The 57,671-nt window shown below is 33.3% G+C and carries 50 protein-coding genes (1 of these 50 running past the window's edge); 8 read left to right on the forward strand and 42 right to left on the reverse strand.

Annotated features, from left to right (window positions below; all coding sequences use genetic code 11):
- Positions 1 to 229: transposase (locus BM183_RS11145; RefSeq protein WP_139221517.1), on the forward strand; the 229-nt coding region annotated here is incomplete at its 5' end.
- 180 nt (positions 230 to 409) lie between these two features.
- Here the strand turns inward: BM183_RS11145 and BM183_RS11150 are convergent.
- The 3 genes from BM183_RS11150 to BM183_RS11160 form a co-directional block, all read right to left on the reverse strand.
- Positions 410 to 1,426, reverse strand: a complete 1,017-nt coding sequence (locus BM183_RS11150; protein ID WP_091686967.1) for an ABC transporter permease — start codon at positions 1,424 to 1,426, stop codon at positions 410 to 412.
- Between the two features lies 1 nt (position 1,427).
- The gene (locus tag BM183_RS11155; RefSeq protein WP_091686968.1) at positions 1,428 to 2,939 is read right to left on the reverse strand and encodes a sugar ABC transporter ATP-binding protein; all 1,512 of its coding nucleotides are present in this window, start codon (positions 2,937 to 2,939) and stop codon (positions 1,428 to 1,430) included.
- 302 nt (positions 2,940 to 3,241) lie between these two features.
- A complete protein-coding gene (locus BM183_RS11160; RefSeq protein WP_091686969.1) occupies positions 3,242 to 4,435 on the reverse strand; it encodes a substrate-binding domain-containing protein in 1,194 nt (397 codons plus the stop codon).
- Positions 4,436 to 4,955: 520 nt separating this feature from the next.
- On the opposite strand from BM183_RS11160, the gene BM183_RS11165 reads away from it, so the two are divergent.
- Both BM183_RS11165 and BM183_RS11170 read left to right on the forward strand, forming a co-directional pair.
- Entirely contained in the window at positions 4,956 to 5,195 is a 240-nt protein-coding gene (locus BM183_RS11165; RefSeq protein WP_091686970.1) for a TIGR03905 family TSCPD domain-containing protein, read from the forward strand.
- Positions 5,196 to 5,198: 3 nt separating this feature from the next.
- Entirely contained in the window at positions 5,199 to 6,263 is a 1,065-nt protein-coding gene (locus tag BM183_RS11170) for an undecaprenyldiphospho-muramoylpentapeptide beta-N-acetylglucosaminyltransferase (RefSeq protein ID WP_091686971.1), read from the forward strand.
- Positions 6,264 to 6,380: 117 nt separating this feature from the next.
- Here BM183_RS11170 and BM183_RS11175 read toward each other — a convergent pair whose 3' ends face one another.
- Positions 6,381 to 6,794 carry an HIT family protein gene (locus BM183_RS11175; RefSeq protein ID WP_091686972.1) on the reverse strand — a complete coding sequence of 138 codons (414 nt, stop codon included), beginning with the start codon at positions 6,792 to 6,794 and terminating at the stop codon, positions 6,381 to 6,383.
- Between the two features lie 164 nt (positions 6,795 to 6,958).
- On the opposite strand from BM183_RS11175, the gene BM183_RS11180 reads away from it, so the two are divergent.
- Positions 6,959 to 7,696 (forward strand): sensor histidine kinase, encoded by a 738-nt coding sequence (locus BM183_RS11180; protein ID WP_170847970.1) that lies wholly within the window; start codon positions 6,959 to 6,961, stop codon positions 7,694 to 7,696.
- A 222-nt stretch (positions 7,697 to 7,918) separates the two neighbouring features.
- On the opposite strand, the gene BM183_RS11185 is transcribed toward BM183_RS11180, so the two are convergent.
- From BM183_RS11185 to BM183_RS11280, 20 genes are all read right to left on the reverse strand, one after another.
- Complete coding sequence (locus tag BM183_RS11185; protein ID WP_091686974.1) at positions 7,919 to 8,917, reverse strand: SCP2 sterol-binding domain-containing protein; 999 nt, start codon at positions 8,915 to 8,917, stop codon at positions 7,919 to 7,921.
- 4 nt (positions 8,918 to 8,921) lie between these two features.
- Positions 8,922 to 10,046: a rhomboid family intramembrane serine protease gene (locus BM183_RS21045; protein WP_242960973.1), complete on the reverse strand. Its 1,125-nt coding sequence runs from the start codon at positions 10,044 to 10,046 to the stop codon at positions 8,922 to 8,924.
- A 69-nt stretch (positions 10,047 to 10,115) separates the two neighbouring features.
- Entirely contained in the window at positions 10,116 to 11,615 is a 1,500-nt protein-coding gene (gene glpK, locus BM183_RS11195; protein WP_091686975.1) for a glycerol kinase GlpK, read from the reverse strand.
- A gap of 577 nt (positions 11,616 to 12,192) precedes the next feature.
- The gene (locus tag BM183_RS11200; protein ID WP_091686976.1) at positions 12,193 to 12,759 is read right to left on the reverse strand and encodes an accessory gene regulator ArgB-like protein; all 567 of its coding nucleotides are present in this window, start codon (positions 12,757 to 12,759) and stop codon (positions 12,193 to 12,195) included.
- A 2-nt stretch (positions 12,760 to 12,761) separates the two neighbouring features.
- Complete coding sequence (locus tag BM183_RS11205) at positions 12,762 to 12,905, reverse strand: cyclic lactone autoinducer peptide (protein ID WP_091686977.1); 144 nt, start codon at positions 12,903 to 12,905, stop codon at positions 12,762 to 12,764.
- A 178-nt stretch (positions 12,906 to 13,083) separates the two neighbouring features.
- Positions 13,084 to 14,361, reverse strand: a complete 1,278-nt coding sequence (locus BM183_RS11210; RefSeq protein WP_091686978.1) for a sensor histidine kinase — start codon at positions 14,359 to 14,361, stop codon at positions 13,084 to 13,086.
- On the reverse strand, positions 14,354 to 15,076 hold the full coding sequence (locus BM183_RS11215) for a LytR/AlgR family response regulator transcription factor (RefSeq protein WP_170847971.1): 723 nt from the start codon (positions 15,074 to 15,076) through the stop codon (positions 14,354 to 14,356). The genes BM183_RS11210 and BM183_RS11215 overlap by 8 nt, the downstream gene beginning before the upstream one ends.
- A gap of 303 nt (positions 15,077 to 15,379) precedes the next feature.
- Complete coding sequence (locus tag BM183_RS11220) at positions 15,380 to 15,826, reverse strand: hypothetical protein (protein WP_091686980.1); 447 nt, start codon at positions 15,824 to 15,826, stop codon at positions 15,380 to 15,382.
- Positions 15,827 to 15,884: 58 nt separating this feature from the next.
- The gene (locus BM183_RS11225; protein WP_091686981.1) at positions 15,885 to 17,039 is read right to left on the reverse strand and encodes a C39 family peptidase; all 1,155 of its coding nucleotides are present in this window, start codon (positions 17,037 to 17,039) and stop codon (positions 15,885 to 15,887) included.
- Positions 17,040 to 17,368: 329 nt separating this feature from the next.
- Positions 17,369 to 19,345: a DUF6382 domain-containing protein gene (locus BM183_RS21050; protein ID WP_242960974.1), complete on the reverse strand. Its 1,977-nt coding sequence runs from the start codon at positions 19,343 to 19,345 to the stop codon at positions 17,369 to 17,371.
- A gap of 25 nt (positions 19,346 to 19,370) precedes the next feature.
- A complete protein-coding gene (locus tag BM183_RS11235; RefSeq protein WP_170847972.1) occupies positions 19,371 to 19,952 on the reverse strand; it encodes a TadE/TadG family type IV pilus assembly protein in 582 nt (193 codons plus the stop codon).
- Complete coding sequence (locus tag BM183_RS11240) at positions 19,945 to 20,385, reverse strand: prepilin peptidase (protein WP_091686983.1); 441 nt, start codon at positions 20,383 to 20,385, stop codon at positions 19,945 to 19,947. Before BM183_RS11240 ends, BM183_RS11235 begins: the two co-directional genes overlap by 8 nt.
- A gap of 118 nt (positions 20,386 to 20,503) precedes the next feature.
- On the reverse strand, positions 20,504 to 21,472 hold the full coding sequence (locus tag BM183_RS11245; RefSeq protein WP_139221518.1) for a TadE family protein: 969 nt from the start codon (positions 21,470 to 21,472) through the stop codon (positions 20,504 to 20,506).
- Between the two features lie 260 nt (positions 21,473 to 21,732).
- Entirely contained in the window at positions 21,733 to 24,177 is a 2,445-nt protein-coding gene (locus BM183_RS11250; protein WP_091686985.1) for a DUF5702 domain-containing protein, read from the reverse strand.
- A gap of 78 nt (positions 24,178 to 24,255) precedes the next feature.
- Positions 24,256 to 24,453, reverse strand: a complete 198-nt coding sequence (locus tag BM183_RS11255) for a Flp1 family type IVb pilin (protein ID WP_170847973.1) — start codon at positions 24,451 to 24,453, stop codon at positions 24,256 to 24,258.
- Between the two features lie 190 nt (positions 24,454 to 24,643).
- Positions 24,644 to 26,107, reverse strand: a complete 1,464-nt coding sequence (locus BM183_RS11260; protein ID WP_091686986.1) for a hypothetical protein — start codon at positions 26,105 to 26,107, stop codon at positions 24,644 to 24,646.
- 115 nt (positions 26,108 to 26,222) lie between these two features.
- Entirely contained in the window at positions 26,223 to 26,966 is a 744-nt protein-coding gene (locus BM183_RS11265) for a type II secretion system F family protein (protein WP_170847974.1), read from the reverse strand.
- Positions 26,963 to 28,177 carry a TadA family conjugal transfer-associated ATPase gene (locus BM183_RS11270; RefSeq protein WP_091686988.1) on the reverse strand — a complete coding sequence of 405 codons (1,215 nt, stop codon included), beginning with the start codon at positions 28,175 to 28,177 and terminating at the stop codon, positions 26,963 to 26,965. Before BM183_RS11270 ends, BM183_RS11265 begins: the two co-directional genes overlap by 4 nt.
- A complete protein-coding gene (locus BM183_RS11275; RefSeq protein ID WP_091686989.1) occupies positions 28,178 to 29,188 on the reverse strand; it encodes a P-loop NTPase family protein in 1,011 nt (336 codons plus the stop codon).
- A gap of 118 nt (positions 29,189 to 29,306) precedes the next feature.
- On the reverse strand, positions 29,307 to 29,861 hold the full coding sequence (locus BM183_RS11280; RefSeq protein ID WP_091686990.1) for an A24 family peptidase: 555 nt from the start codon (positions 29,859 to 29,861) through the stop codon (positions 29,307 to 29,309).
- A gap of 721 nt (positions 29,862 to 30,582) precedes the next feature.
- Between BM183_RS11280 and BM183_RS11285 the strand changes: the two genes are divergently transcribed.
- The gene (locus BM183_RS11285) at positions 30,583 to 31,920 is read left to right on the forward strand and encodes a uracil-xanthine permease family protein (protein WP_091686991.1); all 1,338 of its coding nucleotides are present in this window, start codon (positions 30,583 to 30,585) and stop codon (positions 31,918 to 31,920) included.
- Between the two features lie 112 nt (positions 31,921 to 32,032).
- Here the strand turns inward: BM183_RS11285 and BM183_RS11290 are convergent, their stop codons facing one another.
- From BM183_RS11290 to BM183_RS11310, 5 genes are all read right to left on the reverse strand, one after another.
- Positions 32,033 to 32,602, reverse strand: coding sequence for a hypothetical protein (locus tag BM183_RS11290; protein ID WP_091686992.1), 570 nt, complete (start codon positions 32,600 to 32,602; stop codon positions 32,033 to 32,035).
- A gap of 30 nt (positions 32,603 to 32,632) precedes the next feature.
- Positions 32,633 to 33,361: an ABC transporter permease gene (locus BM183_RS11295; protein ID WP_091686993.1), complete on the reverse strand. Its 729-nt coding sequence runs from the start codon at positions 33,359 to 33,361 to the stop codon at positions 32,633 to 32,635.
- A gap of 10 nt (positions 33,362 to 33,371) precedes the next feature.
- A complete protein-coding gene (locus BM183_RS11300; protein ID WP_091686994.1) occupies positions 33,372 to 34,127 on the reverse strand; it encodes an ABC transporter permease in 756 nt (251 codons plus the stop codon).
- Positions 34,120 to 35,043, reverse strand: a complete 924-nt coding sequence (locus tag BM183_RS11305; RefSeq protein WP_091686995.1) for an ABC transporter ATP-binding protein — start codon at positions 35,041 to 35,043, stop codon at positions 34,120 to 34,122. Before BM183_RS11305 ends, BM183_RS11300 begins: the two co-directional genes overlap by 8 nt.
- An 824-nt stretch (positions 35,044 to 35,867) precedes the next feature.
- Positions 35,868 to 36,140, reverse strand: coding sequence for a pro-sigmaK processing inhibitor BofA family protein (locus BM183_RS11310; protein ID WP_091686996.1), 273 nt, complete (start codon positions 36,138 to 36,140; stop codon positions 35,868 to 35,870).
- Positions 36,141 to 36,272: 132 nt separating this feature from the next.
- Here BM183_RS11310 and BM183_RS11315 point away from each other — a divergent pair, with 132 nt between their 5' ends.
- Positions 36,273 to 36,488 (forward strand): YaaL family protein, encoded by a 216-nt coding sequence (locus tag BM183_RS11315; protein WP_091686997.1) that lies wholly within the window; start codon positions 36,273 to 36,275, stop codon positions 36,486 to 36,488.
- Positions 36,489 to 36,654: 166 nt separating this feature from the next.
- On the opposite strand, the gene BM183_RS11320 is transcribed toward BM183_RS11315, so the two are convergent.
- The 12 genes from BM183_RS11320 to BM183_RS11375 form a co-directional block, all read right to left on the reverse strand.
- The gene (locus BM183_RS11320; protein ID WP_091686998.1) at positions 36,655 to 36,843 is read right to left on the reverse strand and encodes an alpha-amylase family glycosyl hydrolase; all 189 of its coding nucleotides are present in this window, start codon (positions 36,841 to 36,843) and stop codon (positions 36,655 to 36,657) included.
- Positions 36,844 to 36,902: 59 nt separating this feature from the next.
- Entirely contained in the window at positions 36,903 to 38,519 is a 1,617-nt protein-coding gene (locus BM183_RS11325; RefSeq protein WP_091686999.1) for a glycoside hydrolase family 13 protein, read from the reverse strand.
- Positions 38,520 to 38,709: 190 nt separating this feature from the next.
- Positions 38,710 to 40,659: an amylo-alpha-1,6-glucosidase gene (locus BM183_RS11330; protein WP_091687000.1), complete on the reverse strand. Its 1,950-nt coding sequence runs from the start codon at positions 40,657 to 40,659 to the stop codon at positions 38,710 to 38,712.
- A 188-nt stretch (positions 40,660 to 40,847) separates the two neighbouring features.
- Positions 40,848 to 42,572, reverse strand: a complete 1,725-nt coding sequence (locus tag BM183_RS11335) for an alpha-amylase family glycosyl hydrolase (protein ID WP_091687001.1) — start codon at positions 42,570 to 42,572, stop codon at positions 40,848 to 40,850.
- Between the two features lie 77 nt (positions 42,573 to 42,649).
- Positions 42,650 to 45,481 (reverse strand): type I pullulanase, encoded by a 2,832-nt coding sequence (pulA, locus tag BM183_RS11340; protein WP_091687002.1) that lies wholly within the window; start codon positions 45,479 to 45,481, stop codon positions 42,650 to 42,652.
- Positions 45,482 to 45,521: 40 nt separating this feature from the next.
- Positions 45,522 to 46,394, reverse strand: a complete 873-nt coding sequence (locus tag BM183_RS11345) for a sugar ABC transporter permease (protein ID WP_091687003.1) — start codon at positions 46,392 to 46,394, stop codon at positions 45,522 to 45,524.
- Entirely contained in the window at positions 46,394 to 47,788 is a 1,395-nt protein-coding gene (locus tag BM183_RS11350) for a carbohydrate ABC transporter permease (RefSeq protein ID WP_091687004.1), read from the reverse strand. The genes BM183_RS11345 and BM183_RS11350 overlap by 1 nt, the downstream gene beginning before the upstream one ends.
- A gap of 195 nt (positions 47,789 to 47,983) precedes the next feature.
- Positions 47,984 to 49,279, reverse strand: a complete 1,296-nt coding sequence (locus BM183_RS11355; protein WP_091687005.1) for an extracellular solute-binding protein — start codon at positions 49,277 to 49,279, stop codon at positions 47,984 to 47,986.
- A gap of 181 nt (positions 49,280 to 49,460) precedes the next feature.
- Positions 49,461 to 51,710, reverse strand: coding sequence for a glycogen/starch/alpha-glucan phosphorylase (locus tag BM183_RS11360; RefSeq protein WP_091687006.1), 2,250 nt, complete (start codon positions 51,708 to 51,710; stop codon positions 49,461 to 49,463).
- A gap of 21 nt (positions 51,711 to 51,731) precedes the next feature.
- Positions 51,732 to 53,183, reverse strand: coding sequence for a 4-alpha-glucanotransferase (gene malQ, locus BM183_RS11365; RefSeq protein ID WP_091687007.1), 1,452 nt, complete (start codon positions 53,181 to 53,183; stop codon positions 51,732 to 51,734).
- A gap of 168 nt (positions 53,184 to 53,351) precedes the next feature.
- Positions 53,352 to 55,103, reverse strand: coding sequence for a glycoside hydrolase family 13 protein (locus tag BM183_RS11370; protein ID WP_091687008.1), 1,752 nt, complete (start codon positions 55,101 to 55,103; stop codon positions 53,352 to 53,354).
- Between the two features lie 138 nt (positions 55,104 to 55,241).
- Complete coding sequence (locus tag BM183_RS11375) at positions 55,242 to 56,237, reverse strand: LacI family DNA-binding transcriptional regulator (protein WP_091687009.1); 996 nt, start codon at positions 56,235 to 56,237, stop codon at positions 55,242 to 55,244.
- A gap of 356 nt (positions 56,238 to 56,593) precedes the next feature.
- On the opposite strand from BM183_RS11375, the gene BM183_RS21055 reads away from it, so the two are divergent.
- Both BM183_RS21055 and BM183_RS21060 read left to right on the forward strand, forming a co-directional pair.
- Positions 56,594 to 56,800 (forward strand): hypothetical protein, encoded by a 207-nt coding sequence (locus tag BM183_RS21055; protein WP_242960975.1) that lies wholly within the window; start codon positions 56,594 to 56,596, stop codon positions 56,798 to 56,800.
- A 14-nt stretch (positions 56,801 to 56,814) separates the two neighbouring features.
- Complete coding sequence (locus BM183_RS21060; protein WP_242960976.1) at positions 56,815 to 57,066, forward strand: cupin domain-containing protein; 252 nt, start codon at positions 56,815 to 56,817, stop codon at positions 57,064 to 57,066.
- Between the two features lie 403 nt (positions 57,067 to 57,469).
- Here the strand turns inward: BM183_RS21060 and BM183_RS11385 are convergent, their stop codons facing one another.
- On the reverse strand, positions 57,470 to 57,671 hold the final stretch of the coding sequence (locus BM183_RS11385) for a flagellar export chaperone FliS (RefSeq protein WP_091687010.1). Its footprint extends 278 nt past the window's final position; the window shows 202 of its 480 coding nt (coding positions 279-480); its start codon lies off the right edge, out of view; the stop codon is at positions 57,470 to 57,472.

Genomic DNA, 57,671 nt, shown 5'->3' on the forward strand with positions numbered 1-57,671 from the left:
ATCCACAAGTAACAAAATGAGCAAACGAGGTTCACCGTATCTTAGAAAAGCTCTTTTTCAAGCTGCCTTTATTGCTTCCTACTATGACCCTGTATTTTCTACCTACTATCAACAAAAACGAGCAGAGGGTAAGCATCACAAAGTAGCTGTCGGAGCAGTTGCCAGAAAACTATGCCATACCATTCATGCAGTCTTAAAAAACAATACACCATATGAAATCAGACAATAAAAACTAATCTCATATGATTTTAGGCTTGTGAAAACAGGTCTTTTTGTTATGCATAAATTTACATCTGATATTCAAAAACTTTTTCACTTACCTATTGACTTTTAATAGTTGGTCTTTCTAATCACAAAAGTATAATATATTTTTTCGTCTGTATAGGATTTTATAAATTCCTTGAATTGATTAGTATTTCTTCGAATTAGAATAAGTAAGTGCTAAAGCTATAGCTAAGACACCGCCTTTTACAATATCCATTGCGTAATATGGAACAGACATCATAATAAGTCCGTTTTCCAACATACCGATTAAAGCCGCTCCCACCAGCGTTCCTATTGCATTTGCTTTTCCTGCACCGGCTACGGAGAAGCCGATATAAGCAGCCGCTACAGAAGGCATCAGGTAAGCCGCACCGGCATTTACTTGTGCAGTTCCTACACGTGCCGCTATAAATATACCACCTAAAGCAGCAAAAGCTGAAGATAAGAAATAAGCAAGTATTCGGTATTTATTTACCGGTATACCGGAAAGTCTGGCTGCTTCCGGATTACCCCCTACTGCATACATAAATCTTCCGTGTTTTGTGTACTTTAAGAAGAAATGTGCAAAGGCTACTACCAATAACATAATTATAATAAGCCATGGTTCTTTTCCCAATGCTCTAAAAGCCTCCGGAACCAATCCTGTTGCAACCTCACCATTTGGTCTTGTCATACGCTGGGTAATTGCGCCACCGTTAGAATATGTCATTGCTACACCCTGGAACATAAACATAACCGATAAAGCGGCAACCATATCAGGTATCTTTAATTTTACAATTAATATACAGTTAATAACCGCAGCAGCTAAACCAATGATTAAAGTAAGTATAATAGAGGTTCCTATGCTCATGTTGTACCAAACAAACATAGTCATAACCACAAAGTCTGCTAAGTTTGCATTAGCACCGATAGATAAGTCCATACCATTTACAGCCAGTGAAAAAGTAAGACCAATTGCTATAATAGCTGTAATGGATATACTTCTTAAAATCGTTATCATATTATTACTTGTAAGGAATATACTTGAATTGGTTTCTTTGCTCCAGTTAGCAAAAGTAAATATAACAAATACAATTAATACTGTGCATAAAGTTCCCCATTTTGTAATAAAGTTCTTTAATTTATCTGGATTTTTTTTCTTTAATCCGCTTTTATCTGCCATCTTAATTTCCTCCTGTCGAAAAATAAAGCAATTCTTTTTCGTCAGTGTCTGCAACGTTTAATTCTTTTACAATCTCTCCATCATACATTACATACACTCTATCAGCTAATGTTAATATCTCCTGAAACTCACAAGATGCGTAAATAACACCTTTTCCCTGAGCAACCAGCCTTTCAATTAACTCGTACATATCACGTTTTGCACCAACGTCAATACCTTTGGTTGGTTCATCAAAAATATAGATTTCTGATTCAGAATTAAGCCATTTTCCTAAAACGACTTTTTGCTGATTTCCTCCTGAAAGCAAAGCAACTTCTTGATTTTCCGAAGGAGTCTTAATACCCAAATCTTTTATCATTTGACAGGCGTCTTTTCTTTCTTTTAAACTATTTACCACTGAAAATAATCCTGTATATTTCTTCATTGATGCTATACTAATATTGGAATAAACCGGATCTGTAATTAATACGCCTTCTCTACGTCTTTCTTCCGGTACCAGAGCAAACCCATGCTTTACTGCCGCATTAGGACTCTTATATTTAATTGCTTTTCCATTCAATTTAACGGTACCACTACTTTGTTTTAATGCTGAAAATAAAGTTTTGCATAACTCTGTTTTTCCCGCTCCCACAAGGCCTGCTATACCGATAATTTCACCTCTTTTTACATTAAGGGAAATATTCTTAACTCTTCCCTCTTCTTCTGTAAGTCCCTCTACTTCAAGAAGGACATCCCCAATATTGACATTTTTCTTTTTGTAGTTTTCTTCCATCTTACGGCCCAGCATTAATTCAACAATATCTTTTGTTTGCAGCTGTGGGGTAATGGGCATATTTTCAACTACTTTTCCATTTCTCATAACGGTAATGGTTTCACATATTTCAAAAAGTTCATTTAATCTGTGAGAAATAAAAATAATACCTACGCCGTCTTTTTTAAGTTCACGAACAATTCGGAATAATTCTTCTGTTTCTGAGTTAGATAAAGGCGCAGTAGGTTCATCCAAAATCAATAAACGACACTTTCCTACAACGCATCTTGCAATAAGTACCATTTGTTTCTGTGCCAGAGTCAAATCTGATACAATGGTATTGACATCCAAGTCAACATTGAGCCTTTCCAATGTTTCTTTTGCGGTTTTTCGAATGTCTTTCCAATTAACTACCTGCTTTCTTTTCATGTTATTTACCATTTCATTAAACATAACATTCTCTGCAACTGATAAATATGGAATCAAAGCAGTGTCAACCTCCTGGAATACAATTTCAATTCCAAGATCTTTCGCACTCTTAGGGGAACGAATTTCTACCGGTTCACCGTCCACATATATTTCACCGGTATAAGTGGTGTTGGCACCAGCAATTACTTTCATCAAAGTAGATTTTCCGGCACCATTTGCGCCAATAAGAGCATGTATGGTTCCGCCTGTCATTTTAAAATCTACATCGCTAAGGGCCTTAACACCAGGAAATTCGATAGATATATTTTTCATTTCAAGTTTAATTTCATTCATTCTGCTTCATCCTATTCCTATCATCATAACTACTATAAGGTAATCTACTTGATGAACGTAGCCGTTAATCAAAGAGTGAAATATCTTTTATTTATATGGGACTGCCTGAAACTGTCATTCTTCATATAGAATCCAGCACAATTGAAGTTTTATATAAGAATCTCTTTATGAAACGGTTTTCTTTCAGCTTAAACACTATTTCTAAATTACATTCTCAAAATGACAGTTCCGGCAGCTTTAAGGTTTAAAATTAAGGTTTAAATTTAGGGTTTAAAAGTATAATAGGTTTAAATATTGGAAGTTTATTTATTTTTTGATCTTAAAGCATCCATCCATTCAAGGTTGAAGGAATCAGAGGAAGATGCATCACCCCAACCATCCACTACTGTGTTAAGGTTTGTCATGTTAATATCAGCATTTAATGTAGTTGTTTCTACGTTTTGAGCTGATAAATTAAAGAAATCCTGAGTTTCTTCACCAGCAAATTTCATTGCCAATAATCTCATATTAACGATACCGATTAATTTAGGGTCAACAGCTGCAGTTGATTTCCAAACATCACTGTTAGAGATCATTAATTGAATATCATCGTTAGAAATATCAATTGTGTACATAGGAATATCTGTACGCCCTGCATCATTTAATGCCTGTAGAACACCTTTTGCCAATTCGTCATAGCATCCCCATATAGCATCTACAGTACCTTCCGGATATTTAGGAAGAATAGCAGATGTTTTGTTCGTCATATCACCACGAACGTTAGCTGTATCAGATGGAGCTATAATTTCAACTGTTTTAATCTTTCCTTCTGCTTCAAGCTGAGTATAGATTTCATTACGTCTGTCTAATGGAGGGATTCCAGGGCCCATAAAAGTTTTAAGAACTTTCATCGGATATTGGCCGCCTTTTTCTTCGAATTCTTTCATCATGAATCCTAAAGATAATTCTGCTAAAGCATAATCGTCTTGAGCTGTTGATGTAACACCTTGTAACAATTCGCCGCTGGCATCACCATCTTTAAATGGCATACTATCGAATGTAACGACTTGCATACCGGCATCTCTTGCAGGCTTAAGCATATCGTATGTATAAGATAGTTGGCCATGAGAAAGTATGATACCATCATATCCCTTAGAGATAACTTGTGCTACAACTTCCTGTGTTTTAGCGTCATCGCCGTCTGTAACATAAGTATCAACTGTAAATCCGAAAGCAGTGCCTTCAGATACACAACCATCAAGGAATTGTTGGGTATGGTCTCCAGCTGCCAGGTTACGAACAACTGCTACTTTCTTGCCTTCAAGTCCTTCAGGAATATCAGCATCAGAAACATTCCCGGATGTTGCGGGTTCTTCTGTCTTTTCTTCTGTTTTGCCTTGTGTTTCTGTAGTTTCCTGCTCTTTTGATGTTTCATAGGTATTGCCTTTTTTTCCGCCACATGCAGCCAGTGACAATACCATAACCAGTGTTAACAGTAGCGCTAATACCTTCTTCATAAAAAAACCTCCTCTTTGAGTTATGTTGTTTTTGTGGAATCTGACCATACTTTTATGGTTTTTCTTCCTAAACAATTATATAGTAACACTAACACTCAAAAATTACAACATTTTTATGAAAAAATTTCTTTATTTGATGTTTTAGCTGAAATTATTCATTTATTTTTATATATAAAGCACAAAAATTCACCGTAAAATGAGAATATAGAGTACAAATTATGGTCTGTTTCTATTCTGCTTCTTAGATGTATATCTAATTTTTTCTTTGTAAATACTTAATTTTAATTGTTTTGTGTTGTTTTGTTACTTTGTTTTATTGTGACTTTTGTTTGCTTATATATAAAAGTTCTTTATTTTACTTTGGGAAATTTTAGTTATCATTGAAGTCAGAATTTCTAAAGATTATGGAGAATATCATTGCGATTTCATGTAATTGTGGTTATAATGAAAAGGTATATTGATATAGTAAGTTATTGTAAAAACAAGATTTAGAATATTAATACATAGAAAGGAACTTATTATGATTTACAAAACTTCCGGTGTTTGTTGCTCCGAAATATCATTTGAAATTGAAGAAAATATTGTAAAAGATGTGAATTTTAAAGGTGGATGCTCAGGAAATGCTGCCGGAATCTCAAAACTGGTAGTAGGCATGTCCGTAGATGATGTAATTACTCGTTTAGAGGGTATTCAATGTGGTTATAAATCTACATCATGTCCTGACCAATTATCTAAAGCCTTAAAAGAATGGAGGAAATAGGTAATGAAGCGCATAGTCTTAACCGGCGGTGGAACTGCAGGACATGTTACCCCTAACATTGCTCTTTTACCGGCACTTACTAAAGAAGGCTTTGATATACATTACATTGGTTCCTATGATGGAATAGAAAGAAAACTAATTGAAGAGCTTGGAATCCCTTATTACGGAATATCCTCCGGTAAATTGAGAAGGTATTTTGATCCAAAGAATTTCAGCGATCCCTTTAAAGTAATAAAAGGAATGTTTGAAGCCAACTCTTTACTAAAGAAGTTAAAACCTAATGTAGTTTTTTCCAAAGGGGGATTTGTTACAGTCCCTGTAGTTTTAGCCGCCAAAAGAAGGGGTGTCCCGGCTATTATTCACGAGTCTGATATGACTCCCGGCCTGGCAAATAAAATCTGTATTTCTTCTGCAAAAAAAGTATGTGCTAATTTCCCTGAAACTGTAAAATACCTTCCTGAGGGAAAAGCCATATTAACCGGAACTCCCATCAGACAGGAGCTATTCTCAGGAAACAAACTGGCAGGTCTGGATTTTTGTGGTTTTACTGCTAATAAGCCGGTTATTCTGGTTATCGGCGGCAGCACAGGTTCTGTTGTGGTAAATGAAGCTGTTAGGAAAGTCCTTCCAACTTTGCTTAAACAGTATCAGGTAATACACTTATGCGGAAAAGACAAGGCTGATCCGGAGTTTAATAACCTGCCCGGATACATCCAGTTTGAATATATCAAGAAAGAATTAAGCGATTTATTAGATGCTGCCGATATTGTTATCTCAAGAGCCGGCGCCAATGCAATCTGTGAACTGCTGGCTTTAAGAAAACCTAATATTCTAATACCTTTATCCGCAGCTTCCAGCCGCGGAGATCAGATTCTCAATGCAGAATCCTTTGAGCGTCAAGGTTTTAGTTATGTTTTAAAAGAAGAAGCCTTAACTCCAGATTCTTTACTGGAGGCTGTGCATACTGTATATAACAGCCGCACGACTTATATAGATGCAATGAGCAAAAGTAAATTAAACAATTCCATTGATACTATTATGAATATTATAAAAGAAACAGCCTTATAGAAAACTGATGGCGTATCAATATTTTCAACACCGGCAAAACCCCGGGATAGAATATTGACACGCCTTTTTCTTTGAAATTATACTACCGGTATTAGCCTTCAATTGGCAGTTTATAGATTATAATCTTTTACGTATAGCATCTGCCAGTGCTGCAGCTTCTCCCTCACCATATTTTCCCGGATTCCAGGTTATATTCACCTGATCATCTTTGTACCTTGGTATTAAATGTATATGGAGATGGAATACCGTTTGTCCTGCTGCTTCACCATTGTTTTGTAATATATTCAGCCCGTCACATTTCAATTCTTCCTTCATAGCTTTTGCCACTTTAGATACAACAACCAAAGCTTTTGAAGCAAGTTCTGCATCCAGTTCAAATATATTAGGAACATGTTCTTTTACCAATAAAATAGCATGTCCTTTGGAAGCCGGAGAAATATCCATAATAATACAAAAATCATCATCTTCATATAGTGTGGTAGAGGGAATTTCTTTCCCAATTATCTTACAAAATATACAATTATCATTCATTTTTCTTCCTCCTTTACTTGTCGAATTTGGTTTTATTATATTTCTAATGCTAATATTTTATTTTTTTCTAAGTTTTAATTTGGCTTGGTTGTCGTTTCTTGTATATGAGTTTTTATTGTATAAAATCTTATATTCTGCTAAGATTACCCCAGGAGGTGAAAAAAATGTACACTAAGGAAGAAGAATTACAATTACAAGAATTAATAAAATCCAATAAAGAATTTGCTTATTTCATAAATAAATCTGATGAAAATTGCAAACTATTAATTTCCCACTTTTCTCATGAATTAAGAAATCCTTTAACCTTAATTAAGAGTACCGTTCAATTAATTGAATCAAATCACCCTGAGGCCAGGGACTTTAAATACTGGACCCAGTTAAATGAAGATATTAACGAATTAGAAGTTTTACTAACAGATCTTAGTTTTTATAATAATAGCGAAAAAATCTCTATTGAAAAGCAGGATTTACTTCTATTACTTAATTCAGTATTAAGTGCCTTTTATCCTCAAGCGGAACAACGTGGTATCCATTTATCATTAACAGTTGATGACAATGATAAGCCTTATTTTACCCAATTTCCTCATGATAGAATTAAAATAAAACAGGTGTTTACCAATTTAATTCGTAATGCATTTGATGCAACCAAGGCAGGAAATTATATTCACATTGAATGCAAGGCTTATTCTCCCACACATATTGCCATAGCCGTTCATAATAACGGGCATATGATACCGGAAGATGAAATATCTACTATCTTTGACCCCTTTGTTACATATAAAGCAGGAGGAACAGGTCTTGGATTAGCAATTTCATCAAGAATTATCAAAGCCCATGAAGGAACCATGAAAGTATCCTCTACCGAGGAAAAAACAAGTTTTCTCATTACATTACCTTTGTAGGTGACTATGCTTATTAATCAAACCTTATTATATTTTTTTATACTTATATCGATTATAGAACCTCTAAAAAATCCTTGCAGAAAAGTAAAGTACGTTTACACCCTTGAATTTATGGGTTTTTGCAAGGATTTTTAGTAAGGTTTTAGTGAAAGATCAGTATTGCTCCATTAAATATAATACCCATACTCTGAAATGTTGATAAGTAAGCATCTTAATTAGTTTCTACAAGGTTTTGAAGCGAAATACCTGATCGAATGTACGTAAAATTTTAAAGTTTCCTTTGGCAGTTAATTCTCCCGACATAAAAGCCCTTTGAAATGTCATTCTTCCGTTTGTTAACTTATTCATAACATCATATGTAGTTTTTGCAATGACATCTGCATCATTTTTTTCTCCATAGAAGCATTTTAGATCGTCACCATTTACCTCAACTACAAATGTTTTATTCAAATCTGATATTGTTATGGCATAACTTGCAATAAATTCATTAATAGGATAAAAACTATCTTTAAAGTTCTTTGCAAATTCCTCATTGGTACCTTCCTCTTGGTTACCCAGCATACCTTTAAATAATTGTGTCAATTCCTCAATGTCTTCTTTTTGCTTTTTCACATAAGCATCATCAGAGACATATATGGATAATTGTTCACTTTCCTGAGGTGTTAATTCCAATGCATTGGCCTTTAACAAATTCTTTTTTATTACAGAGTTACTGGTAGGCAATATTTTTGCTTTTTTATTTACAACTTTATAAAAGTTTTCTGCCTTTTTCTCTATAATCTGCGCATATGACAGATTTGTTTCAAAATCTACATGATCTTCCACATAGGCAGAGATACCCTCATATGGGATTCCCCCAAGAATCTCCCAAGACTTTATCAGAGTCAGCTCTGCTTCCCTCTCTCCATAGGCACTGGCAGTGACTACCGGCATCATATATAGTTTACTTAGATGCTCCTTGTCTCCATAAAGCCAGCAGGCGTCTAAAAATTGCTGCATAAATCCGCCAATACCCATCCATTCCACTGTAGTTGCCAAAATAACTCCATCGGCTTCTTTTAATGTCTTAGGTAGCATAGTGATACCATTCTTTTCTTCATATAAATTATATCGAACAACATTAACACGAAGTTCATTTAATACTTCTGTTATTTTATTGATTACATAAATTGTCGGATCTTCTATAAAACCTCTTCCGCCATAATATATGTTTATCTGCATCCTCTCATCCCCTTTCGAATTTTCTCTTATGCATTCTATAAAGAACAGCAGCTAGTATAGCTCCTGATAGTAAGCCTCCAATATGGGCAGCATTATCTATGCCCTGACTAGTCAATCCTCCATAAAGACTTAACAGGACAAACACCACCATCTGCCTTGAACTGATATCTTTGATTCTTCCCTTATTTATTAGAACAATAAAGGCCATTGCACCAACTACTCCAAAGATAGCCCCGGAAGCACCTGCTGATACTACATAATTATTTTTTACCATATTATACCCCAAGGAAGCCATCCCTGCAAGAAGTCCAGAGATAAAATAAATACAAAGATATTTTGCTTTTCCCACAATTTTCTCTAACTTATCTCCGATAAAGAATAAAACAAGCATATTATTGACTAAATGATCTATTCCAAAATGCAGGAACATATAAGTAAAGAATCGATAATATTCATGAGAGAATTCCATAGCAGGCCAGTACAATGCACCTTTATCCAACATATAATACAAATCATGGGTGGAGCCCCTTATTTCCATTATAAAAAACACCAATCCATTAATTAAAATAAGCAGATTTGTAACTGTAAATATAGAACCGTTACCTTTAGTTCTTCTTTCATAGGTTCTTTCCTGATTATACTGGTATTGAGTATATTCTTCTCCGCGACCACTGTGGCCTCTTCTCACATCATGATAGTAATTTTCCTTATCACCGGAAGCTTCATTATCTGGGGTAGTTCCATATAAAATATTATCAATCTCTTTTTGCAGCCCTAAAAACTCATCCCTGTGATTTTCATAGATAATCAACCTCTTATTTCGATTATCCAAGTACCAAACGTTGCTGTCCATTCCGGACATTTCTCGGACCTTCTCCATATTATCGGTATAGATTATGGTTAGAAAATGCACTATTTTATCTGGCTTATTAAAATTATTATAAATCTGACTTTGGATATAACGGAATTGCTCCTGCGTAAATTCTTGCCCTGTCGAAGCTTCATATACCGTTAAAAGATATATTTCCTGCTCCATATCCTTAAAATAAACACAGATATTCTCTACATTTACCTTAATCTTTCTAAACCCTTTTTCCATCATACAAGAATTCAACTTATCTAAAATCATATTTTATATTCCTTTATATTCTGTGTTTTCACATATATGTGATCTGCTTCTTTTTACGAATGTAAAGCTCTATTTCATATAAGATGCTTGGCCAAAAGATCGTTTAACTGCTTCTTTCCAACCGGCTATCAATTCTTGCCGCTCTTTCTCCTCCATATTGGAGGTAAATGTTCTGGATAGTGCCCAATTCTCTTTTATTTCTTTTTTATCTTTCCAGAATCCGGTTGCCAATCCTGCTAAATAGGATGCCCCTAAAGCAGTGGTCTCTATACAATCTGGCCGCATAACAGTTGTATCTAAAATATCAGCCTGAAATTGCATTAAAAAATTATTGGCACAAGCTCCCCCATCTACCTTCAGATGTTTAATGGTTAAAGATGCATCCTGTTCCATGGCTTTTATAACGTCATAAACCTCATAAGCAATGGATTCCAAAACAGCACGAACAATGTGGTTCTTATTGACACCTCTTGTTATACCAATTATAGTACCTCTTGCATATTGATCCCAATAGGGCGCCCCAAGGCCGGAGAAAGCAGGAACTACATATACTCCATTACTATTCTTTACTTCCATTGCACATTCCTCTGACTCTGCTGCGGTTTTTATAACTTGTAATTCATCTCTTAACCACTGTATGGCTGCACCTGCAACAAATACACTTCCTTCCAAAGCATATTGTACTTTATCATTGTCACTGGCTGCAATGGTAGTTAATAAACCATGTTGGGACTGAATAGCTTCTTCTCCTGTGTTCATCAGCAGGAAGCAGCCAGTTCCATATGTATTTTTGCATTCACCCGGTTCAAAGCAGCCTTGTCCAAATAATGCTGCCTGTTGGTCTCCTGCTACTCCTGCAATAGGAATCTCATTGCTAAATATTCCAGGTGCTGTTAATCCATATACATAACTGGAAGGTTTCACTTCCGGTAACATTGACCTTGGAATATCTAATCTGGCAAGAATTTCTTCATCCCACTCAAGGGTATGAATATTATATAACATGGTTCTTGAGGCATTGGTGTAATCAGTTGCATGTACTTTACCTCTTGTCAGATTCCAGATCAACCAGGTGTCAACTGTACCAAATAGCAGATTTCCTGCCTCCGCTTCTGCCTTGGCTCCTTCTACATGTTCTAATATCCATTTTATCTTGGTTCCCGAAAAATATGCATCCGGGATTAAACCGGTTTTACTTTGAATTACTTTATCAAAGCCAGAGTCTTTCAGCTCCATAATCATATCAGATGTTCTTCTGCATTGCCAAACAATGGCATTATAAACAGGTTGTCCGGTATGTTTATTCCACACAACGGTAGTTTCTCTTTGATTGGTAATTCCGATACCTGCAATTTCTTCCCCGCAAGCTCCTATTTTACTAATTGCCTCTGCTGCAACACCTATTTGGGTAGACCATATCTCCATAGGATTATGTTCTACCCAACCGGACTTAGGATAAATTTGTGCGAACTCTTTCTGAGCCATGCTGCATATCCGGCCCCTCTTATCAAATAATATACACCGGGAACTGGTAGTTCCCTGATCCAATGCCATTACATACTTTTTCATATACATCCTCTTTCTGCATACCCCATATATGCCTTAATAAGCTGAATTGTAATCTGAAAATCTAATCTTTCCACGTAATTCTTTTGAAATCATTATACTATTTGTTTTTTATTATTACAAGTTGGCAATGTGCTGCTTTTAATTAAGTTTTCAATTAACCTAGCTTATATTTTAACCTTCAAAATAATTCACTTTTTCCTACTAATTAGATAAACTGTTAAATTCAACATTTTTATATATTAATTCTTACATGCCGAAAAAAAATTAGCTTATTTATGTTAATATATCCTTGTCGGAACTTCACATAAGTAATACTACGGCGGTATATTTGAAAGTTTATAAACTCCAGTATACCATAAGAATATCAAGGAAATTGATGTCATAAAACCTTAGTATTAAATTTGTGAAATCAATAAAAATGTATCTCCTATAATACTAAAAAAAGGCATTCAGGTTAACCTGGATGCCTTTTTTTAACATGGAATCTAATTAAAAAATCAACAGATTTACTTTACTGTTTTTTGTATGTAACAGTGGAACTTTTCCCTAGATAGTTAAGTTTGACTTACATCGGGATTTAACTTTTTGCTGCTAAGCAATTTTTGATTTTACCTGCTATAAGCATTAAACTTAGAGCTAAAAGTGATATAGATACAGACAATGCAACAAATTTAAAACCAATACTAAGTAATATTACTATTAAGATTACTTCAACTAGTAATACATATAAGGATCTTTTTCTGTAAACAGTCCTCTCCGTTTTATCCAAAGGCTTGTTACGGTCTTCAACCGGTGATAAACTGAATACAATAATACAGCTAATTATTGTAATGATAATAATATATAGGTTTGTTTCGGGTATATATTTATTGGCATATATTACGGCTATTGTTAAGAACATCGAAAATATATAGCATCTTAACTGAGTTTTAGTATGATAACCTCCTGCATATACACGTAATGGCGAATATGCAATCATAAAAATTACAGCCTGCCATACATTTTTAAAAATATACCCCAATAAAATTGTGGTCAAGAGATTTATAATTATAAAAAGACCCTGGCGTAAGCCATATTTATATAATTCTTTATCTTCTTCCTTAATATTATCATTAACACTAATAACTTTATCAAAAATATCCATTACTAGAATTTACGGAGTTTTTCCGCTCCTTTTGGTAATTCTGGCTGATGTGCGAATAACATACAAGATGCATTCACATTTAATACCGTTACCAATAAAGCTAGGTTTGCTACAACGCCACAAGTTTTGAAAATTAGTTTTTTCATTATGTAAATCCCCTTTCTTAATTAAAAAAAATTAATAAGTTATATGTAGTTTATTTTATCATAAAAATAAGTTCTATAGGACAGATTGTAGAAATTAATATATGTTTTTGTAGAAATTAATATATATGTTTATGTAGAGATTAAATTTTTTCAATCTGTTAGTTAAAATCACATAGACTTAATTAATATACAAGAATATATCTACTGTAAAATTATTATTTGTGTGATTTATTTCCATAGTTCCATTATATTTTTTTATTGCCTTTTCTATATTTTTCAAACCAATACCATGATTTTCTTTGTCTTTATGTGTAGAAATAATTTGATCATCCTCATAAAAAACAGCTCCGTCAAATGTATTATTTACATGAATATATAAGGTGTTTTTCCTATAATTTAAGCGCACTTTTATCTTTTTATCATTACTCAATTTAGAAACTGCTTCAAAAGCGTTATCCAGAAGATTTCCAATAATTATTGCTATATCAAAAGACTCAATATTTATTTTTTGTGGAATCTTAGCTTCTACAATAACTTCTATACCTTTAGATTTCGCATTCTGTAATTTATAATTTAAGATACTATCAAAATCAAAATTCCCCGATCTTGCCAGCTCCTGTTCACCATAAGAGGAGTTAAGGATATTCTGTATGTAATTTATAGCTTTTTCTGTATTATTTTTATATATATAACTTTCTATTATAGATAAATGATTTTTTATATCATGACGTACAGATTTCATATTTTTATATGAATTGTCCATTATTTCAAATTGTTTATGATAATAATTATTTTGCTGCTTTAATAAGGCCTTTTCGATTTTATCTTCATATACGCTATTTAAAACGTCATATAAATAGAACGCTACGATGTTAATAATAAGTAAAATAGATACGCTTATAACTATTCTGTAGTTAGATAAGTTATTGCTTTCTAAAATTAAAAAGGTAACATATAAAGTACCAAAAGGAATTATAAATAAAGAAAGCCAATAGCTATTAGGTACATCTATACCCTTTTTTATATTTTTATAATTCTGAATGATTAATACTATAATATAAGAAAATAATTTTATACTCATTATACCTGCTATAGATGAATACTGGGAATCCACACTAAATACAGATAAATCTATATAACCTGTTAATACTACCATAACCAATTCAACAGTCATTAAAATAACATACATGTATATGGTGGAAATAACTCTTCTTTTAAAATTTGCTTTATAATTAAAAGTCAGTAAGAAAAATGCTATTATATTGGTTGTAAAGGTAATTATCGGTATATGAATTACAAGATGTACGTAACTACTTACTAAAAAATATACCATGTAAAAGATAATTTCGAACATCCTTTTTTCTTTTGTTCTCTCGAAGAAAATACACATAAACTTAAAAACTGTATAGGTACCTAAAGCATTTGAGATTAAAAATACATAGTCATAACTATTCATAATCAAAAGTTTCCCTTTCCAATTCTAATAATTTATCTCTAACTTTCTTTCTGTTATTTTGACTAATTGGCAATACAATGCTATTTAAAAGAGTTAACTGATGATATTCTATTTTAAAAACATAATTATAATTTACTAAATAAGACTTGTGTATATTTATAAAATAAGGTAACTTCTCAGATATTTCTTCTAAAAATCCATAAAAGGTATCAACTTCATTTACAGTTATTATATTTACTTTACGATTTTTGCTTTCAAAATAAATAATATCTTTGATTGGTACCTTATAACTTGTCTGGCCTTTTTTATAAAGAAAAAGTTTTTTATTACCATTTATTATTTTTAGTGCATATTTTAAAGGTGCGGCAATCTTATCATAAGTCAAAGGTTTAATTATAAAATCCAATGGCCTTATTTTAAATAGTTGCATAGCATAATTTTCTTTTCCAGATATATAAATAATCTGTGTTATTTCATTTAGCATTTGTTCGCGTATTATTTTTCCGACTTCAATTCCATTTAATAACTTTAATTCTATATCTAAGAATATAATATCAAAGAAAACACCTTCATTTAAACGCTGACACAATTCTTCTCCTGATAAAAATGATTCAACATCCATTTCTTCCATAATCGTTGTCTCATAAACGTGCAGTAAATCTTCTAACTGGTCGCAAATAAAACCATCGTTATCACAAATTGCTATTCTTATCACAAAAATCACCCCATCATCATTTTGTCATTCGTTGTTCGAATCTAACTACTATTTATTATAGCATAGTCATTTCCTTAAGCAAAGGAGTAAAATACCATTAAATGGTTTCATACCTGACTGTAATGGTTGGTCTCCGTGTAATATTGCTATTTTTGTTTGGTTTGTTAATACTAATGTTTTATCAAAGTCACCTTTCTCTTCATTCTACAAGACTAATGCGTAAAAGGGAGCGCTGGCTCCCTTTTACTACAATAATATTTAATATAAATAAAATTCTTTAATATAACTAAACACTTAAAATAATTACTTAAATTGTTCCCGGATGAGGTCATTAAACTTATCATCACTTGCTTCAAAAACTTTATCATCCACAAAAATCTGATTAGATAATATAGCAATACTTCTATAGCTACCATCTGAATAATTAAATCGATAAAATGAATGACCAACCTTTACACGTGTTGGATCCGTTTCTCTCTCTTTTACTTCAGTTAATCTTAGTTCGGATAGAGCTTGACATATTACTTGTAATTTATCTTTATCTTTGATACTTAATCTTCTGGGTGTATCCTCTATCTCCACAAGGTTTTTAAAATATTCATTTGTAAACACATTATTCGCCTCTCCGGTAACATGAATTATATTATCCTTTTTATTTATATGATAATACAATACACCGCTTGCTAATAGCAATAAAAGAACAAATAAAATAATTGTTCCTATTTTTTTATCTATATATTTTCTAGTCATAAATATAACCTTCTATCCTATTTTTACTAACTTGGTAGCAAAAAATAAACACTATAAATTAGTATATTGTAGCTTCCCAAGTAAGAAGATCTCCATTTACAGTATATTTAGGCCAACTATATTCAAAAGACCTATAATAGCCATTTGGATCATAAAATAGTACATTTTCTGTTGCAAAATTATAAAAATATCCGATACAAACAAGTGAATGTCCACCTTTCAAATCGCTCTTTAAGAGTTGCATAATAAAAGGCTTATCAGAATTAATTCTACTTTTTGCAGTACTATATGATATTTTACTACCACTCAAAGAATAGTAAATAGCATGATTTGCTAAAGCTTTTTGAATGTCTATTGCATTACCCCCATCATTATATCCTATTCCCATTTCATCACAAATATTTTCAGCTGTATAATACATTGCTGGAGGAAGAGATCCGTTTCTATAATTAATAACTGTAGCGGCTGTGGCTGCCCAACAATTATTATATCTCTGAATTACAGCTGCATTAGATATGTCAAGTGTAAAAGAGGTATAAGGATCAGCTGCTACCGTATTTAATATATAAGATTCACCAATAAATGGCTGTAACGATATTAAAGTATTTTCGTTATCATCTAATTCAATTAAATTACAAGAAAATTCACTTTCAATAAAATCAATTTTTTGATTAAAATCAAGGTTTTCGTTACTATTATCCTTTATTTCTACTTTACCATTTTCCTTGCTGTAATCTACTAGTAAATTTTTTTCGTCCTGATTTTCAATAAACAATTTACTGTCATAAATGTTTAATAAATATTTAGAGTTGCTTTGTTTTATTTTAGCTAATTGGTCATAAACTCTTACATCATTCGAAATTGAAATTCCTGAACTATCAGTTCGGCTAGCCATTAAAACACACTTACTATTTAAATATATTGGGTAATAAAATACCCTTTCTTTTATATCTAAATTATAACAGATAATATCGTTACCAACTATAAACTGAGAATCGGAATCTGCACTAACTATATCTTTAAATAGTGGAAGTTGACTATTAATATCATTAATATAGTTATCAATACTTCCATTATTCCTATTGTCGGAATATATACTTAAACTTTGTAGAGATAAATCATTATTCTCCTCGGCAAATGCTGTAGCTGATAAACCAAATGCGAATATTATTGACAAAAACAAACAAAATATTTTTCTTAATCTTCTACTCATAAAAATATACCTCCTTGAAATTATTAATTGATAAACCACAAGCTTTTATATGTATCCTAATTATTAATTCAAGGGTATTACCTCCTTTCATATATATTTATTATTACAATTGTATAGTAACATAAATTCACTTTATGTGCGGAGGGTTGTAGAAAAATATATATGTTATTGTAGAAATTTAAATTAATTATCTATAAGTATTAATATATTGATGCTGTAATAAATCTTCTAATAGGCCACAAAAGGGGTATAACAAATCAATTTTTTATATATCAATACGCCTCTCCATTTTTAGTGTATTAGTAAAGTGGTAGAGATTCCTAAAACTCTTATTTTATCTTCCAACGAAATTTATTTTGTGCGATAAGTATCTCATCATTGAAAGATAGTTTATATAATTTATGAGCAGTTAACCGTACACCATTTAGAAATGTACCGTTTGTTGAACCTAAATCTATCAGATAGATATCTTCCTTTTCTCTCATGAATTTAGCATGTCTACGGCTTACCGCCGGATCTTGTATTTTATGATTCACACCAGCGACAAGCTTCCCAATAATGAAAGGGAATACACTTACAGATATTACAGTATTATTAGCATCATCGCAGGACTCCAGATAATATTGTACTTTCGGTGTCAGGTCTGCCAGAATTTTTGTTTTCTCAGAGTCATTTTCTTCTTCCTTCCATAGGACTGTTGTATCTTCCTGCTCGCCATCAAAATCACCTTTACTACCCTTATTATTATCTTTTCCTATCCATAATTCGCTTTCTGCAATCATGTCTAAATGTACTTGTCCACCTAAGTTTGAATGAATTGTTTTTTCACTATTGGATTGTATTTCAGACTGTATTTCTATATCTATGGTTGACTGTTTGTCCGAATATAACTTTCTATGGTTTTTTATTTCCATCACTTCTTCTAAATTAGGTTCTATATATTCCACACTGGTAACCATTTTAGTAATTCGATTATCTTTGTTAAATAGTTTACTAAAAATATAGATTTCTCCGGAACATATTATAAGTAATGAACCAATCAGTTTTACACTGTCTATTTGGGTTCCAAAAGTATTATATAAAAGCTTTAGATGAAGGATAACCGCTAGCAGAATAACACCAAGTAAAATTGCCCCTAAAGCCATTACATACGTTTTCTTTTCATAAACTAATACCTCTTTATCACTTTCAACTTCTTCTATAAATGGATAATCATTTTCTTGGTTTCTGCAATTTTCGTTTTGTGTATATCTACTACTTCTTTCCCTTTCGTGAATTTTCTTATCTTTATGAAACCAGTTGTTTTTATCTAAAAGTTTCTGTATCTGCCTCCATTTGTTTCCCAAAGAAGATGAAAGTGTAGGATTATTATTACTTTCCTTAATGTCTGCTCTCTTTTTAAAATCATTATTTGTTTTTTTATCTCTATTTGCTTTTTCTTTTTTACTTGTTCTTGTGTTTTTATTTGTCCGTGTATCTTTATTTGTTCTTGTATCTTTATTTGTTCTTGAATCTTTACTGGTTCTTGAATCTTTATTTGTTGTTCTTGTATCTCTTGTATCTCTATTTGCTTTCTCATCTTTATGTACTTTAGAATTTTTATTTATACTTAAATCTTTATATTGTTTTGAATCTCCAAGGTATCCTGTATTATAATTCGTATGTTTCCATGTCTCATGAACTTGGGAAATGTAATTATCTTCTACATTGTATTTTTCTGTATTTTCACCATTTTTAATATCTGACTTTTCATTTTGGAGAGGCAGTTTCTTCTCTATTTCTTTCATTAGTCTTTCATATGTACAATCTTCTTCTCGGCTTTCTTTATACAATCCATATGTTAATACCACTGCATTTTCATCTTTATAGTTAATTTTATTCATAAGATATTCCATAAGCTTACTAAACTGAATTAGCATATTTGTTTGATATCCCTCAAGATAGCACATATAAACAGTGTTCATATTATCTGAAACAAAGATATACTCCGGATCTATGATAAAATCATTTTCTGAAAGCAAATATTCTCCACTTCCATTAATGGTTTTCAAAATGCCTCCAAGTAGCTTTTTTATATCCTCATATTGTAGAGATTTGTTTTCATAAGCAGCCGCTAATGATTTTTTTCCCGTAATATCATAATAGAATAAATCCATTTGATCAATAAACTTTAACTCAACTTTTATTAGTCCTTCAATGGTGTTATTCAACAAAATCTTTGTCCTAAATCCATATGGGCAATCTTTTATTCCTTTTAATATTAAGTAATTATTATGAATATCTCTTACATACTCTGCATGTAACATAATCTCCACCTCATTTTGCACTTCACTATTTAAATGAACCAATTAACTTTTGTAATTTTTGCAGTATCTCATCTATGAATTTTACTTTTTCGGCCACTCCTGAAAAAACATCAAAGGTTCGTATAAATTCCACCGTATTATGTATTTCCATTGTGTTTTCACTGCTAAATGTTAATCCGTTATTAGTAAAAAACTGTTTTACCTCTCTAAATGGAATGTCCATATGTCCATTAACCAATACATGAATCCTATTAAAAGAGGCCGATACAGTAACAGAATCAACCTTTGCAATAAACAAACCTCTATTTAATTGTTTCACAAGGTATGCATTTATTTTATATTCCTTTTCCGTAAAATCAGTAAAGTAGGGATAAAGTAAAGAACGGTTTTGATAATAGTCATAATCAATAAGACCTGTTTCTAAATCAGCTTCATACTGAATCAGTTCTCGTCCTCTTGTAGAAGCGTCATTAATAACGGATTGTATCTTTACTTTATCATGTAAGTAAAATCCCAAATATAATAATCCTATTATGATAAAAAGAATAATAGGAAGGATTAAGGCAGCTTCTACCGTATAGCTGCCTTTTACTGTTGATTTATCCAAAGAGCAGCACCCCCATGTAACCAAAGAGCAGAAATGGTACAAAAGGAATGGTTTTCTTTCTCCCTGCTAATTTGAATGTTAGCAGAACAATAGAGAATATGGCAGAGGCGAGCAAGCTGACTGCCAGAAGCATGGCATTCCTTGAAAATCCCAGGCATAATCCTGTAATACATACAATCAAGCCATCTCCGGTACCAATTTGGCCTTTCGTGATAAAACTAAGGCATAACAGGATGAGCCCCAAGCTCATTCCTCCAAGGCAAAATAAAAAATTAAATTCTCCATTCCATGTCATACTAATTAAAAGTACAAAAAACCCGGCTAATCCGGCCAATATTAAATAAATATTAATCTTCTTCTTTTTTATATCCTGTATACTGCATAAAAGCAGCCATAGGAACAAAATGGTATAAGTAATGTGCAATTGATTCATAAATCCCCTTTTCTAAATGCAATTTTTATAACATTTCCATGTGTTGTTTTATTATAGCCAATGCTGCTTTGCCCCTAGCTTTAAAATCATATATACATATTTTGTTCGCTTTTAAACTCTACTTTCCACATCTTTTGCAAGGACTTCTATCTCCCACTTCTGATTTTGGAATGGCTATTATTGTTCTTTTTAATCCGCTGCAACCTAAACTTTTATGATAGCGATCACCGTAATCCGTAATATACACTTTATGATTCTCCAATCCCGTCTCATATTTATCACATATTTCACACTCTTTATATTTTCCACCGGCAGCATTCCTTAATCCCTTGATATCATCTATGTGAACCTCTTTAATAGATAAATTTAAATGACTGCATTCTTTGCTTAAATGATATACTCTTCCATGTTCCGTAATATAAACTATTTCAGAGTCTTCATTGGTTTCTTCCGTATCACTTTTTAATTCAATCTTAGTACCGCTCCAGCCCCGAAGTTTAACCCGCTGAACCATTGGGAAACCATCTACTTTAATAAAAAGAAGAGGCAGCTTTACTTTATAAACAAGTATAATATCAATAGTATCCTCTTCTTCCATAAAACTAGATAAATAAGTATGAATTCCGGAATACCCTCCTTGGATACAAGATTGATTTATACTTTCCACATCAACATAATCTTTTAATTTTATCTTATAAAAGGTACTATCAATTGCTTTGGCTATAAGACCTTCCACACTGTTCTCTATTTTGTCCCTTTTATCGTCAAAGGTTTTTTCTTCATTGTCAGTATAATCTTCCGGCACATTATTTACTCTGTTACCCTGACTTTTTGAAATACTCTCCTCTGAGGGTTTTATACTATGATTACCTTCATAATTATGCATATAGTCATACACATACCCATACTTAGCTGCAAAATAACCGGTCTCAGTAATACCATTTTGAAGATTCTCCTGCAACCAAAGTATTTGAAGAAAATAAACAATGGCTAATATAGCATAAATAAAAATTGGAAGCACCAAAGCCACCTCAACCGTTAGCAACCCTTTTAACTCTTTATTATTTTCACTATAGATAATTTTCAATCACTTCATTTCTAATATTTAATTACGTTTTCTTTAAAATTAATAATAATGCTATTTACTATAATATTAATCTTTATAGAATGAATTGGGATATCCGTCCTTGTAAGAGAAGGTTGCTTGGATGAAATGCTTTCTTGGAGAGAGATTGTTTTCTATTTTATATGTTTTTAGAACCTGTAGATAAGAACGGATATCCCAATCCATTCTATAAAGATTTAATAAAAACAGTTCATTATAGCAGTTCTTTAATGATTTTTTATCTAGTAAGAGTATTCCTTGATTATTTTAAATGAATAGGAACTCTCACCGGCATTGAGGAAGTCCTTTACAAAAGGTAATGCAATGAATTTTTCTTCCATACCAAATTCTCCATTGATACCAAAGCCATATAAACAGTTTTGCATAAGAAAGGAATCCTCATAACGAAGTTGAAGGTTTTCCTGAATTAAATCCATTGACCTAAAATTTTTACTCCTTTGGCTTTCCATAAAAAGAAAAATTCTTAAATAATCTTTATAACTTAAAGCAAATGAACTATTGTTTTCTTTTATACTATCTGCTTTGCTTTTTATAAATGTTTTATTGATCAGGATTATTTCATGAAGTTCTAACAGAATGTCATTCTTACCCTTAAGAAAAGGTATTTCTTTACCTTCCAGAAGGGCCGCCACGTCCACTATAGATTCTACAAAAGACCAAATAAATAGAATTAATGTTTTTACAATGGTAACAAGGGCCGGAAGCCCTGTAAATCCAACAAATGCTGCTGCCAGCAGCCTGGCATCCCCATTTCTTTTACCATCACCCATAAGAGAGATTACATTCATTATAGTTCGAATTAGTAAAATTCTCATAATAATTGCTTTCAGATTATTAACATCTTTCCGTTTTCCCATAATGATATACTCAAGTTCATAGTCTAAAGCAGTAAGGGCATCTTTTAAATCCTTTTCATTGTAATGCTGAAAATGTTCAAAAAGGTATTCCTGAAATAAAATTAGCTCACCAATTCCTTCTACTATATTCCCTGCACCCATTATGTCATCTGAACTATCAAAAGTACCGATAATAGATTCTATTCCACTTTCTAAATTTACATAAGCATATATCGCTGATATATCATCCGGTTCTTTGCTTTCCTCAACCTTTAATATGGCAGAAGGCAAATCTTCAATATCTAATACTTTATCTGATAATCCCTCCGTATTTTCTATAACCAATCCTATTATTCCACTTTCAACCAGATTTCTTACGCTTTCAAAAAATCCTTCACTTTCTTCCGGCTCTTTTAAGCCTGTATAGTCAAAAATTAAATAATCGTACTTATATTGCATCACTGCCATTTTCATATTTTGAAAAGATGATTTTGCTTGTAAAAGTTCTGGTTCTGTTGGTGAAATATTAGTAACCAGAAAGTTCTTTGCGTTACCAACTACTTTTTGATTGGAAATCAGGGTATTTTTCATTCCCTCAAAATCATATCCTTCCAATCCGCATTCATGATTGCCTTTATATTTTTCCATCATAAGAAAATCTTCCAGCAAACCTTCATAAAAGTCCTGGTTTAGCTGGTCCTTACTTGTATTCAACAAAGTTTCATATTTATTAATTTCTCCGGTTATCTCAACCTGCTTTATAATTAAATCCTCTGTTACCGGAATTGCTTTTTCAATAGATATTAAAGTTCCATTTATTAGCTTTTCCAAACTTCCTGTCTTTTCTGAAACTGCTTTTAGTAAGGATTGCTCTATCTGAATATAATTTTGTAAAGTTTCATAGGCATTTAGAAGTGCCTGTTGATGCTGTAATAATTCTTCCTCATCTGTAAAAACACTTTGGTCAATTAAGCTTAAAAACTTATAGGTTATTCTTGCTTCATCTATTAAATTCAAGTTATCACCAATAGCATCCAGGGTTGAAATAATCTCATCAATAATGGCTATAGGATTAGTATAGTGATTTTGTAAGGGATTAAAGACAATGGGATTATAAACCCCAGCATTAACAGAACTTACAGGTAATACAAATAACTTTTTTACAAAACTTTCTTGAACCTTAATTCCATTTCTACCCTTTTCAATACCCTTTTCGCTAATAGTAATCCCATCAATTAATTTCATTAGCTTGGTAATATTTTTATCAAACTTATATATACTTTCTTCCGTCTTAAACTTTTCATTTAAAATGCTCTGTGCTTGTTCTGTTTCCTCTATTAGAGAAATTTTGCTCAGAAATTTCTCTGACAAATTTCCTAATTCTTTATATTTTATGTAGGAAATAGACTGGGAAGCAAAGAAATCACCATTGTAATCTAACAAGGTATTAACATTATCAATTTCTAGTTTAGTGGTTTGGATATCCAATATATTCACATTTTCCACCGGAATATAGTTGTCTATGTAATATAAATCTTTATTAGGTTCAAATGTGTATTCCATAGAGTTCTTTATCTTTGTTTCTATAGAACCTGGCTGCAATGTTTTCTTTCCATAACTGCCTTCCAATCCAAATATATGATATTCCTGAAACAGGGGCCCATAAAATTCTGCTAAGACAGAATCCATTGCCAAAGCTAAAGCTCTATTAGCATACACTTTTCCCGCATTGACTCTGGCTGACTCAATTGTTGTCATAATTACAGCCATAACCAGCAATAATACAAGACTTAAAAATACTGTAATGGAGCCTTTCTGATTTTCTTTCATATATATAACCATGCTCCTTTCAAAGTTCTGGATACTTTATTGCATAGCACAAATCTCCCGTTGAAAAAATTTCAACCTTCAATCCTGCAAAGATCCGGTTATGTTTTCCGTTTTGCCGGTTATATTATTAAAGATGCCTTTTACAAGTGACTCAATACTGTCTCTGAAAATAATAACCAGACCTATTAGAACCACAATAATCAATATAATTTCTACAACTCCTATACCGTCCTCCTCTTTAATAAATTCTTTTATATAATTATTTATTTTATCCATGTTAACCTCCCTTCTGCGCCTTAGCACTTTTTATAATGAGATATTCAATTCCAGCAACCTGCATTTAGATTTTTTTGATAAAAGTTGACCCTATTAGAAGATTTATTATTCATTTTTGATATAACTTCCTTGGCAGCCACATACGGTGCATAAAACCAGAGAAACATAATAGTAAACACAATGCTGCTAATTATAATCCAAAAGACAACATCCCAGGTACCATGATAATGGATAGTACTATTAATAACATTAACACCATTGGTATTAGAAGTTTGGTCGCGGCTTCCTCTCCCAATCTTTTGGCTAATTCTTTTCTTTCTTCAAAAGCTTCTGCCGCCTCCAGTTCTAATTGATTCAGCAGTTCTCCGGAGCCTTTTTTTACATTTTGGGCTATTAAGGAACTAAACCTTAGATAGGGAAGTAATTTCACTCTTCTTCCAAATCTCTCATAAGCAATTACTTCAGAAGTACCAAGCATTAATTCACTTGCTGTTATATTAATTTCTTCATACGCAAACCGTTTCTTTGCTATTTTTTCCTTGTAATCTTTTGCAATCTTAATCCAAGCATTTGATAAAGACATTCCGGCACCTACTAAAAGTGTGAATTTATTAATAATTTCCGGATAATCCATTAGCATTTCCTTATTTCTTTTATCTACCAAACTAATTAAGTTCTGATCCATTATGATAAATATCAAAACCCCAGCAAGGGTCCCGAATATGAAAAGTATAGCTGTAGTATGATCCTCTTTTTCTGCCCATGTAACTTTTTGTTCATCTATAGAATTAGGAAGCTTAAAAACAGTTTCTTTCTTTGAATTGATATCCTCTTCTCTAAGGATTTCTTGAAGCCTTATTCTTACAAGTTCTTCTTTTGTATATTCTTTTGGAAATACTTTAAAAAACATAGTATACAACTCCTTTGTATCCTTATAGGAAAGTGTGGCAGTTACTTCTACCAGCTCACTATTTAAAAGGCTTTTATTATACACGGTTCCATCCTTGTCAATAAGCTTGATATTATTCGTTTCCCAAGATACCCGTATTTTTGTTTCCGGTATTCCCGTAACGAAATTTAAATTTGTTCTGATTTCATCAGCATTCACATTGTTTCCCAAAACTTTTTTATCTATATATTGTTTTCCATAGGCAAACTTTCTCTCCAGTTCCTGCGTATCATATTCTGCTTCCTTTACCTCTAGCGTTATTTCTTCTTCTAGTATAGGCCCATTATCTTCTGATACCAATACATCAAGAGTAATGGATTTGCTGCCTTCATTCTCCCCTGGTCTTTTTATATAGCTTCCATTAAAAATTATATTTTCTTCCTTGATTGCGTATCCTAACGCAAATAGGTTTGTCAACAAAAGAATGACTACTGTTAATACAACTTTTTTGCAGATATATATTCGTTTTACCTGATTTAATGGTTCTCCTACATGAAGGGCCTTTAGAGAATCATCGATATATATTATCTTGTCTAACAGTCCTTTTAGAGGTGTTTTATCACATAAATATAACCCTAAAGGGTACATCTTTTTTAACGGATGTACTTTATCATCCAATTCCTGAATGGATTCTATGTCGTATCTTTTAGTTTTAATCCATAAGATGAGGAATAGGAATAAAAAAATGATATTAATTGCTACCACATCTTTTCACCTCCTTTCCGGGAAAGTTCATATTATCCTCGGTTCTGATGCTTTAAGCAAATATCCTAATCTGTTACATTTGCTTAATTTAATCTCCAAGAAAAGTAGGGCTTATTTAAATTTCTATTTTCATAATTTTATGTGCCAGTTTATATACAAAATAATACAGAATCAATACAATTGTCATGAATACCGCTCCAAAGGTATTATTATAAAGAGGTTCCAAAAATCCTGCTGAAAATAATCTTAAATACAGAATGATGCAAAATGGAATCAAACACATAATAGAGGTTTCAAATTTCTTTCCTGTAATCATAGTCAGAATTTCCCGTTTCACTTCCACCTTATCTCCAATGGTTTTGCAGGTTCTGCGTATAATCTTCACAATATCTCCCCCTGTTCTCTTGGCAGTAACAAATACTTCTGCGAAATTTGTAATGTCTTCTATTTTGCTTCGAATGGAAAAATCCATTAGAACCTCTTCAACAGTCATATTCATTTTAATCTGCCTTACCATTCCTTCAAATTCCTGTACAATAAAAGCATCTGCCGGGTACATAAGCTTAAGATCCATAACAGCCTGATGGAAAGCATTTTCTACGGAATATCCTGCGTTTAGAGCCGCAGAAACACTGGAAAGTCCATCTTTAAACTGTAGATTCAGAATCCATTTTCTCTCTTCTATCTTTTGCTTTTTCTTATTCTGAACAAAGATAAATCCATAGCTGCCAAGAAGTATTGCTCCTATAATACTAGAATAAAATAATATACCAATACAGAAACCTATAGCCCCACCTTGCAGAAATAACTTAATCCACTCTTTTTTTGAGTAAACATATACATTGTAATCTTCTATCACAATATCCCCGCTTTACTTAACTTTGATAAATTTATTAGTTCATTATTGGTTTTTTGTAAACGTCCCGTTACCCTTCCATTCTCGTCCTCACCCATTTCTTTAAAAACAAACAGCTTATTTACTTCAATTTCTCCATCTATACAATCCAATACTTCTGCAATTTCCAACACCCGCCGGCTTTTATCCCGCAATCGTCCTAAATGAACGATAATGTCAATGGCAGAAGCTATCTGTTTCCTTACTGCCATTAAGGGAATATCTGCTCCCATAAGGATCAGTGTTTCCAATCGGTTTAGCATGTCTACTGCCGAATTAGCATGTCCTGTGGACAAAGAACCATCATGTCCGCTATTCATAGCCTGAAGCATATCAATGGCCGCCGCGTCTCTAACTTCGCCCACAACAATTCGATCCGGCCGCATTCTTAAGGATGATTTAATAAGATCCCTGATAGTTACTGCATTCTTACCTTCAACATTTCCATTTCGAACTTCCAGCTTTACCAAATTAGGAATATTCTTAATCTGAAGTTCCGCCGAGTCTTCAATGGTTATTACCCTCTCTTCCTTGGGAATAAAGTTAGACAGTACATTTAAAAAAGTCGTTTTACCGGAACCGGTGCCCCCACTAATGAATATATTGTAGCCGGCAATTACAAGCTTTTCTAAGAAGTTAGCTGCCTCCTCTGTTATAGATTCCATTTCAATTAACTTTCTTATGGTAATAGGGTTCTCCGGAAACTTACGAATAGTAACCACCGGTCCATCCATTGCAACAGGAGGAAGTACAATATTTACCCGGGAGCCATCAGAAAGCCTTGCATCTACTATAGGACTTGCTTCATTAATGATCCTGTTGGACTTTGAAACAATTTGCTGAATCACATCTTCTAATTTTCTTTCTGATTCAAACTGTCCTTTCCACGGCCTTATGGAACCATTCTGTTCAATAAAAATATTTCGGGCTCCGTTAATCATAATCTCTGTTATAGAAGAATCCTCTATTAATTCTTGCAAAATATCCAGCCTGCGTATGGAATTAAAAATTTCTTTTCTAAGACGTCTTTTATCCTGCATACTAATATAGTTTTCCCGACTGCCGGACAATAATATCTCGTCAATAACCTCTAATATTTCATCATCTTGCAATTCCCTGGATAAATCTATTTTTGATATAACCAATTCCTGTAGTTTTTGTTTTAAACCATTCATTCAAACCTCCTGGAAGCTCTTCACGTATTCCATCACTATATCCCTATATTCTTCACTATATAAATCATTGGGAGTATAATACCCCAATCTGTTTTCCACATCTTTTGATATGGCCACCTCCGTTATCTGCACTAATACATCCCCATAACCTGCCAATTGCAATTGACTTCTAAAATTTAGGTATTTCTCTTCTTCCAGTCTTTGTTCTCCTATTAGTAAAAGTAGTTCATTGGAACTGCGGAATAACTCAAGTGTTGATTCAAAAAAACAACCCACATCAAAGATAATTACTTCATACTCTGAAGACTCTTTTAATGTTTTAATCCAGTAATATATATCTTCTGGAACCAATTCATAAATATCCGGACCAAAAGACACGCCCTGAATACAGTCCAGATTATTTATTTTTGTTATAATTCCATTCATTTTTGATATCAGATTGGGGTGACTCTGTTTTAGATAATAGATAAATTCAGACAGACCTTTTTCAAAATTACTTCCACTATTTTTAGTCCAAGGAGAAAACAGATCCAGATTAATATATAAAGTCCTTTTTATCTTCGCATATTCACTGGCTAAGAAATAAGAGAATACCTGCCTTTCATTCTCTTTTCCTACAGAAAACACACTGATAATATTCAAACTCCCATTGCCTGAAAGAAAAGCCCTTATTAAAGTATCTTCCAGTGGAAAGTAAGAGAACAGCTCCTCCATAACCTTTTGAGCCGATTGAAATTTGTAAATTACATGGCAGTTTTCTTCTTCTCTTGCAAAATTCCCTTCTGATAAGATACAAATATTCTTAATATTCCGGTGCAAAACTTCGTCCGTATTAATTTCCTCATTAAGCAGTAAAACATTTAATTTATCATGTTCTAAATACTCCATTAAACTCTTTGCATTGGTAAAAATCCTCACCTGTGTAATGGCTTTTTGCTTACGTTTTATATAGTCCATCAGTTGGTTTGCATAGTCTGTATCCGGATCAAAGATTCCCAAGATATAACTCAAATAAAATCCTCCTTTCTATAAAAATATGTTACTTTTTATATTCTTTTTTCCTGATTATTACTCAGTGAAAATCATATTGTATATTAAATTAAGTAACATCTAAGTTAAAAGTTTACATTTAGTAAGCTAAAAACACCTGAATAATAAATGCGCTTAATATTGCTATGGAAAAATGAATGGTTCCTCCATAGCCATCTTTTTTAATATCATAATAAGAAATCACAAATTGTTTCTTCCCTTTTTCACCCAGATAATTTACTTTACTGCCATAAGCTTGAATATATTCTGCAAGAAACTGCAGCCGGCAAATCAACTTTTTTGATTTAATAAGATGAATAATAGACATTAGCCCTCCAATGAGAAAAGCTATAATGATAGTTTGAAAGACAAAAGTTGCCCCGTAAAAACTTCCCACTATAGAAAATAATTTAATATCCCCTGCTCCCAGTACTTTAAATAGAAATAGAATAAATAATAATAAAATTGGCAGGAAACTACCGATTAAACCAGTTAATATGCCCTTTCTTCCAAATTCATATGTTTGAAAAGCAAAACCGATGGAAATACCTATGACGATAAGTAGATTACTGATTTTATAGGACTTCAAGTCTCTATAAACCCCAAAAAGAATTAAGAAGATTAGGCAAGCTATTTTAGCACTAATACGCTTCACCTCTTAGAAAATAAAATTTTTACTGTTAATAGAATTTAATTTTTATGTTGCTATTTTATACCACATTATACTAACTTTCAATACTATTTCATCATTTTTTGTTAATTCATTACATTAACTAATGATTACTAAAAATAATTATATATATTTACCTGTAAAAACCTCACATAATACTTACAAAAATATCTAATTAAATTTGTTATTATTACATATATACAAAATGAAACAACTTATATTTACTGCTCTTGGACATAATAAAATAAAAATAGCTAGGTAAAAAACAAACAAAAAACCTATTGTTTTTTAGTAGTTTTTAATAATAATTACTATTGATAACGGGTCCGGAGTTTGCATCCTAACTTTCATGTTAATATTGTAATTATTGTGCAAATAATATAAAATAAATGGGGATATAAAGTATGAAACACTTCAAACTTTATTAACATATTATTAAATATCGTTTCCATATAGGCAGTATTCACAGGTTTTTCTAAAGGTAAACCTTTACCATCCGTTGCTATTCAGTCTGTTCCGTAAGTACACGGCGTAGAAGCTGATACTCAGGGAGTCGAAGTAACTTTCACCAAGTTTCTTAATCCATGTAGCTGCATCATATATCTGCTGTAGAAAAAGCGGGTCTTTTCAAATTACGGAATTGAAAGCCTTGAATTGTAAAGCTTAGAGATTACGAGAATCTATTATTTAAAAAGGAGAATCTAACATGTCAAGTAATAAGAGCACTAAACAACATGCCTCTATTTTTCAGTTAGAAGGCCGCCCTGCAATGAAGGAAGCAATCCCTTTGGCTTTTCAGCATGTAATGGCCATGATAGTTGGATGCGTAACACCTGCAATTGTAGTAGCTGGAGTAGCTGGATTAAATACTCAGGATAAAGTTATCCTAATCCAGGCATCTCTTGTAATATCAGCAATCGCAACATTTATTCAGGTTTTCTCAATTGGTGGTTTTTTCGGATCACGTCTCCCGGTTATTCTTGGTATTAGCTTTGCCTATCTGCCAAGTTTAACGGCAATTGCTTCTGGATTTAATATGGCTACTATTTTCGGCGCCCAGATAGTTGGTGGTGTCTGTGCCATTCTATTTGGATTGTTTGTGGAAAAGCTGCGTAAATTCTTTCCACCTTTAATAACAGGAACCGTTGTATTTACCATCGGTCTCTCACTTTACCCTACAGCAATTAATTACATTGCAGGTGGTGCCGGCAGCCCTAATTATGGTTCATGGCAGAACTGGTTAGTGGGTTTACTTACTATGGCTATTGTTTTAGTTCTTAACCATTGGGGTAAAGGAATTGTAAAATTAGCTTCCCTATTAATAGGATTAATAATTGGTTATATTATATCAGCATTCTTTGGTATGATTAGTTTTGCTGACGTAGCCAATGCAGGTTATTTTCAAATACCCCAACCATTGCATTTTGGTGTGGAATTTGAAGTTTCCTCCATCATTACCATTGCTTTATTATTTATTATAAATTCTGTACAAGCTATAGGTGATTTTACTGCTACTACTTCCGGCGGACTGGATCGTCTTCCTACAGATAAGGAATTAAAAGGCGGAATCACAGGATATGGTCTTTTAAACATCCTGGGTGCATTCTTTGGCGGTATGCCAACTGCAACTTACAGCCAGAACGTTGGCATTGTTGCTACTACAAAGGTTGTAAACAGAGCTATATTTGGTATTGCTTCTGGTATCATTCTTGTTGCCGGATTAGTCCCTAAGTTTTCTGCTCTTTTAACTACAATTCCTTACTGTGTACTTGGCGGTGCTGTTATCGGTGTATTTGCCTCAATTACTATGACAGGTATGAAATTAATTGCAACTCAAGAATTAAATTACCGTAATACCTCTATTGTGGGACTTGCAGTTTCAATGGGTATTGGTATTACATTAGTTCCACAATCACTAGCATTATTCCCTGCATGGGTTACTACGGTATTTGGAAAGTCTCCAGTTGTTGTAGCAACCATTGTAGCAATCGTGCTCAACTTGGTGTTACCTGGTAAAGAGAAAGAAGATTCCGTTCAATCATAATCTGCTTTCTACATAATAATCTTGATTAGGCCCAAGTATGCTGGGTGCACACCCAAAAAAGAGCTATGCAATAATTGATTTAGCGCATAGCTCTTTCATGTTATAAAATCTCTTAGTAAGTCCAATGGTTATCCTCAACGACAACCTTACCCTTATCATCTAAACCTTGTATGGTTTTTCCTGAAGCACTTTCTTCATCTATTTTAGTAAAAAACAAACCATTATCTTTGGCAAGAGTGCATTCGTATGTTTTCCCTTTAGGTCCTGTAATTATAATTTTTCTTACATTAAGCTCGGGGTTACAAACTCCATAGATAAAAATTGTATCATTCCTATATACAGTATCTACATAGATTCCATTATTATTTAAAAAAAGACTCAGAACAGAATTTCCAGTAATAGCTAAGAATGACTTCCTCCAAGTGGAATCATCACGAGGTTCTAATTCCATAACTATAACCCCTTGATCTGTAAGAGTGCAGAATATACTCCTGTCATTATACTCTTTTTCAATCACTTCTATTATCGAAGCATTTTTCGTTTCTTCTTCGAATACATATTCTCTTGTATATTCCTTTTTAATGTTCTTTGGATTACCTAATATATAAGTAATTACAAGGTCTGCGATAAATATAGCAGAGATTACAATAATCATAAAAATTCTTGATATTTTATTTAACATTTCATTTTCCCACTTTAATAATTAGTATCATTAATCTTCATTTCTCTTATAATAAAATATATAAATTATACCAGACAGCATTATATAAATTATAATCGCAACAAAAGAATACACTTTATTTAAGTATAAATCATTTCCCATTCTATATGAGATTATAGAAAATCCAGTGGTAATCGGGTGCCAGTTTACTAGCTTACCATTTGAAATAAACACCCCTATTACTCCTACTATCATAGAAAATAAAGTCCCCCATATATATTTTCCTCTTGATTTTGAAAAAAAGAGAATTATTGGCAGCACACCTATATATGTACATACTTGCATAATAACAAGGGATGTAATTGCTTCAATAATTGTGTTCCTATTTATTCCCGAACATTGTAAGATAAAACCGGTACAAATTAATATAATAATGTTCAGTAAAGCAAGAAATAATGAATATATAAGCATTGTAATCATTTTTGCCTCTATTACCCTACTCCATTTAATTGGTACCACTAAAATATTCTTTTGTGTATCCTCTATCTGTTCTTTATTAATGATATACCCACCAATTAATGTAAGTGTAAAGGGCAGTATTATCGTTACATTGTTCCAGATATTCATATCTAATAAATTAGAAAAAAAAATTTTACCCTGGCTCTTGACAGTTTGTTGCATGATAGATATAACATGAGATAATACAATACTTATAATTCCTACACTAAGAATTTTTAATCTTTTTAATTTTTTTAATTCGCATCTAATAATTTGAAACATATCTCACCTTCTATATTTTCTGTTTTATATATATCAACATACTGGAAAATGCTGAAACTATAGCTGTTCCTGCCAATACAATGACTCCGGTACTTGCAGGATAATATAGTCTATCTATACCTTCCTGCAAAATAGATGTGTAATTCACAATTTGTAATGGATAAGTGATTCTATATGCAATTAAAAACGGCAAATGCAGATCAAGTAGTTTTAACATTGTCACCTGCCATAATAGTAGAAACTGAATAATAATAAAACAATTAACAAAAATCATTGATAGCAAATACCTTTTTCTAAAAATTACTATCACTAATAATATCGGCAAAGAAGCACTTATAGAGGCAATTGCTGTTAAAAGTAAAGCTGCAAATGTCCTTCCAACATAGCCGGAATCGTTTAAGAACATTCCTCCGATTAATGTATACAGACATGTAACAATATTAAATATAATTATTAAGAAAAGGGCTGTCACTAACTTTATTATATATATCTTCCACTTTTCTATTGTCGTTACCAGAATATTTTTCATCGTATCATTTTGCTCTTCAATCTGAAAAAGCAATAGTAATATTACTGAAAATAGACTAGGCGTTATCAGAAAGTTTCCAATCAAAATATTCAGGCCTACTAAACTTCTATATGGCAACTGATCCCTTATACATATTAATGTCCATAATACCGGCATAATCAGACCAAGAATGCAAATTATCCTTATTATTCTTTGTCGCTTGAGCTTTTTTAACTCATTAAAATATAATCTAAGCAATTCCTGTTCCCCCTGTCACCCTAATAAAATAGTCTTCCAGGCTTTCTTCATCAACATAAATTCTTTCTACTTTAATATTATTCAGAACCAGCGTTTTATTAAGCTCAGGTATAGATAATTGTTCCTCATAAATTCTTATTTCATTTTTTTTGACCACTTCAAATCTGTCTGTTTTATACTCTTTTTCTATTATTTCTTTTGCAACATCTATGTTAGAAACCATGAGCTGAATAAAATTCCTGCGCTTTTTCTGTAATTCCTCTCTACTTCCTTCATCTAACAATTTTCCCTGATCAATTATACCAATGTCATCAGCAAGCATTTCTATTTCTGAGAGAATATGACTGGATATTAATATGGTTTTTTCTCTTTTGTCACATAAATTTCTAATAAAGGTCCTAACCTCTGCAATACCAATAGGATCAAGTCCGTTTGTAGGCTCATCAAGAATTAACAAATCTGGAGAATGCATAATAGACAATGCAATCGCAAGTCTCTGCTTCATTCCCATAGAATATTGTGAAAATAACTTTTTATCATGATAAGGTAAGCCTACAAACTCCATCGCGTTTTTAATTACAATCTTATCATTTATCTTGCGTAACGTAGCAAATATTTCTAAATTTTCTGAACCAGTTAAGTTCGAATAAAATCCCGGAGATTCAATTAGGCTTCCAACCCTCGGAAGTATATCTTTTTTATGTAATCTAATATCTTTTCCCCATAAATAAGCATGTCCAGAAGTTGGCGTTAATAAATCTAGGAGCATTCTCATTGTAGTTGTTTTGCCTGCTCCATTCCTTCCCAGTAGTCCATATATCTTTCCTTTCTGTACATGAATATTTAAGTTATCAACACTTCTTTGATTACCATATAGTTTAGTTAAATCTTTAGTCTCAATTATTGATTCTTGCATTTTCAGCCTTCTTTCATTTCAATATATTTATATAATAATGTTACTCCTTAAATAGGAATTGTTGTTCCTCTTATTCCAATATTATAAATGTATTTTATACGGTGGGATGTTGAAATAACTACTTAATTATTTAAACCTAGTAGTAAGTAAAACTTGGTGAGTATCCATACATACTTTACGTACTACTGGTATATAACAAAAAAATTCAAAGACCTTTTACTTAGTGGCTAAAATTTCTTGTATTAAAAATCTAATAATAATTATATAAAAATAAATATTAGTTATATTTTTCTTCGAGAACTTCATTGTTGTTAAAAATTTAATCAACTACTTTTTCAATCCACTTCAGTGCTTTTTATAGATACCTTATTATGTTATTATAATAACATAATAAGGTATCTATGCGGGGTGGTGTTGAAATTACTATATATTATTGTAGAAACATAAAGTGTGATTTACTTACTAAAACATATCCTTGCTATATTAAAGTTGAAATAGTTCTAATTAAACCATATGTTAATCTTACAATTTATAGATAAAATTTAAGTATGGTATAAGATATAATCCAATTTGATTTCATATTGTTAAGAACCTTAAAGAATATGACTTAGATTTTTAGCTATTGAAAAGTTAACTCATTTTATATGCCTTAAAGTTTATTAAAATAAAAAAGATAGTATCCTTTCGGGTACTATCAAGTATTTTTACATTTTATACGGACATTTACTATACACTTAAACCGAATATGATCGATATTGTCCCTATATATCTTTAAAGATATTAATATATAATCCTTATAATTAAAAACCTACTACTTCCACTGGCTAAACAAAATAATAATAAAGCGCCACCCCATAAACCAACAAAAATCCCGGTATCCCAAGGCTTCCAATAGTCAGTGCCGTCAAACCGTTGGTACCAACTCCTAAAGCCAGTCCCAGTCCGTCTAAAATCATATTTACTATGTATATTCCTACTAAGCCAGCGAATACACGAAGGCCAAAGTTAACTAGCAAATCCATTCTTCTTTTGATTAATCCAATTGCTAAAAGTATTAAACATATTATAATAATTACTATAAATATTTTACTTTCCATACTGTCCTCCTATCAAAATTTTAGGCATATTTTTCTAATTACTGTAGTATATTCTAGTAAATCTTGGACTATACTATAAACAATAATAAATCTATTATTAGCTTATAGTAGTATAAGTAGAATGGAGTAAATATGAAGTTATTTTCAAAAAAGAAAAATCCAGAGGCCGAACTTTTGCTCAATGAAATTAAACGAACAAAAATTGCTTTAGAAGCGGCATATTCTAATTTTGAAAATGTTGTTGATCCGGACTTAATTGATTGTTACATTTACGAAGTAAATGCAGCTCAAAAAAGATACAAATTCCTTTTAAAACGAGCCAAAGAGTTAGACGCTCTCCTACCATGATATAATACAAACGAAGTGAAGAATTTGCAAGCTTGTTTGCAGATTTTCAGCATAGTGGCAAGTTCATGAACATTATGTCCATGATATAATAAACCCTTTCATTAAGAGAGCCTGAAACGAAAAGGACCTTACAATATTATCATTCAATACGAAAAGGCGAAGAATCTCATATCATATAGAAATTCTCCGCCTTTTTAGGAACTAGCCACCCGTTAATTAAAGCAAGGCATTTTGCGCTTTCCTTCCAATATTTATCCAGGGAACCAAAACGATTTATACTTCTTACTAAATCATGGTTCTCCATTACCAAAGCCACATTTCCATCTGCCGGTACCGCCTTTTGCCATCTTGTCAATCCTCCGGCTTCCAATACCTGCAAATTTAGGCGCAGGCACAATTTTCATGTTTGAAAAACTAACCTTTATACATTAATGCTTCAAAAGGCCTTAATCTGCCTGGTAAACTTAAACCATAATTAGATATGAGAACCTCTTTCTTATCTTCGTATTCCTTAGGCAGGTTATATTCCACTTCATCTGCATAAAAGTTACAAACTACTACTATTTTGGTATCTTTTAATGTTCTGACATATGCAAATATATTTTTGTCTTCAGGAAGCAACATTTCAAAATCCCCATATACAATTACTTCATTGTTTTTTCTTATTTCTATCAACTTTTTATAATAATTATAAATGGAGTCCGGATTACTTACCTGTTCTTTTGCATTTATCTCGGTAAAGTTTGGGTTTACCTCTATCCAAGGTGTACCGGTTGTAAATCCGCTATTTATCTCATCACTCCATTGCATGGGAGTTCTGGCATTATCTCTGCCTTTAGCATATATAGATTCCATAATTTCTTCATGGGTATATCCATTTTTTAATCTGTCCTTATACATATTAAGAGTTTCAATATCTTTATATTGATTGATATCTTTAAACTTAATATTGGTCATGCCTAATTCCTCTCCCTGATAGATATAAGGGGTTCCCTTAAGCCCATGCAGAAGTGTTGCCAACATTTTAGCACTTTCTACCCTGTATTCCTTGTCATTTCCCCATCTTGATACAATTCTTGGCACATCATGGTTGTTCCAGAACAGACTATTCCATCCGTCCTCATTAAAACAGTTCTGCCATTTATTAAAAACCTGTTTAAGAGAAATTAAATTCAGGGGCTGCAAATCCCATTTCTCTTTTCCCGGAATCTGATCCAACCCAATATGCTCGAATTGAAATACCATACTTAATTCACTGCCGTCTGGGTTAGAATACATTTTCGCTATTTCAGGAGTTGCACCCCAGCATTCGCCAACCGTTAACAAATCCTTACCACCAAAGGTATTCCTGTTCATTTCCCGGATATATTCATGGAGCATTGGACCGTTACCGGTAATTTTTTCATCCGGAACTTTACCAAGAAGCTCAATAACATCCATTCGAAATCCGCCGATACCTTTGTCAATCCAGAAATTCATACATTTCCAGATTTCTTCTCTGACTTTAGGGTTCTCCCAATTTAAATCCGGCTGTTTTTTACTAAATAAATGCAAATAATATTGTTCCGTTGCTTCATCCCATTCCCAGGCACTGCCGGAGAAAGTAGAGCCTAAATCATTAGGTTCATGGCCATCAACCGGATCTCTCCATATATAATAGTCCCTGTAAGGATTATCTTTTGATTTCCTTGACTGGGTAAACCATTTATGCTCATCTGAAGTATGATTGGCAACCAAGTCCATAAGAATTTTTATACCTCTTTCATTTGCTTCCTTTAAAAGAAGTTCCATATCTTCTAAAGTACCAAACTCATCCATAATATCCTCATAATCGCTGATATCATAGCCATTATCATCATTTGGGGACTTAAAAACGGGACTTAGCCAGATTACATCAATTCCCAGATTTTTTAGGTAATCCAATTTTTCAATAATGCCTTTCAGATCACCTATTCCATCCCCGTTGCTGTCATTAAAACTTCTTGGATATATCTGATATACAACTGAACTATGCCACCATTTTTTTACCATTTATACACCTCTAGCCTTTCTTTTTTTGTGTTTTTGCATACAACCTAAGCAAATTTTACCTAATCCCAATGGGATATAGACTCAATGGGAGCTATGCCCAACGGGCTCAATACACAATGGATTTTAGACTCCATACCATACTTTTTGCCTAACCTTGGCAGCTCAAAAGCCTTGTTAAGGATAACACAAGCTAAACTTCCAGCTTCTCAAGTTTAGCAAAAACTCTTAATAACTCACTGACACTCCAGGCCTGTGCAAAGCATCCCTGAGAAATCGTGGGGGTTTCTCCGTCATAAATTTCCGCAATCTGTCCGATACAACCTTCCCTCATACAAGGTTCTAAAGCTTCCAGCTGTTCTTTTACCCTTTTTACAGCTTCCGGTCTTTCATCATTTACTTTAAGATAGGCCAAATAATAAGCACCTAAAGGAAATGCCCATACTGTTCCCTGGTGATAAGCCATATCACGGTTAAAGAGTGAGCCTCCGTAAATGGCCTTAAAAGCCTTGTCATTCTTACTTAAGCTGCGAAGTCCATATGGTGTATATAAGGTTTCATATACCTTACTGACAACCAACCTCTCCTTTTCTTTATCCAATAGGGAAAAAGGCTGGGATACTGCCCATATTTGATTACAACGAATTTGATTATCCGCATCTTCTCCCGATACTAAATCCTTTAAGCAATTCTCTGATTCATTCCAGAATTTTTCTGAAAAGCTAACTCTTACTAACTCAGCAAGTTCTTCATACTGACTGTCTTCTTTGCCTAATAGTCTGGCAAACAGTCCCATGATTTTTAAGTCATTATACCAATAGGCATTGATTTCAACAGGTTTTCCATGTCTTGGGGTTGGTAAAATATCTTCAAACCGTACATCCATCCAGGTTACCTGTTCCAATCCGCTTCCCGCCATAATTAAACCGTCTGTATCCATTTTAATATGATAGTCCGTGCCTTGCTTATACCATTTTATAATATCCTCCATAATGGCGTATGCTTCCTCTACAAAGGCCAGATCATTACTTTCCAAATAATACTCATATACAGCACCAATAAAAAGCAGTGAGGCATCTACTGTGTTATACAAAGGGTCATTGCCGCCTTCCGGAAACATATTTGGCATTAAGCCTTTTTTACAATACTGCATAAAAGTACGGAATATACTTTTCACTTCCTCATACCGTTTTGTAGAAATACAGCAGCCTACCATGGATATCATAGTATCTCTTCCCCAATCAGCAAAGAATGGGTATCCTGCCATAAGGGTCTTTCCTTTGGTGGAGTCTCTGTTAACCAAAAATTGATCTGCGCTTTTAACTAATTGCTTACCTATTTCATTTTTTATTCCTGACTGCTTTACAAGACCTGTCAGTCTATTACTTTCATTCTCTATCATCTGCTCTATGGTAGCAGCAATAGAATCTGTACTATATATAATATCTAATACCTTTTCCTCATAAGCAGTTACGGTTACGGAAATATTATGATTGGATGCAGTCACACCGATTGCTTCCCGTCCATCTCTTGCATCGTAGCCATAATATAAATCTTTTGTATATTCTGTATTAGAAGTGGTAACTTTGCCATTGGTAAGATAATTTAACTTAATTCCATTACTGAATACTGCATTATTTTTATGTTCAAATATTTGATCTGTACTTAAAGTATCTCCTTTTGGAATAAATTGAAGCTGCGGTGTGATTGTTAATTTAACTTCCCGGTTCATGTCATTATGAATCACATAACGTATACCAATTGTATTCTCATCATAAGCCATTAATACAGTTTTCTTAATCTCAATTCCCTCTACCTGATATACCCAAACGGGATAATATTCAAACATAAATTGATTTAAATATCTATATCCCAGTTGGTTTTTAGCATGATTTACATATTCCTGACTGGATAAACTAAACTTTTCTTTATCCAATTCAATTACTTCATCCATTCTTGTAATTAAATGATACCTATGATTGGGGGCTACCGTACAAGCCATCAACAGTGCATGGTCATTGCGGCTGTTAGAACCAATCATTGTCAAAGAGGAATAACCTCCTAATCCATTTGTTATCAGATAACAATTTTCCTGGCCTCTGTCTAATGTCTTCCAATCATTTTTTCCATATATAAACTTCATTTCTTATACCCATTGCCTATCGCATCTGCTACAGATTTGATACTGCCACTTAAATTGTGGTTGAAAGAATCATTTCGTGGCATTCATCCTATTATTTATTTTCTTTCAACCTTTCAATGATGGGGCATGCTTTCCCATTTTTACTCCTGTTTCCGCCAACAACACAGAGTTTCCCCTTGTACTTTCATTTATTTCAATATAACAATTGAATACTTAGGCATTGATACCACGCCCTCTGACATTGTAACTGCATTTCCATCCACTGATAAGTATCCCCTGATATTTAAATCTATAAGACCCGCTTCTTTTAATGAAATGTTGGCCGGTTCTGTATTAATATTATAAAGGATTACAATTTCACTGCCCTTATACACCTTTTTAACTGCACTGATATCTTTTGTGCATAATTCTTCAATTACACTCATATCTCCTCTTGCAATCTCCGGATTCTCATTACGTATTCTCACAGCCCTTTTATAATAGTTATAAAGGGATAGAGGATCTTTCATTTGCTCATCTACAGGAGGAAACTTCTGTTCTACAGTGTCTGCATTATCCGGGGGAGTAGTAATTCCCTGGGTATCTGTAACGGACCACTGCATAGGCAGACGTTTATTTTCATCTTTGGTTCCCATGCTATTCATACCAATCTCTTCTCCATAATAGACATATGGGCTGCCATTCATAGTCAATAACATACCTGCTGACATTTTCATTTGATCTTCATCATTGACACATTGAGCAGATATTCTTGTGGTATCATGGTTACTAATAAAAGGAGCATCAATATACGCAGGATTACCCCTGCTATATTTCTCATATAAACTAAGCAAAGTTTTAGCAAAACTTTTACCGGAAGAAGCACCTAATTTTCTGGCTGCGTTTGTAATTAATCCATTATGCTGGGAAAGGGGGAAGTTAAATAAACTTGGGATTCCGCTTTCATAATAAGCTGCTATAGCCGCCTCTTCCTCCCAGACTTCCGCAACAATATAGGCATCCTCTTTCACACTTTTTACATAGTCTGTAAACCACTTAAGAACTTCAATATTTCTTTCTTTTTCACCGGAATAATATTCTTTTGCCGCATCCAGACGGAATCCATCCACACCAAGGTCAATCCAGAATTTAGCCATATTCTCAATTTCTTTTCTGACATTTTCATTTTCCAATGCCAAATCCGGCATCTGATCCCAAAAAACACCCTCATAGTACCAATCAGAGGTTCCTGCCTTATAATATGTCTTACTGCCATTGTAATCTTTCGTAAAATGATAGTATCCCACATAAGGGCATGTTTCTAAATCCGGTTCCTCTCCCTCTTTTAAACTTTCCAGATAAGAAACAGCTTCTATAAACCAGGGATGTTTTGAGGAGGTATGATTGAAAACAAAGTCAATAATTAAATGAATACCTCGTTTATGGCATTCTGAAACCAACTTTTTAAAATCCTCTAATGTTCCATACTGAGGATCAATATTGTAATAGTCCGTTACATCATATTTGTGATAGGTGGTGGAGGGCATAACAGGCATTAGCCAAATCCCGTTAAAGCCCAGATCTGAATCTGTTGCATCATTACCATCATTAATATAGTCTAATTTGGATATAACACCGTTAATGTCTCCAATGCCGTCACCGTTGCTGTCATAAAAAGAGTAAACGAATATTTCATAAAAATTGCGATAGTTATCATCGATTATATTTAAATCCTGTACGTAATCATAAGGAACAACCTCTGCCTTAGTATCGTCCTGTGACATTTCCACTTCCGGTGTGATTTCATCCTTCTTTTCCTTTTGGCTTTCCTCCTGACTTAAGTCAGGGGAATTATTTATGTCAGTTTTTTTACACCCACTTGCTGCCAAAACTACAATCATAAGACAGCTTATTAATAAAGTTCTCTTCCTCATACCAATCCTCCAGCTTTAATGACTTCCTTTTATAAAAAGAAGTACTGAAATGAGAGCTTTACAGTACTTCTTTCTACTTATTTTATTTTCTTCTTTCTCATCAATAGGAATGCTGCCGCTATCACCGCTGCTACAGTCAGTCCGATTGTTGCAAACACAATCACTTTATTGTTCTGTCCATCTTTAGACCTAGAAGTATTTGCTTCCTGTGTCTGCCCATTATCAGCGTTATCTTCAGGAGTGTCTGCTTTCTTATCCTCCTGTACCAATACCATTGTGGATATAGGCTCTACCGTAATAGTTCCTCCCTTTACGGTCTCAAGAATTTCTGTTCCGGCCTGCTGGCCTTTTACATAAACATTCCAATCTCCCTCTGGTATTGTAATGGCGGAAGTTTCTTTATTGGCATTATAGATAACACATAATGACTTTGCTGTTTCGCCATTCGGGGAATTATCTATAGTATAACCAACTACATTAGGCTCCAGGCCTTCTAAAAATTTGAGATTCTCCTGAATATCTGCTGTTTTTGTCATTCGAAGAGCACTATGGGCTTTTCTAAATGCAATGAGGCCCTTATAGTAGTTAAATACTTCTTTATTCTTAGTTAATGTATCCCACTTTAAACTATTTACAGAATCCGGTGAGTTGTAACTGTTATCAACAAAGGAAGTACCATCATCGGAAGGTTTACTTCTTAAGAATTCTTCACCTGCCTGGAAGAAAGGAATACCTTGGGATGTCAGTACAATAGCACCGGATAAAAGATTCATTTTAATCCGGTCTTCCTCTGAATCAGTTTCATTGGATATGGCTAGTTTATCCCAAAGAGTATTATTATCATGAGCAGATGCATAATTAATTGTCTGGGTTGGTTCTTTCGCCCACCAGGTATCAGAATAGTTAACTAAATCATAATCAATCTGGCTGTTTTCAGTAGAAGCCACTACACCAAATTTAATTGTCTCTTCCATTCCTGTTTTACCATTCACAAAGCCCTGGTCCATATCTTCAAAAACACTACCTTTAATACCATCCCTGATATCATCACTAAAGGCTCCTATATAAGCATCAAGAGAAGATACGTTGGCTTTTAATGCCTTCTCTTCATCAGGTAAAGGTGAACCACCTGCGGTCCAGCCTTCTCCGTATATCACTATGGTAGGATCCACCTCATTCAAGGCTTTTCTAACTTCGTTCATAGTTTGAATATCATGAATACCCATTAAATCAAAGCGAAAACCATCAACATGATATTCCTTTGCCCAATATACTACGGAGTCAACAATGTATTTACGCACCATGGCACGTTCGGAAGCAGTTTCATTGCCACAAGCAGAAGCATTTGAAAAGGTACCGTCTTCATTCATTCTATAGTAATAATTCGGAACCACTTTATTTAAGTTAGAATCCACACTTGATGAAGTATGATTATAAACCACATCCATAATTACACGTATTCCGTTTTTATGTAAGGATTGAACCATCTGTTTATATTCATTAATTCTTACTTCACCATGCTCCGGATCTGTGGAATAGGAACCCTCTGGTACATTATAGTTCTCCGGGTCATATCCCCAGTTAAATTGATTATCTTCCGGTTTTGATTCATCCACACTGGCATAATCAAAAGAAGGAAGCAAGTGTACATGAGTAATACCTAAGTCAACCAGATAATCCATACCTGTTTTTTCGCCAGTGGAGGACTTAGTACCAGTTTCCGTAAATGCTAAATATTTTCCCTTGTTCTGCATCCCTGAACTTTTATCGATGGAAAAATCTCTTATATGCAATTCGTAAATAATAGAATCCGTGGGACTAACCAATGCTGGTTTCTCATCCTGTAAGAATCCATCTGGATCGGTTGAATCTAAATCAATAACCATTCCCCGCTTTCCATTTACGCCTGCTGCTCTGGCATAAGGGTCTACTGCCTCTTTCGTCACACCATCTACAGTAACGGAATAGGTATAGTAAACGCCGTCTAAATCTCCTGGTTTCTCAGTAACCCAAGTCCCCTTTACATCTTTGGTCATTGCTATATTTTCAATATTATTATCTCCTGATCCCTCAGAATATAAATTAAGTACTACATCTGAGGCGGTTGGAGCCCAAAGACGAAATGCCGTCTTGTCTTTAGACCAGATTGCTCCAAGGTCATTTCCTTCATAAGTGAAGGCTTCTTCAAATTCAGCAGTTGAGAATACCTTAGTATTAGAGATAGACATTTCACCATACCCCTCAAATGCCAGTGTGTAGTTTTTTAACAAATCCAGCTCAGTGGACATGGTAACCCTTGCCCCTAATGCTTCTTTTCCTTTTTCCGATGAAATCTTATTAATGGCATAGGTCTTGCCATCAGCATCTTTTACTGTTATTTTTGATTTAATATCCGCTGCCGTACTGTCAAAGGCAGTGGATACTTTAAAGTCAATTGTAGTAGAATTTTCAATTGCTGCTTCCTTAATTTTGGGTGCCAAACTCATATCCTCCTGGGTATAGCCAAACTCTATCTCGTCCTGAACAACATAAATGTCAATTATGCCATTCTTTGCTTTTTTAATATCTATAAATCTGTCACTCTCCACATCTTTCATATCCCATTCATTGGTACTGGTAGAATGACGTACAATAAATCCAACCTGAGTGGTGTCATCTTCAACAGCCAGGGTATAGGTTGCTACCTTGCCAAATTTATCTTCTCCGGTAAATTCATAGGCGGCACCTTCTTTGCCATCAAGCCAGGACCAAATATTCCAGCCCTCATAATCTTCGCCGGATCGATGATAATGGACATTAATTGTCAACTCCTGCGCCGCCTTTACAAGGTAAGCCGGCTGGTAAGAACCCAGAATTGTAAAAACTATAAGGATAATTGCTGTGAATAGTGCCTTAATTCTTTTATGCATTTAAAATCCCCCTCTACTGTGCTAGTGGCCATAAGAAGATTTAACCCTTTACCGCACCTGATACACCTTCTACGTAGAATCTTTGTATAATTAAGAAGAGAATTGCAATTGGAATGGATATTAATACACAGCCTGCAAAGAACTGAGTATAATAATATTCAACAAACTCTTTCTCTAACATGGTCCATAAACCAATGGCAATGGTATAGTATTTTCTATCCTGACCAAGAATAACTTTTGCAAAAATGTAATCTACCCAAGGTGCCATAAAAGAATTCAAAATAGTTATTACAATAATGGGCTTTGATAAAGGTATTGTGATTTTACGAAATACATCCCATTTCGTTGCTCCATCAATAAATGCAGCTTCGTCAATGGTTTTGGGTATAGTATCAAAAAAACCTTTTGCCACAAGGAAACCTAACCCTGCACCACCCGAATATACCATGACCAGTGCTACTAATTTAAGAGGTCCTGCTTCCAGCATACCAAACCCCTTTAATATAAAGTAAATCGCATACATGGACATAAATCCAGGGAACATTCCTAAAATCATGGCAATATTTAAAAATTTCTTACGCATTTTAAACCTTAATCTTGACATAACATAGGACACACATAATACAAAAAATGCAGAGAAAAGGCAGGTAAAAATAGCTACAATCAGAGTATTGGTAAACCATCTGCCAAATGTTAAACTGCTTGCTTGGTCAAAAAGCTTTTTGTAATTATCCAGTGTATAAGCTCTGGGGAAAATATAGCTTTTATATTGTCCGGCTTCTTTACGAAATGAAGTTAATATTACAAAGAAGATAGGTAAAACCCATATAAATCCAAGAATGGATAAAAACACATGAACAATCGTATTGGTAATAAATTGTCTCATTTTCATAGAAGTTTTTTGTCTCTTCATTATTGGAATGCCTCCTCATCTTTATAAGAACCCGTATGACGATAGGTTAATAATGTTAAAGTTGCCATTATAATAAATACCAAAATACTGATAACGGCACCAAGGTTGTAGTCTTTATTTGTAATTGTCAGTTTATATAACCAGGTAACTAACAAATCTGTTTTTCCAGCATAATAGTAATCAATCGCTTCAGGACCGCCTCCTGACAACAGGAATATAACGTTAAAGTTATTAATATTACCAGCAAAAGCGGTAATTAAAGTTGGTGTAGTAACAAACAACATATAAGGTAACGTAATTTTAAAATAAGTAACAAAAGCATTGGCACCATCTACTTTTGCCGCTTCATACAATTCTTTCGGTATGTTCTGTAAAATGCCTGTGGTTGTTAGCATAGTAAAAGGTACGCCAATCCAAATATTAATACAGATAATTGTTATCTTAGCCAGTGTGGGATCTGTAAAAAATGGTATGGACTGAGTGGCACCGATTACTCCAATGCTTCGTAGCATAACATTAACAGGACCATTGGCATTAAAAATTGTTCTCATGGTAAGTAAAGATACAAATTGAGGCACTGCAATAGACAATACAAAGATAAATCTCCAGAACCCTTTAAATCTGGTACCTTTACGATTAATAAGCATCGCTAATAGCATTCCTAAAATATAACAGGAAAAGGTAGCAAAAATTGCCCAAATAAATGTCCAGCTAAGAACCGGCCAAAATGTACTGGATAATTTACTGCCTTTTGCAAACATGGCTATAAAATTATCAAATCCTACCCAGCCAAATAAATTACCCGGCGGCTGATGATTTCTATCATAGCTTGTAAATGCTATTAAAGCCATAAAAACCAGGGGAACTATAGTAAAGCATAATATTCCTATAATTGGGGCAAATAATAAAGTCTTGTGAAGATTTTGTTCTAGTAAAGAGCTCAGATCATCTTTAAATGTTGGAACAGGTTTTCCCTGTTCTGCTTTTTTCTGATTATCATATGCACTCTTTACAGAGGTTCTTAAAAACAAAATAAAGCCAAGAGTTAGAAATATGGTAATTACACCATATAGCAGGCACAACATGGAATTATCCCCTGTTACATACTCATAAATCTGCTTCGCTTCATTAAAAACCTCCTCCTGTACTTTAGTTCCTAATGTTATAAAGTTTTTAATTGAATCTAAACCAAAACTTATCATGTAATAAATATAAGCAATTTCCACGGACAACATAATTATTCCGCGGATAATCTGTTTATGAAGAAGATTGCCTAAACCAAATATTACTGCAGACAGTTTAGTAATTCCATTTCCTTGTATAAAAGCAGTTCCAAATCCTACATCACGTATTGAAGTATTCATTTTAGAACTCTTTTTCTTTTTGCCAGCCATAATCCAACTCCTTTTCTTAAGATAGAAGGGGAGCTGCAGGTTATTGGCAGCCTCCCCCATTTACAATATATTCCTTTCAAACAGCAGCATTTCAGCAGGAGCTTGAACTCCTGCTAAAACAGGCAAGTTTGCTTCTCTGATGAGGTTAAATCATTATTGTAAATTTCATTCTGATCTTTATAATTGTATACTGTTTTATTCTACCTTTAATGTAGAAACAAAAGTATCTAGTTTTTGTTGTACATTATCTTTATTTAGCTCACCACTTCTGATTTCAGTAGCAATACCACCTGCATTTGCCCAATATCTTGAACTGAATTCTGCAGATGTAGGTTGCATTATGGAAGCAGTATTAGCTTCTTCTACAATAACTTTAGCTACTTCGTCTGCCTGAACTGCTGCTGATCCACCAGCTTTAAGGTTTGTTGGAACCTGACCGGTTTCTTCAAAACGTTGTAACTGCATTTCTTCACTTCCTAGATATGCAGCAAAAGCTACTGCTACAGCGGGATTAGCTGCATGAGAGTTAACACCGATTGCTTTTGAACCGTAGAAACCTTTTAACTGATAATCATTTCCATCTGGATTAAATGTAGGAATTACTGCTAATCCTAAGTCATCCCCTAAAGCTTCTTTGTATAAGTTATAGTTCCAGGAACCATCAAACCAAGCACCAATTCTATGATCCGCTGCTAATTCAGATAAGGAAATTTCACCATCATAAGCTGTTTTCGGATTATTAATTAAGTCTATTAAATAATTTGTTACAGCAACACCTGTTTCATTGTTCCAGTTTGCACCTGCTGCAAAATCAGTCTGGCTTTCCCCATAGATTGTTAAACCGGCGCCATAATACCAAGCACCTAATTTCCAGCCACCTGCTGATTCAAAATAGAAATTGTATACATTTTCAGGAGTTTCTTTTGCCATAATGCTTTCAATAGATTTAATATCATCTTCATTTAAAAGTGTTTTATCATAGTACATAAAAAATGTATTATGTGTAAAAGGAATTGCATAAATAGCATCATCTACTTTTACTGTATTAACAACGGATTCCGCCATAGTTGATTTAACCATTTCTTCTGTAGAACCGCCAAGTCTTGCAATTGCACCTGCATTTACAAGTTCATTTAATTGATCGTTAGCAAAGAAAAATACATCCCCTGCTGCTCCAACATCTTTTAAAATTTCATCTTTTGCTGTGTCTTCACCCTGTGTTTCAACAGTAAATGTAATATTCCATTCTGGATGTAATGCCTGGAAGGATTTTGTCATGGAATCCATTGTTCCATCCTTGATTTGGTTTTCAGGTGCCCAAACCTTTAAAGTAACATCCTCTGCTTTTGTAGGTTCTTCCGTTTGACCAGGAGTCTGTGTTGTTTCTGCTTTGTTGTTATCAGTTGTTGGGTTTTCCGTTTTTTTACCACAGCCAACTAAAGATGCTACTAATGTGGTAACCATAATTAGACCAAAAAGTTTCTTTTTCATAAATTTACCTCTCCTTTAAATTTTTTTGATTCATTGAGATGACTTTTGTCACAGCCTTTATCATAAAATGCCCTAAACAAATATGTTCCTTCCAAAACATGTTTTACCAATAGCACATTATTGCTAAAACACATTTTAAACATAATATGTTTTTACATTTTACTTCATTAATTAGTGAATACTATACATTCCATATATCCCGATTGTACTCTAAAATAGTTCTGTCAGAAGAGAAGAATCCTGCTCTGCTGATGTTTTCTAACATCATTTTTGACCATTTTTCCCTATCTTCATAATCTGCTAGTATCTCTTCTTTTTTCTGCATGTACTCTTTAATATCTAACAAGGTCATAAACCAGTCTTTATTAATTAACTCATTGTGCAAGCGTTCTAAATTCTCTTTTTTACCGATTTTCATTAAGGTATCACTTACAATAAAGTCAACCATCTGACGGATTTCTTTATCTTTATTGTAGTAGTCTTTAGAAACATAATCTCTGTTTTCATAATGTGAAATTACTTCTTCACTGGACTTACCAAAGATGTAAATGTTATCTTCACCAACCAATTCTGCAATCTCTACGTTTGCACCATCCATAGTTCCTAATGTAATAGCACCGTTAAGCATGAATTTCATATTGCCGGTACCACTGGCTTCCTTTGAAGCCAAAGAGATTTGTTCTGATATATCACATGCAGGAATTAATTTTTCAGCTAGTGTTACGTTATAATTTTCCACCATAACTACTTTAAGATAAGGATTTACTTCTTTGTCATTATTTATCAATTCCTGAAGACATAAAATCAAATGGATAATGTCTTTGGCAATAATATAAGCAGGGGCTGCCTTTGCTCCGAATATTAATGTAATTGGTGTTGTAGGTATTTTGCCATTCTTAATTTCTAGATATTTATGAATGATATATAAAGCATTCATTTGCTGTCTCTTATATTCATGCAAACGTTTAATCTGAATATCAAAAATAGAATTTTCGTCAACTTCAATACCCTGATTCTTAAACAAATATTCTTTTAATGCTACTTTATTTCTATGCTTAATATCAAGTAAGGTATTTAAAACATTGGCATCTTCTTTAAAGTCTAAAAGTCTTTCCAGTTGGTCAGCATCCTTTTTAAACCCATCACCGATTAAATCCGTTAAAAATGCAGCTAAGTCATAATTACAATGTAATAACCAGCGGCGGAATGTAATTCCATTGGTTTTATTATTAAATTTTTCAGGATAGATCTTATAAAAATTATTTAGTTCATTCTGTTTTAAGATATCCGTGTGAAGTGCCGCAACACCATTTACACTAAAGCCATAGTGTATATCAATATGTGCCATATGCACCCTTTCCTGGTTATCTATAATTGCTACCGTAGGATCGTCAAATTTTCTTCTCACTTTATTATCTAATACTTCGATAATAGGAAGTAAATGAGGTACTACCTTTTTCAAATATTTAATAGGCCATTTTTCTAAGGCTTCTGATAAAATAGTATGGTTGGTATAAGCACAAGTTTTAGAAACAATATCAATTGCTTCATCCATTTCAATGCCACGCTCCATAAGCAGGCGGATTAATTCCGGTATTACCATAGTGGGATGGGTGTCATTAATCTGAATTACTGCATAATCATATAAGTCATGTAAATTACTTCCCTTAAGGATACATTCTTCTAAAATCATCTGTGCAGCGTTGCTTACCATAAAATACTGCTGATAAATTCTTAAAAGTTCGCCTTTTTCATCACTGTCATCAGGATATAAGAATAACGTAAGGTTTTTTTCAATATCTGATTTTTCAAAGGAAATTCCGTCTTTTACTATGGATTCATCAACTGTTTCTATATCAAATAAATGCAGCCAGTTGGTACGATTATCATAACCTGTAACTGCTATATCATATAGCTTTGATTTTACTGTAAAATCCTTAAAATTTACCCTATAAGACTTATCTCTCTTTATAAGCCAACTATCATCTGTAATCCATGGATTAATGGTTTCTTTCTGAAGATTTTCTTCAAATACCTGCTTAAATAATCCAAAATGATAGTTTAACCCAATACCATCTCCATTAAGCCCAAGTGATGCAATAGAATCCAGAAAGCATGCTGCTAACCTTCCAAGACCGCCATTTCCCAGAGAGGGCTCCAGTTCAATATTCTCAACTTCTGTAATGGATTTACCGCTCTGTTTTAATTCTTCTCTTATTTCATCATAAATCCCTAAATTTATCAGATTATTGGATAATAACTTACCGATTAAAAATTCTGCTGAAATATAGTAAATCTTTTTATTGGTATCTTTTATATATTTTTTTTCAGCCATTTCTTTTGTCATTTCCAATAGGCCGAAATATATCTCTTCATTACTGCATTCCTTAAGAGTCTTATTATATTTTTTTTGTAATATCTCTGCTAACATTCCTGCTCCTTCCTTATGCCATTACCGTCTGCTCGCTATAATGAGTTCCTTTAAATTACCGATTTCCTTTTTAAATTTACTAAAACTGTCTAACTTCCATTCCCAATTAGGTGAGCCAAGTGTACCGGGAGTGTTGATTCTGGCTTCATCCCCTAAATTTATTAGATCCTGTAAGGGCAGGATTGCCATTTCTGCAATACTGTCTAAAGTTAGCCTTACAAAGCGTTTGGAAATAATTCTATCGTCATAGCCTGATTTCTTCAGAGATTTTCTGATCCTATTCTGTGTCTTTTTATCCTGTGATAAATACCAGCCTCTTATGGTTTGATTGTCATGGCTTCCTGTATAAATAACCATATTTTCCATATCTTCAAAATTATTATTGTTTTCATTAGGATCAAATGTAAATTGAACGATTTTCATACCCTTTAATCCATAATGGTTTTTAAGTACATGAACTTCTTCTCTTAAATCCCCTAAATCTTCTGCAATAATCTCAACTTCCGGTAGTTTCTCACCGATTAAGTCAAATACTTCATAACCGGGGGCTTCTAACCATTCACCTTCAACAGCAGTTTCGCAGGTAGCAGGTATTTTCCAGTAGGTATCAAAAGCACGGAAATGATCAATGCGGATAATATCAAACAGTTTACTGTTATAAGCAATTCTGTCTAACCAAAACTGGTAATTTTGCTTTTTTAAATAATCCCAGTTATAGATTGGATTTCCCCACCTTTGGCCGGTAGCACTAAAATAATCCGGTGGAACCCCTGCAATAAATGTGGGTTTTCCCTCTGCTCCAAGTAAAAAGCATTCCTGATTTGCCCATACATCTAAAGAATCAATCCCTACGTAGAACGGAATGTCGCCCATAATCCGAATGCCGTTTTGATTGGCGTAAGTCTTTACTTTCATCCATTGTTTGTAGAAGATATACTGGACAAACATTTCGTAACGTATTTCTTCTTCGTATGCAGATACATCAAACTCTCTTGTTTTTATCCATTCTTTCTGCGCTTTATCCCATTCATTCCAACACCTTAAATCATTTTTCTTTTTTAGTGTAAGAAATACCGCATAAAGATACACCCATTCCTGTTTTATAAAGTCCTTATAATCCCCGTCTTCTGTAAAATTAAGAAAAGCTTCTTTAAAATAATTTTCTTTAAAATTTCTTACTTTTTCATAATCAATAGATTTACTGTTTTTTTGAAAACTTGCCGGTCTTTTTGTTAATAAACCATCCTTATATAGTTCATCAAGACTTATATAGATCTCATCACCTGCAAATGAGGAGTATGGCTGGTAAGGTGAGTTACCAAATCCCAGGGGATTAAGGGGTAATATCTGCCATATGTGAAAACCGCCTGTTTTTAATAAATCTATCAATTCAAAACTATATGAGCCCATATCTCCAATTCCATGATTTGACGGTAAGGATGATAAAGGTAATAGTATTCCTGCTTCTCTCATAAATCTTTTTCTCCTTCAAACTTGCCAGTATAACTAAAAATGAGTCTAATATGAATATAATAATTCTACATGACTTTCTGCTCGGAAATTGTATACAAGCTTGCCTGCCAGTGTTGTATCTCGCTCTTTCAGAAATACAAGCTTGCTCTTGATTTCACTACAGTTTCTTTATATCTGCTGAATAAAAACCCCTTTTGGTTGTAAAATTGTCTCTGCCTGTAATAGGCTAAATAATTCATTGCCTTTCCTTTGAACTACAATACTATCCTCAGAACAATTTAAAATAATTTCAACTTGGTTTTGATCTTCGTCTGTTTTTATATAGTGAATCACTCTTTGGTTGTTCTTATCCTCTATAAAATGAAAATGTCTGCTTTTAAAAGCTTTATTTGTTTTTCTTAAATGAATCAGCGCTTTTATGATATCAATTCTATCTTTATAAAGCCCTTCATCTATATCTTCCCAGGGCATACATCTGCGGCAGTCCGGATCATAGCTTCCTTCTATTGCAAGTTCTGTTCCATAATAAATACATGGACTGCCTGGCATGGTAAACATGAGAGCCAACTGCTGGTAGAAAATATGAATATCGTTTACCTTATCTATCAGCCTATTGGTATCATGAGAATCCAATAAGTTGAATAAAACATCATTAGTCTGCTGCATATACATGGTAAAGTTATGATTAATGGCACATTCAAAATCATAGTTGGTTTTCTCTGGGTAAACCCAAAAGTCTGCTATGGAAGTGGCTAATGGATAGTTCATAACCCCATCAAATTCATCTCCCTGCAGCCAGGTAATTGCATCGTGCCAGATTTCACCTAATATATAAAAATCCGGCTTTAGCTCTTTGGTCAGCCTTCGCAAATCCTTGCAGAATCTATGGGATACTTCATTGGCTACATCAAGTCTAAGACCATCAATATTAAAATTTTTCACCCAGTATTCCACAACATCCAGTAAATATTTAATGACTTCAGGATTATTGGTATTTAACTTTGGCATTCTGGAAGTAAAAGCAAAGGAATAAAATGACCCATTCTTTGTATTATGATCTTCTTTGTTAAAAGGCCATTTGTTAATCATGAACCAGTTAAAGTACTTGGAGCCGGGCCCCTTCTCTAAAACGTCCAGCCATGGAGCAAACTGGTTACCGCAATGATTAAATACACCGTCAAGCATAATACGAATGCCCTTTTCATGAGCTGCATCCACCAGGTTCTTAAATACTTTTTCATCACCAAAATGTGGATCAATCTTCATATAGTCTTTGGTATCGTATTTATGACTGGTATTTGCTTCAAAAATAGGTGTCAGATATATTCCGTTTATACCTAGATCCGCCAAATAATCCAGCCGGTCTATAATTCCCTGTAAATCCCCTCCATAAAACTCTTCATTGCTTACTGTATGATATCCCCATGGTTTCACATTCTTCGGATCATTCTTTTTATCTCCGTTATTAAAACGTTCCGGAAAAATCTGATACCACACTGTATCATTTACCCAGTCCGGTGTTTTGTTGATATCAATGCTATTCATCCATGGAAATGTAAAATAGACCAAGCTTTTCCCTTGATGGTTCATTTCCCCTTCTGTATAGAATCCATCTTCAAAATAGTAATAAGAAGTATTTTTAGCCACAAGTTTAAAATAGTATTTGCACCTTTTAAACTTAGGTTTTACTGTTGTTGTCCACCAGATATGATGTGTCAGGTTCTTTTTATAAATCAACTCTTCTTCCACACCATTCCATCTCCAATTACCACCTAAAATCCCATTTTCGAAAGGATCACCATAATATATAAAAACCCTCTCTATATCATGGCCTGTTTTTATATTAATAATAAGATCCTCTTCATTTAACGGATAACAATAATTATCAGAGGTTCTGTGGTAAACCGCTTCAAATTTCATAAGTAACTCCAATCCTGTTGTATAAAAAATATGAACTAGTTAAAATCAAATTATCTTTATCAATTTATATTTACAATATTATAATTGTCCGGAAAACGGTTTCCTTCAATGGATAAAAAATTATATTGACATTACCCCTCATTTCTGAATAACATCCATATAATTAATTGTACATACCTCATAAGGTATCTCCGTATGCTGTCCCTTTTCTCCGTCAAGTAGCTTTTTTAACTCATCAAACGCCTGTTTGGATTTTAGATTAAAATTCTGTTTTACTGTATTCATAGCTATCTTGGTATAACCCATTAACCGGATTCCATCAAAACCACAAACCGGTCTGTAAATATCCATTTCTGTAAGAGCAAACACTGCTCCAATTGCCATTAAATCCGATGCGCAAACAATTGCATTTGACTTTTTGCCAAATTTTAATGTAATCTCTCTGGCTTTATATTCGTTAAAATCACCATGTTTTACAATAAGTTCAAAACCAAACTCTTCCTGTAACTTCTTCATGGCATCCAAACGCCTATTGGTTATATAACCCCCTGCTCCCCCTGCTATATACAGCACCCGGTCAATGTAGGAATTCTCCTGCAAAGTTTTTTTAGCTACTTCATATTGGGCAGAATAATGGTCAAGAGATACGGAGGAAGTCCTGTCATTTGTAATAGGCGAATCCACTAAAACACAGTAAAATTCCTGTTTCTCAATTATCTTATATAAATTCTTATTCTCTATGGACAAATTGTATATAATTAAACAATTAATCCTTTGAGATTTTAAATAGGCTGTTACTTGTTTGTAATTCATCTCATCAAACTGGGAACTAAAGAAAGTTACCACTTCAATATGATATTCTTTTGCTTTTTCAAAGGCACCTGTTAAATACTGCATGCTGATTTCATCCACAAATTGGCTATTATGACGGATATCAACGATTAGACCCACCCTATTAAATACTTTCTTAGAAAGGGATACAGCTACTGAATTTGGAACATATCCCAGTTCCTCCACTGCCTTTTCAACTTTTGATCTGGTTTCATCACTTACTAAAGAATAGTTGTTTAGAACCTTAGATACTGTTGATTTTGCTACTCCTGCTTTTTTCGCCACGTCATTTATCGATACCATAAAATTGCCTCCTGCGGAAAACGGTTTCCTTACATATTACTATACAACTCCTTTTCATATTTGTCAATACGATTCTATAAAGTTTATATTTTAACAATTATTTCATTTACTTTTTTGGTGATTTTTTATAAACAGTTAATTATAAGAAATATTTCTAATAGGAATAGAAGTTCTTTACTAATCTTAAATGGGCAAGTGTATTAACGTTAATAAATTGAATTATAAAGAAGCAAGTTAAAATAGTTGAACTGATATAATAAACATTTAACTTTCTGGTAAAATGCGGTATACTTTTAATTAAAATTAGCAACGTTTGAAATTTGAGATAACTTATATAAAATTATAGGAGGTATGTTATGTCGGATGAGATATTAATTATTAATGAAAAGAATTTAGTCGGAAAGCATAAGGCAGAAAATGAGCCGTATGAATATGTTAAATATGAGATTACACCTCGTGATAAATTTAGCCAATGCTATATTGCCATATATGAAATTCCTCCTTTGAAATTTAATTATCCATATCATTATCATATAGCAAATAAGAAGCATTCTTTATTATAAGTGGACAGGGAATTTTGAAAACACCTAAGGGAGATAGAAAAATCAGCTCAGGGGATATAATTGTATGCCCTCCGTCGGAACTTGGAGCACATAAAATAATAAATACTTCCGATTATGAATTCCTTAAATACATAGATTTTGACACGACAAATTCACCTGATGTTGTATATTATCCAGATTCAGATAAAACGGGTATTATTATTCATAATAAATCAAATACATTTTTTAAAAATAAAAATAAGACAAACTATTATGAGGGCGAATAAATTTGCCCTCTCTTGCTTCGCAATTAAGAAATATTAGGCCATAACGATGGATGGAAAAATGATTTACTACTATAATTAGTCATCTGTTTATTTACAGTCATATTTCCCAATAAACAGCTTTGCCATCAAAAACTTAAATAAATAAGGGATATAGGTTTTTTGTGACTTTGGTAAATTCGCTATGGTTCTTATATTATTAGAATCGCACCAAAATTAAAAAATCAAGATGTTTGACAAGACAACGCCGAAGAGCTCTCGAGTTTTCAATATGATTTAAGCGATTACTATAATATTAGAACCATCGAGTTTTCCTATGGAACAAAAAACCTATATCCCCTATTCTCGAAGTTCTCACTAACTTTACGTGGGCAAAGCGCAGGTAAGGTTACTAAACTAAATTTTATTAAGCCATAAATCCCCTGTTTTGCTGCTGAGGATCTATAAATGTTTCGTTAAGTACCCCTTTTCCATAGGTTAGTCCAGCATAAAGTTGTTGTGTATTTTGCATAACAGACCCTGAATTATCTTGTTTTGAAACTTCTTTGAAACTGCTGTATAGCTTTTCAAGAATTGTTTCTGCTTCATCCAGTTTTTCAGGGGATTTC

Origin of the sequence: Anaerocolumna aminovalerica (assembly GCF_900115365.1) — a bacterium.
Classification (GTDB): domain Bacteria; phylum Bacillota; class Clostridia; order Lachnospirales; family Lachnospiraceae; genus Anaerocolumna; species Anaerocolumna aminovalerica.

Bases quoted from the DNA above. Each gene is read 5' to 3' on its own strand.
- BM183_RS11285 (WP_091686991.1), top strand. From the start codon at position 30,583: ATGTCAAGTAATAAGAGCACTAAACAACATGCCTCTATTTTTCAGTTA.
- BM183_RS11295 (WP_091686993.1), bottom strand. From the start codon at position 33,361: ATGTTTCAAATTATTAGATGCGAATTAAAAAAATTAAAAAGATTAAAA.
- BM183_RS11345 (WP_091687003.1), bottom strand. From the start codon at position 46,394: ATGAAGAGACAAAAAACTTCTATGAAAATGAGACAATTTATTACCAAT.
- BM183_RS11255 (WP_170847973.1), bottom strand. From the start codon at position 24,453: ATGGATAAAATAAATAATTATATAAAAGAATTTATTAAAGAGGAGGAC.
- BM183_RS11325 (WP_091686999.1), bottom strand. From the start codon at position 38,519: ATGGTAAAAAAATGGTGGCATAGTTCAGTTGTATATCAGATATATCCA.
- BM183_RS11375 (WP_091687009.1), bottom strand. From the start codon at position 56,237: ATGGTATCGATAAATGACGTGGCGAAAAAAGCAGGAGTAGCAAAATCA.
- BM183_RS11150 (WP_091686967.1), bottom strand. From the start codon at position 1,426: ATGGCAGATAAAAGCGGATTAAAGAAAAAAAATCCAGATAAATTAAAG.
- BM183_RS11175 (WP_091686972.1), bottom strand. From the start codon at position 6,794: ATGAATGATAATTGTATATTTTGTAAGATAATTGGGAAAGAAATTCCC.
- glpK (WP_091686975.1), bottom strand. From the start codon at position 11,615: ATGAAAAAGTATGTAATGGCATTGGATCAGGGAACTACCAGTTCCCGG.
- BM183_RS11210 (WP_091686978.1), bottom strand. From the start codon at position 14,361: ATGAATAGTTATGACTATGTATTTTTAATCTCAAATGCTTTAGGTACC.
- malQ (WP_091687007.1), bottom strand. From the start codon at position 53,183: ATGAGAGAAGCAGGAATACTATTACCTTTATCATCCTTACCGTCAAAT.
- BM183_RS11220 (WP_091686980.1), bottom strand. From the start codon at position 15,826: ATGACTAGAAAATATATAGATAAAAAAATAGGAACAATTATTTTATTT.
- BM183_RS11165 (WP_091686970.1), top strand. From the start codon at position 4,956: ATGATTTACAAAACTTCCGGTGTTTGTTGCTCCGAAATATCATTTGAA.
- BM183_RS11240 (WP_091686983.1), bottom strand. From the start codon at position 20,385: ATGAATCAATTGCACATTACTTATACCATTTTGTTCCTATGGCTGCTT.
- BM183_RS11205 (WP_091686977.1), bottom strand. From the start codon at position 12,905: ATGAAAAAACTAATTTTCAAAACTTGTGGCGTTGTAGCAAACCTAGCT.
- BM183_RS11355 (WP_091687005.1), bottom strand. From the start codon at position 49,279: ATGAAAAAGAAACTTTTTGGTCTAATTATGGTTACCACATTAGTAGCA.
- BM183_RS11180 (WP_170847970.1), top strand. From the start codon at position 6,959: ATGTACACTAAGGAAGAAGAATTACAATTACAAGAATTAATAAAATCC.
- BM183_RS11315 (WP_091686997.1), top strand. From the start codon at position 36,273: ATGAAGTTATTTTCAAAAAAGAAAAATCCAGAGGCCGAACTTTTGCTC.
- BM183_RS11290 (WP_091686992.1), bottom strand. From the start codon at position 32,602: ATGTTAAATAAAATATCAAGAATTTTTATGATTATTGTAATCTCTGCT.
- BM183_RS11270 (WP_091686988.1), bottom strand. From the start codon at position 28,177: ATGAATGGTTTAAAACAAAAACTACAGGAATTGGTTATATCAAAAATA.
- BM183_RS11200 (WP_091686976.1), bottom strand. From the start codon at position 12,759: ATGGATATTTTTGATAAAGTTATTAGTGTTAATGATAATATTAAGGAA.
- BM183_RS21045 (WP_242960973.1), bottom strand. From the start codon at position 10,046: ATGATTTTAGATAAGTTGAATTCTTGTATGATGGAAAAAGGGTTTAGA.
- BM183_RS11335 (WP_091687001.1), bottom strand. From the start codon at position 42,572: ATGAGGAAGAGAACTTTATTAATAAGCTGTCTTATGATTGTAGTTTTG.
- BM183_RS11350 (WP_091687004.1), bottom strand. From the start codon at position 47,788: ATGGCTGGCAAAAAGAAAAAGAGTTCTAAAATGAATACTTCAATACGT.
- BM183_RS11250 (WP_091686985.1), bottom strand. From the start codon at position 24,177: ATGAAAGAAAATCAGAAAGGCTCCATTACAGTATTTTTAAGTCTTGTA.
- BM183_RS11170 (WP_091686971.1), top strand. From the start codon at position 5,199: ATGAAGCGCATAGTCTTAACCGGCGGTGGAACTGCAGGACATGTTACC.
- BM183_RS11370 (WP_091687008.1), bottom strand. From the start codon at position 55,103: ATGAAATTTGAAGCGGTTTACCACAGAACCTCTGATAATTATTGTTAT.
- BM183_RS11225 (WP_091686981.1), bottom strand. From the start codon at position 17,039: ATGAGTAGAAGATTAAGAAAAATATTTTGTTTGTTTTTGTCAATAATA.
- BM183_RS11160 (WP_091686969.1), bottom strand. From the start codon at position 4,435: ATGAAGAAGGTATTAGCGCTACTGTTAACACTGGTTATGGTATTGTCA.
- pulA (WP_091687002.1), bottom strand. From the start codon at position 45,481: ATGCATAAAAGAATTAAGGCACTATTCACAGCAATTATCCTTATAGTT.
- BM183_RS11360 (WP_091687006.1), bottom strand. From the start codon at position 51,710: ATGTTAGCAGAGATATTACAAAAAAAATATAATAAGACTCTTAAGGAA.
- BM183_RS21055 (WP_242960975.1), top strand. From the start codon at position 56,594: ATGTCGGATGAGATATTAATTATTAATGAAAAGAATTTAGTCGGAAAG.
- BM183_RS11330 (WP_091687000.1), bottom strand. From the start codon at position 40,659: ATGAAGTTTATATATGGAAAAAATGATTGGAAGACATTAGACAGAGGC.
- BM183_RS11155 (WP_091686968.1), bottom strand. From the start codon at position 2,939: ATGAATGAAATTAAACTTGAAATGAAAAATATATCTATCGAATTTCCT.
- BM183_RS11310 (WP_091686996.1), bottom strand. From the start codon at position 36,140: ATGGAAAGTAAAATATTTATAGTAATTATTATAATATGTTTAATACTT.
- BM183_RS11305 (WP_091686995.1), bottom strand. From the start codon at position 35,043: ATGCAAGAATCAATAATTGAGACTAAAGATTTAACTAAACTATATGGT.
- BM183_RS11185 (WP_091686974.1), bottom strand. From the start codon at position 8,917: ATGCAGATAAACATATATTATGGCGGAAGAGGTTTTATAGAAGATCCG.
- BM183_RS21050 (WP_242960974.1), bottom strand. From the start codon at position 19,345: ATGTTACATGCAGAGTATGTAAGAGATATTCATAATAATTACTTAATA.